33 protein-coding genes are annotated in these 42,659 nt (G+C 62.9%); 25 read left to right on the top strand and 8 right to left on the bottom strand.

Features of this window, described 5'->3' with window-relative positions; all coding sequences use genetic code 11:
• Positions 1 to 881 (top strand): SGNH/GDSL hydrolase family protein (locus tag ACFMO7_RS11035; RefSeq protein WP_376795543.1); only part of this gene is annotated, 881 nt, incomplete at its 5' end.
• Positions 882 to 1,239: 358 nt separating this feature from the next.
• On the opposite strand, the gene ACFMO7_RS11030 is transcribed toward ACFMO7_RS11035, so the two are convergent.
• Positions 1,240 to 2,865 carry a flippase gene (locus ACFMO7_RS11030; RefSeq protein ID WP_376795542.1) on the bottom strand — a complete coding sequence of 542 codons (1,626 nt, stop codon included), beginning with the start codon at positions 2,863 to 2,865 and terminating at the stop codon, positions 1,240 to 1,242.
• Between the two features lie 473 nt (positions 2,866 to 3,338).
• Here ACFMO7_RS11030 and ACFMO7_RS11025 point away from each other — a divergent pair, with 473 nt between their 5' ends.
• The 5 genes from ACFMO7_RS11025 (at position 3,339) to ACFMO7_RS11005 (ending at position 9,172) form a co-directional block, all read left to right on the top strand.
• The gene (locus tag ACFMO7_RS11025; protein WP_376795541.1) at positions 3,339 to 4,031 is read left to right on the top strand and encodes an RNA polymerase sigma factor; all 693 of its coding nucleotides are present in this window, start codon (positions 3,339 to 3,341) and stop codon (positions 4,029 to 4,031) included.
• A gap of 8 nt (positions 4,032 to 4,039) precedes the next feature.
• Positions 4,040 to 4,402 (top strand): anti-sigma factor family protein, encoded by a 363-nt coding sequence (locus ACFMO7_RS11020; RefSeq protein WP_376795540.1) that lies wholly within the window; start codon positions 4,040 to 4,042, stop codon positions 4,400 to 4,402.
• Positions 4,403 to 4,430: 28 nt separating this feature from the next.
• On the top strand, positions 4,431 to 5,384 hold the full coding sequence (locus ACFMO7_RS11015; protein WP_376795539.1) for a hypothetical protein: 954 nt from the start codon (positions 4,431 to 4,433) through the stop codon (positions 5,382 to 5,384).
• A 142-nt stretch (positions 5,385 to 5,526) separates the two neighbouring features.
• On the top strand, positions 5,527 to 6,483 hold the full coding sequence (locus ACFMO7_RS11010; protein WP_376795538.1) for an LLM class F420-dependent oxidoreductase: 957 nt from the start codon (positions 5,527 to 5,529) through the stop codon (positions 6,481 to 6,483).
• A gap of 2,185 nt (positions 6,484 to 8,668) precedes the next feature.
• Complete coding sequence (locus ACFMO7_RS11005) at positions 8,669 to 9,172, top strand: hypothetical protein (RefSeq protein ID WP_376795537.1); 504 nt, start codon at positions 8,669 to 8,671, stop codon at positions 9,170 to 9,172.
• A gap of 62 nt (positions 9,173 to 9,234) precedes the next feature.
• Here the strand turns inward: ACFMO7_RS11005 and ACFMO7_RS11000 are convergent, their stop codons facing one another.
• A complete protein-coding gene (locus ACFMO7_RS11000; RefSeq protein ID WP_376795536.1) occupies positions 9,235 to 10,356 on the bottom strand; it encodes a winged helix DNA-binding domain-containing protein in 1,122 nt (373 codons plus the stop codon).
• Between the two features lie 394 nt (positions 10,357 to 10,750).
• Between ACFMO7_RS11000 and ACFMO7_RS10995 the strand changes: the two genes are divergently transcribed.
• The 4 genes from ACFMO7_RS10995 to crcB (ACFMO7_RS10980) are packed head-to-tail and all read left to right on the top strand — an operon-like array spanning position 10,751 to position 13,455.
• Positions 10,751 to 12,118 (top strand): DUF190 domain-containing protein, encoded by a 1,368-nt coding sequence (locus ACFMO7_RS10995; RefSeq protein ID WP_376795535.1) that lies wholly within the window; start codon positions 10,751 to 10,753, stop codon positions 12,116 to 12,118.
• On the top strand, positions 12,108 to 12,494 hold the full coding sequence (locus ACFMO7_RS10990) for a DUF190 domain-containing protein (RefSeq protein WP_376795534.1): 387 nt from the start codon (positions 12,108 to 12,110) through the stop codon (positions 12,492 to 12,494). The genes ACFMO7_RS10995 and ACFMO7_RS10990 overlap by 11 nt, the downstream gene beginning before the upstream one ends.
• Positions 12,491 to 12,877: a fluoride efflux transporter CrcB gene (gene crcB / locus ACFMO7_RS10985; RefSeq protein ID WP_376795533.1), complete on the top strand. Its 387-nt coding sequence runs from the start codon at positions 12,491 to 12,493 to the stop codon at positions 12,875 to 12,877. The genes ACFMO7_RS10990 and crcB (ACFMO7_RS10985) overlap by 4 nt, the downstream gene beginning before the upstream one ends.
• Positions 12,877 to 13,455: a fluoride efflux transporter CrcB gene (crcB, locus tag ACFMO7_RS10980; RefSeq protein ID WP_376795532.1), complete on the top strand. Its 579-nt coding sequence runs from the start codon at positions 12,877 to 12,879 to the stop codon at positions 13,453 to 13,455. Before crcB (ACFMO7_RS10985) ends, crcB (ACFMO7_RS10980) begins: the two co-directional genes overlap by 1 nt.
• Here crcB (ACFMO7_RS10980) and ACFMO7_RS10975 read toward each other — a convergent pair.
• The 3 genes from ACFMO7_RS10975 to ACFMO7_RS10965 form a co-directional block, all read right to left on the bottom strand.
• On the bottom strand, positions 13,435 to 15,363 hold the full coding sequence (locus tag ACFMO7_RS10975) for a copper resistance protein CopC (protein ID WP_376795531.1): 1,929 nt from the start codon (positions 15,361 to 15,363) through the stop codon (positions 13,435 to 13,437). The two genes, crcB (ACFMO7_RS10980) and ACFMO7_RS10975, sit on opposite strands and share 21 nt — an antisense overlap.
• A 133-nt stretch (positions 15,364 to 15,496) precedes the next feature.
• Positions 15,497 to 16,219 (bottom strand): hypothetical protein, encoded by a 723-nt coding sequence (locus tag ACFMO7_RS10970; protein ID WP_376795530.1) that lies wholly within the window; start codon positions 16,217 to 16,219, stop codon positions 15,497 to 15,499.
• A 547-nt stretch (positions 16,220 to 16,766) separates the two neighbouring features.
• The gene (locus tag ACFMO7_RS10965; RefSeq protein WP_376795529.1) at positions 16,767 to 17,450 is read right to left on the bottom strand and encodes a TetR/AcrR family transcriptional regulator; all 684 of its coding nucleotides are present in this window, start codon (positions 17,448 to 17,450) and stop codon (positions 16,767 to 16,769) included.
• Positions 17,451 to 17,717: 267 nt separating this feature from the next.
• Between ACFMO7_RS10965 and ACFMO7_RS10960 the strand changes: the two genes are divergently transcribed.
• From ACFMO7_RS10960 to ACFMO7_RS10940, 5 genes are all read left to right on the top strand, one after another.
• Entirely contained in the window at positions 17,718 to 19,886 is a 2,169-nt protein-coding gene (locus ACFMO7_RS10960) for an acetate--CoA ligase family protein (RefSeq protein ID WP_376795528.1), read from the top strand.
• An 80-nt stretch (positions 19,887 to 19,966) separates the two neighbouring features.
• On the top strand, positions 19,967 to 20,431 hold the full coding sequence (locus ACFMO7_RS10955; protein ID WP_376795527.1) for a Zn-ribbon domain-containing OB-fold protein: 465 nt from the start codon (positions 19,967 to 19,969) through the stop codon (positions 20,429 to 20,431).
• 46 nt (positions 20,432 to 20,477) lie between these two features.
• Positions 20,478 to 21,284, top strand: a complete 807-nt coding sequence (locus tag ACFMO7_RS10950) for an enoyl-CoA hydratase-related protein (RefSeq protein WP_376795526.1) — start codon at positions 20,478 to 20,480, stop codon at positions 21,282 to 21,284.
• A 161-nt stretch (positions 21,285 to 21,445) separates the two neighbouring features.
• Positions 21,446 to 22,612: a thiolase family protein gene (locus ACFMO7_RS10945; protein WP_376795525.1), complete on the top strand. Its 1,167-nt coding sequence runs from the start codon at positions 21,446 to 21,448 to the stop codon at positions 22,610 to 22,612.
• Between the two features lie 257 nt (positions 22,613 to 22,869).
• A complete protein-coding gene (locus ACFMO7_RS10940) occupies positions 22,870 to 23,844 on the top strand; it encodes an alpha/beta hydrolase fold domain-containing protein (protein ID WP_376795524.1) in 975 nt (324 codons plus the stop codon).
• Positions 23,845 to 23,950: 106 nt separating this feature from the next.
• Here ACFMO7_RS10940 and ACFMO7_RS10935 read toward each other — a convergent pair whose 3' ends face one another.
• The 3 genes from ACFMO7_RS10935 to ACFMO7_RS10925 all read right to left on the bottom strand — a co-directional run bounded on the left by ACFMO7_RS10935 (position 23,951) and on the right by ACFMO7_RS10925 (position 26,461).
• Positions 23,951 to 25,099, bottom strand: a complete 1,149-nt coding sequence (locus ACFMO7_RS10935; RefSeq protein WP_376795523.1) for a methyltransferase domain-containing protein — start codon at positions 25,097 to 25,099, stop codon at positions 23,951 to 23,953.
• 97 nt (positions 25,100 to 25,196) lie between these two features.
• Entirely contained in the window at positions 25,197 to 26,189 is a 993-nt protein-coding gene (locus tag ACFMO7_RS10930) for an MvdC/MvdD family ATP grasp protein (RefSeq protein ID WP_376795522.1), read from the bottom strand.
• A 2-nt stretch (positions 26,190 to 26,191) separates the two neighbouring features.
• On the bottom strand, positions 26,192 to 26,461 hold the full coding sequence (locus ACFMO7_RS10925) for a hypothetical protein (protein ID WP_376795521.1): 270 nt from the start codon (positions 26,459 to 26,461) through the stop codon (positions 26,192 to 26,194).
• A gap of 1,258 nt (positions 26,462 to 27,719) precedes the next feature.
• Here ACFMO7_RS10925 and ACFMO7_RS10920 point away from each other — a divergent pair.
• The 10 genes from ACFMO7_RS10920 to ACFMO7_RS10875 all read left to right on the top strand — a co-directional run.
• Positions 27,720 to 28,634, top strand: a complete 915-nt coding sequence (locus tag ACFMO7_RS10920; protein WP_376795520.1) for a class I SAM-dependent methyltransferase — start codon at positions 27,720 to 27,722, stop codon at positions 28,632 to 28,634.
• Between the two features lie 499 nt (positions 28,635 to 29,133).
• On the top strand, positions 29,134 to 30,795 hold the full coding sequence (locus ACFMO7_RS10915; protein ID WP_376795519.1) for a purine-cytosine permease family protein: 1,662 nt from the start codon (positions 29,134 to 29,136) through the stop codon (positions 30,793 to 30,795).
• 341 nt (positions 30,796 to 31,136) lie between these two features.
• Positions 31,137 to 31,823 carry an urease accessory protein UreF gene (locus ACFMO7_RS10910; RefSeq protein WP_376795518.1) on the top strand — a complete coding sequence of 229 codons (687 nt, stop codon included), beginning with the start codon at positions 31,137 to 31,139 and terminating at the stop codon, positions 31,821 to 31,823.
• 125 nt (positions 31,824 to 31,948) lie between these two features.
• Positions 31,949 to 32,908: an urease accessory protein UreD gene (locus tag ACFMO7_RS10905; RefSeq protein ID WP_376795517.1), complete on the top strand. Its 960-nt coding sequence runs from the start codon at positions 31,949 to 31,951 to the stop codon at positions 32,906 to 32,908.
• Between the two features lie 57 nt (positions 32,909 to 32,965).
• Complete coding sequence (locus ACFMO7_RS10900; protein ID WP_376795516.1) at positions 32,966 to 33,268, top strand: urease subunit gamma; 303 nt, start codon at positions 32,966 to 32,968, stop codon at positions 33,266 to 33,268.
• Positions 33,269 to 33,310: 42 nt separating this feature from the next.
• Positions 33,311 to 33,769 carry an urease subunit beta gene (locus ACFMO7_RS10895; RefSeq protein ID WP_376795515.1) on the top strand — a complete coding sequence of 153 codons (459 nt, stop codon included), beginning with the start codon at positions 33,311 to 33,313 and terminating at the stop codon, positions 33,767 to 33,769.
• On the top strand, positions 33,766 to 35,499 hold the full coding sequence (gene ureC / locus ACFMO7_RS10890; protein ID WP_376795514.1) for an urease subunit alpha: 1,734 nt from the start codon (positions 33,766 to 33,768) through the stop codon (positions 35,497 to 35,499). The genes ACFMO7_RS10895 and ureC overlap by 4 nt, the downstream gene beginning before the upstream one ends.
• A 119-nt stretch (positions 35,500 to 35,618) precedes the next feature.
• Positions 35,619 to 36,272, top strand: coding sequence for an urease accessory protein UreG (ureG, locus tag ACFMO7_RS10885; RefSeq protein ID WP_376795513.1), 654 nt, complete (start codon positions 35,619 to 35,621; stop codon positions 36,270 to 36,272).
• 535 nt (positions 36,273 to 36,807) lie between these two features.
• Complete coding sequence (locus tag ACFMO7_RS10880) at positions 36,808 to 40,359, top strand: helicase-related protein (protein WP_376795512.1); 3,552 nt, start codon at positions 36,808 to 36,810, stop codon at positions 40,357 to 40,359.
• On the top strand, positions 40,356 to 42,659 hold a 2,304-nt coding region (locus tag ACFMO7_RS10875; protein WP_376795511.1), incomplete at its 3' end, for a DUF1156 domain-containing protein. The genes ACFMO7_RS10880 and ACFMO7_RS10875, both read left to right, overlap by 4 nt.

Here is a 42,659-nt window from a genome sequence, read left to right as displayed (position 1 = left end):
GCCCCTCGCGCCTGCTCCTGGTCTGGGCCAGCGACTATGTCTTCGACTATCTAAGCGATAGCGGCTCCGGTCCCCGCTCGTATACAATCGCTGTCTCCGCCAACAGCACCAACGGAGCCGATGGCTCCTGGAAAACGCTGGTGACGGTCACCGCTAACCGTGCCCGCAATCGCGAGCACCTGCTTCCCTTTGCGGGAATGTCCTGGGTAAAGATGACAGTAACTGGGGTCCAGCCGGGCAACAGCGAGCACGAGTTTCTCATCGACGAGATCGACCTTTTTGATGCCTCCAGCACAGCCGCCCTCAACGATACCTTCTTTTGCCTGGGCACCTCGATCACCGCCCTGACCTTTAACCGTTTCAACGAGAATCAGCCGGCCCTGCCCGAGCTGGTGCACACCGCCTATCCTGGGGCCTTTCCCGCTCTGGTCAATGGAGGCATCGGTGGCCAGACGAGCGCTGGCATGCTCCAGCAACTGGATACCTTTCTCGCGCTAAATCCCGACATGCACTACTGGCTGATCGAGGTTGGTACGAACGATGCCTTTGGCCAGGTTGACCCTGCAACCTACCATCAGACCCTGCAGGAGCTAGTGAGCCGCATCAAGCAGGCCGGCCATGTACCAGTTCTGGCCCTCGCCCCCGCCACTAACAGGCCAGGCGATGGCGCCACTCTGAATGCCGAGATTGAGCGGCTGAACAGCGTGGTTCTGGAGATTACGGCGAGCGCCGGACTGATGAAAGGCCCCGACCTCTACAGTCTTTTCGCCAGCCACCCGGGCTACCTGGATCGAGATGGCATCCACCCGAACGCCGCCGGCATTGTAGCCATCAATCGAGCCTGGTTCGAGGCCCTGCGCCCTTATGGTCTCTGGCACTAAGGGCCGCCCTCCCCACCTGGCTGGCCAGGCTCACCTCTCCCTCCCACCCATCTGGGCCCCTCTCTTCATGCTCCGACCCGACCACCAGCCTTCGCCCGCCATGTCTCTGCCAGCCGCCTCGCCTGTCCCTCAGGACCGCACCAGGCAGGCCAGCCCCGAGCCTGGCCTGGACTGGCCCAAGCCTCACAACCACGATGGCTCAAGAGAGGCGAGAGGAGCGGTCCTGCGCTCTGCCCAGGGCGGGGACCCAGTCGCCAGGGAAAGTGGAAGCCCCACCCTCTATCAACCCAACCAAACAGCAGGCAGCGACTGTCACGCGGGCGCGTAGAGGAGTGCGAAGCGCAGTCTCCTGCTTGACTCAGCCCAGGGGTCTCAGGGAGGCCTGGCCAGTCTCCGGCCCTGGTTCCCAGCTCTGGACCGGGGAGCCGCCTTCGGCTGTTTGGGCCTCCTGAGCCAGCAGGCTGGCCTCACCAGCCACGATCTCTTGCCCTTCCGCCCGCTCCAGAGCGAGCGGGGCAACCAGGGCCTCTGTCGACAGCTCCTCTCCCCCTCTCCGTCGACGGAGGGCGGCCTCTACCAGAGCCTTCAAATCGGAGCGTGGAATCGTCCGCCAGAGGGTCGCCGCCGCCAGATAGACAACGAGAGCCACCGGCAAGAGGGCCAGGATCGGCCAGGAGCGCAAGAACCAGACCACCAGCGCCATCGCCAGGCTGGCCGCCAGGGCTTTCAGGGCCACTACCAGGCTGGCTCGTGGCCAGAAGGCCCGGGGAATAAAGGCCAGGAACGGCCCAATAAAGAGCAGCTCAGTCAGCGAGGTCACCAGAGCCGCGCCATCCTGATGATAGAGAGGGATGAGCACCAGATTGAGGCAGAGATTAAAGACCAGGGCCACGCCCGCCATCAACGTCATCTTCCGCTCCTGATGGATGCTCACCAGGACCGTGCTCAGGACCATATTCACGTAGAGAAAGACCAGGCCAGGGGCAAGTAATCGAAGGACATTGAAGGTATGCACAAACTCAGGGCGATGGTAGAGAAAGCCAATAATATTGGGAGCGGCCACCACCATCAGGGTCGCCGCCGGTATGCTACAAAAGAGCAAGAAATTCAGGGATTTCTCGATCGCCAGGCGCAGCGAATCCTGTGATTGCACAGCCAGCTTCGAGAACACGGGGTACATAATGGCCGCGATCACCAGACTGGGCAAGAAATTTAGGGTATCGAAGAGGCGATAGCCGGCGCCGTACCAGCCGACCATCGCGTCGTTGCCCAATAGCGAGAGCAAGATCACATCGAGGCGGTAATAGAGGACGCCGAGCACCCCATAGATCAGAAAAGGCAGACTGGAGCGGAGCAGCAAGCGGATCGTGGCCCCATCCAGGAGAGGGCGGAACCCCACCCAGCGAAAGAAGCAGAGAGCCTGCCAGAGCATATTCAGAAGGGAGCCGCCACAGAGAACCCAGGCCATCGCCACCACGCCAGCCCCGTTCTTGAGGAGCAAGTAACCGAGGAGAGCCGAAGAAGCCTTCTCGAGGATCGTACCCACCACCGGGGCCACATTGCGCTCAAAGGCATAATGGGCGGCGGCAAAGGCCGTCCCCAGGCCCGTGCAGAGTAAGGTCAGCCCGCTGATCATCACCAGCGTACGCACCTCGCCATCGTAGCGCAGCAGCCAGGAGAGCGTCAGGAGCAGGGCGTAGAGGAGGACCCAGGCCAGAGCCTTGATCAGCAGGGTATTAGCCAGGTAGCGCACCGCCCTGCCCGGCTCCTGAGCCACATCGCGCGTTAGCTGCTGGTTAAAGCCCTGCTCCATCGGGAAACCGACCAGGAGGGCGAGCGTCGTAGCGAAGTATAGCTCCCCAAACTTGACATCGCCCAGGAAGCGCCCATAGGCAATGGTCAGCAGCAGAGTTGAGGTCCAGGTGATCACCTGGCCGCCCAGAGAAATCAGCGTATTATAGATCACTCGGCGCAAGCGCTGCATACCCAAACACCTTTCAAGGCCTTTTGTCTGAGAGGCTCTGACCAGGCCAGCGACGCGCTCTGTGCGCGGCTCTCTTCAGGTATAGCAGTCTGAGGTGATGATGGGATAACGATCCAGGTAGAGAAGGGGTGGACTTCAGGCCCTCTTCCGTCCCGCGATCAAACAGAGGCGCGGGATAGGGCTGACCAGCAGCTCCCGAGCCGAGCGCCATTACTGGACAGGGGCGCACAGGCTCTCTATAATGAAGCATGCCCGGCTGAAGAGCCAACGGTCCGAGCAGGGAAAGAGGAGAGCCAGGGCAAGAGCGACCGCCTGGCTCCAGCAGACCCGTCAGGATACGAGAACAGCACGGGAGCTGAAACTTGCAGCAGCCCCACTGCACGCCAGAAGTAGCAGGGACTGCTCCGCCGCTTTGCACAGCCACGCCTGGTATCCCTTGCTAATTCTTCCTTTGCTTGTTTGAGTGTCGAGCGATGCCAATTGATCTCTTGGAGCGGGAGACAGGTCTCCCGGATGAGGTGCTGGTGCGCCGCTGCAAGGAGGAGCTTCCTCGGCAGATTACCAGCAGCTTCGAGCTACTGGTGGCCCGCCACATGCAGCGCGTCTATACGCTGGTCTACAAGATCGTCAATGACAACGAGGAGGCCGAGGACCTGACCCAGGAGGTCTTTCTCAAGGTCTACCGTGCCTTGCCGCGCTTCGATATGCAATGCGCCTTCACAACCTGGCTCTACCGTATTGCCACGAATACGGCCCTGGATGCCCTGGAGCGCACCCAGCGCCAGCGTCAGCAAACCATCCAGATCGAACGCGCTCGCCCTCGCAGCCGGGGAGCAGACGCCTCAAGTGAGCCAGGCCTCAGCGAGCTGCCCGCGCCGGGACCAACCCCCGAGGAGCTGGTGCTGCGGCGCGAGCTGCGCGACTGCATCAACCGCGTTCTGCGCCGCCTGGACCGCGAGCAGATGCGTGTGCTGCTGCTGCGTGACCTGGAAGACATGAGCTACGAGGAGCTGGCTCAGATCCTTCAGGCAAAGTTGAGCGCCGTTAAAATGCGCGTCCATCGGGCCCGTCTGGCTTTTAAGGAACTCTTCGGCGAGTTCTGCGGGAAGATCTATCAGGTACTATCGTTGACCCAGAAGAATCGCCATCAAAAGCGAGAGGAGTAACGCCTGTTATGAACTGTGAAGAGCTGTCTCGGCTGCTGCCGGACCTCGTGGAGGGTACGCTGCCGCCAGCGCTGCAGGCCGAGGCAGAGGCCGCTTTGCCCGATTGCCCAGAATGCCAACGGGAGCTGGAGCTGGCTCGCCAGGTGAGAGCCTTGTTGAGCGCGCTCCAGGCCGAATATAGCGGCCTGCGCCTCCCTCCGGATTTCGAGCGGCGCCTGCTGGCTCGCATTCACACCGAACAGAGTAGCCTGGAGCTGCTCGATCTCTCTTCTCAGGCCCTGCTGCAGTGGCTGATCGATTTCATCAATCTGATTGGGGCCTTGCTCGACCCGGCCACGGGCGCCCTGCGCTTGCAGACCCCACCCGCGTGAGGGTGAATAGCAGAGGTGATGGTTTTCTATGAGCTTGCAGCCGTTACTGCAGTCACTGCTGAGCGTGGGCACCAGCCTCCTGGCCTTCATTCCCCGCCTGGTGAACGGTCTCATTGTTCTTCTGGTTGGCTATTTGCTGAGCTGGCTGGTGCGCTGGCTCCTGCGCTTCCTTTTTCGTCAGACCCGCCTGGAGCTGCTTTTTGAGCGCATTGGGCTGAGACGCTCGCTGGCAGCCCTCGGTATCCGCCTCCCCCTGAGTGAGCTGCTGGCGCAGTTGGCTTTTTTCTTTTTGCTGTTGAGCTTCTCGATCCAGGCCGTGGAGCTGATGGGCCTGACTCCGGTCGCGGCCCTGCTCCAGGCCGTCCTGCTTTTCTTGCCACGCGCCATTAGCGCCGCTCTCTTGCTTCTGCTCGGCTCGCTGCTGGCGCACGTGCTGGGCAATACGGTGAGCACGGTGGCACGCAACGTGAATATCGCCTATGCGGGCGCGCTGGGCCGGCTGATTGAGTATACGGCCGTCGCCTTTCTCTGCGTGCTGGCCCTGGCCACGCTCGGCGTTGAGACGACTCTGCTAACCACCAGCCTGACAATCATTGTGGCCGCCGCCGGCCTGGCCATCGCCCTGACCTTTGCTTTCGGAACGCGCGAGGTGGCCCGCCATGTCATCGCTGGCTACTATGTGCGTCAGCAGTTTCGCCGCGGCCAGCGGCTACGACTGGGCGACTACAGCGGTACGTTGCAGACGACGAGCGGGGCCTATACGACGCTCGAGGTACAGAGCGAAGATGGAAGCCGTCGCCTGATCGCTCTCCCCAATGCCTTGCTCCTGCAAGGTGTGACGATCAGCGAGGAGCCTCCGCCGGCTCCGACCAGCCGAGAAGCCGCCAGCCCTCCTGGCTCCGGCCCGGCCTCCACTGAGAATCAGGCTTCCCCGGAGTCCCAAGAGAGACCTGGGAACCAGGGGACGTCACCCCCCAGCTAGCCCTCCTGGTTCCGGGAAGCGACTGGCAGACAGATAGATAGACAGGCGAGCAGGACAGATCCCTGCCTGGACGTCTGGCCTGCTTTCTGCCATCAGTAACGCTCTATCTTTTCGAGGAGAGGAAAGGAGAGAGAGGAAGACAATGCAGTTCGGGGTAATCGTGCCGCAAGGCTGGCGCCTGGATCTGGTGGATTTTCCCGATCCAGTGGAAGCTTATGAGGCCATGACACAGGTGGCTCGCGAGGCGGAGCGGCTCGGCTTCCGCTCGATCTGGCTCTACGACCACTTTCATACGGTGCCTACGCCGACGCAAGAGCTGACCTTCGAGGCCTGGATGTCTACCGCTGCTCTGGCGCGCGATACGCAGCGCGTCCGCATCGGACAGATTGTGACGTGCAATAGCTATCGTCATCCTGCTCTACTGGCCAAGATGGCGAGCACAGTCGATGTGCTCAGCCACGGACGCCTGATCCTGGGAATCGGGGCCGGCTGGTATGAGCACGAGTATCGAGCCTATGGCTACGAGTTTCCTTCTACTGGCGAGCGCCTGGCTCGTCTGGGCGAGGCCCTCCAGGTGCTCCTGGCCCTGTGGACCCAGGAGGAGGCCTATTTTGAGGGCCGCTATTATCAGGTCCGCGGGGCCATTAATCAGCCCAAAGGGGTGCAGCGCCCCCATATCCCGATCTTAATCGGCGGTAGCGGGGAGAAGGTAACTCTGCGCCTGGTGGCTCTCTACGGCGATGCCTGCAACTTGGGCGGCGATGTGGAGACGATCCGCCATAAGCTCGCGGTACTGCGCCAGCACTGCGAGACCGTGGGCCGCGATTATGAGAGTATCTGGCGCACGGTGATTATCGATGAGTGCGCAATCGCAGAGAGCGAGGCCGAGGCTGTGGCCAAACTGCGACCAGAGCAGCGCGCCGATCTGGAGCGGCTGCGCCGCACTCAGCTCGTCGGCACACCTGAGACTATCCGTGCCCGCGTTGCTGAATATGAAGCCTTGGGCATCCATGAGCTGATTATTCGCTTCGTGGATGCCGCAACTCACCTTGAGTCTCTCCACCTCTTCGCCAAAACATGCCTGCCCGACCCTAAATAGTCCCCATCCCAAGAGAAGCACGCCCTCTATAGTCAACCGGCTGCTTCTCCAGGTCACCCACACCAGCGTCGGGTTCTTCTGACTCTCCAAAGGAAGCCAGAAGAACCCGACGATCTTTCTGCCTCATATTCTGTTGACATCGAAAGCTGTCAATGCTATACTCTCTAGAGCGAATAGACATATACCAAATATCGGTTATCTGAAGTGTCCTGGCCAGGCCGCTGATACCTGTGTGAACGTCTAGAGCCTTCTTTCCCTGCACCACTGGCTTCCTCCCAGGAGGGGGGCGGGGGCGATGTCCTCTGCGGGCGCAGCGGCACCGGCCAGTTTCTTCCTCTGGTCGGCAGCATGAGGCCGCCGTTTGCTTCCATACTATCTGACAGGTTGTTATTTTTAGCCTGCTAACTGCCTGGCGTTCTCGCTCCGATCGGCCTTTATTCAGCTTACTGCGGCCAGTCCGGCGATAGACGAAACCAGCCAGGAGCAGCTGATCAGCTAGAGGGCGGAACCTGGCTTATTATCTCAATTCCTATTCACAACAAGCATGATTAGCAGCTTTTCGATAAGGGGGACTCTCTGCTCCGAGCGGTCTCCAGTGAGAGGTGATAAGGATGTTCTGTATCTACTGTGGTGCCCAGAATGCCGATGACGCTTCCTCTTGCCAGGCATGCCATAAGAGGCTGCCGCCCCTGACCTCGAAACCGAAGGCCAGCGGTTCGCTCTCCTCAGAGAGCAGCGCGCCAGGGACAGGCCGGCTCTATCCCTATCCAGAGCCTTCCGCTCAAGAGTCCAGGCTTTACCCGCCTCCCCCTCCTCGATCCTCCGCTGATCAGCACCCAGACACGCTTGACCTCCCCCTTCTCCCTACGAGAGGCCGCTTTCCTGAGCCAGTTATCCTTGCTGGGGCCTCCCTCGCCTTCATTGGGTTCCTCCTGCCCTGGATTGAGCTGCACATACCGCTGGTTAACCTGCCGCCTCTCTCAGGGATCAACGGTGGCCTCTTTAGCTGGCCTTTGCTGCTACTCTTGATCGCCGCAGTGGGGTTGGCGCTGGCTGAGAAGTCCCTGCTGGAGCAGCGGCCTGAAATGCTCCCCTGGCTCTGCATCGCCCCCGTCGTTGTGGGAACCCTGTTCCTCATGCGAGCTTGTGACATGATTGCCATCGCTATCGGAATTTCAAGCGCGATCGAGAGCTTGCTGAGAGGGTTCTCCTCCAGTTCAAACTCAGCGAGTACGGCCAGCTCTCTGGCCTCGCTGATCACACCAGGGGCTGGTGCTTTCCTGATGCTGCTGGGCGGCCTGTTGATGATATACGGCGCCTGCCGCCGTCTGTCCAAAGTTCTGGAGGACGAGAGTTTCTGAGCCTGCACAGGCGGGAAGGGGCCAGAGCGTTCGTCTACAGGAAAGCTTCTCTACCAAAGGGCAAGAGCGCAGGTCTCCTGGTCTCTCAATCTTCGAGTTCGAGGAGGGCGCTTGTTGCTTAGTCCATTGACAAAATAGCAGGCAAGTGCTATTCTCAAAACGCACTACTGAGGCCCACTGCGAGAAAACGGTAGTCTGCCAGCAGGTTGTTCAGCATCGGGACGAGTAGTGTTTTGCTATGTTTCTAGCAGCACGCACGGCTGACTCGCCAATGTGGGCAAGGTTTCTTTGTTGTCTCTCCACGCTCACTTTGCTCCCCTTCCCGGTGCAGCCGTGATCAGGTTGCCTGCGCCGTCGATCGTGTTGCTTCTTTTTTTGTTTGTAGCTGGCAAGCGAGCGACTCTCTGACTATCGCCCTCCGAGAGAGAAAGGTAGCGGGAAACGTTTGCCGAAGGAGCGAGGTAATGCTGTGCACTTACTGTGGCTTTTCTAACGCTGAGGACGGAGAACACTGTCAGCGATGTGGCCAGCCCCTACCTGCGGCAGCGCCAGCTCCGGCCTCAAGCGCCCCTAGCGCTGCCGGTCCGACCGATCAGAGCGAGCAGCCTCAACGGGCAGCAGGTGACGCGGAGAGAGCCAACAAGGAACAGCCAGCGGCTTCGCCAAAGCCCCCTGTTGTCTCTCAGTCCACCCAGGCGCCTGCCGCATCTATGGACAGTCCCAGGCCGGCGCCCAGGCCGCCGACTACCTCTGCTACTCCGCCCCGGAGCTATTCCGGTCTGGAGTCCACCTCGCGCGAGTGGCCGCTCAGGACGCTGGTTGCCATGGGAGTCATCCCCCTGCGCCGCGATCAGGCCACTCTGGCCATGCTGGGAGGCTGCGCAGCCTGCCTGCTGGGCTTTTTCTTGCCCTGGGTTGAGCTACAGGGCTTTGACCCGCTGCTCCCCGCACAGTTCATGCTCAATGGTACGAGCATTGGGCTGATGACCTGGCTATTGCTGCTGCTGGTTCTGTTGCAGGTAGTACAGTTGCTGGGAGAGCCCTGGCTGCTGAAAAACAATCCCCGGCTGATTGTCTGGCTACCGGCCGCGCCCCTGATCACTGGATCTTTCACGCTGGCCCTGGCCATCTATACGCTTGGCATCTACTTCCGCCTGGTGGGATTGCTGGATCTCGAGGCCCTGAGCGGGGCCACGCCCGGCTCATCAGTATTAGCGATTCGCATTGGGCCAGGCCCATACTTGATTTTAATCGGCAGTTTGGTGATACTGCTCGCTGGATTTTACCGGCTGGCCCAGCTATTGCTGCAAGCCCGCTTCCCCCGCTGACGGCCTCTTGAGCCGAACAGGGCCTGAGCCGGGCCGGCCAGGTGGGCCGTACCCGGCTCAGTTCAGGGTGCTTCTATCTGGATTTCGGCTCGCCGCGCCTCGCCTCCTGCTGCAAGGAAGGTCAGCAGGCGCTCCGCCTCTTGCAAGAGTTCCTGACGCTGGGTCCCAGGGAGCGAAGTCCAGGGAGCGATCAGCAGCTTCAGGCGATCGCCCTGACGCCGGACAGTCCAGGTACCGGCGACAAAGCCATCGATGAGAATGGTGGCCGCAACCCGCCCTGCCGAGAGAAAAACGGCCCGGCGATAGGTGGCAGGTATGATCCGCTCGCGCCGGGCGTAGGCGATCAACAGGTTGTCAAAACTGGGCAGAAAACGCACTGGAGCGGGGAAATCCTCCGGCGGGAGCGGCTGCTCTGGCAGGTCCCATAGCTCTTGACCCTGTTCATCGCGATAGGAACGAAGATCGCTGCCCAGGGAACGCACGATAGGAGCCAGGCCAGTGAGTCCCGACCAGGTCTGCAGATCTTTGAGGCTGGCCGGCCCAAAGGCCGCCAGATAGCGCCGTACGAGCAGGCGTCGCCCTTCTTCAGCCGACCACGGCTCATCCTTCTGGCGCAACCAGTCGAAGGCGAGCGCGTAGCGCGGGTTACTGTCAAAACCCCAGGCTTGTGCTTGATCGGGAACCTGAACCAGAGGAAGGCCCATCCGAACAAGATAGGCGATGAAAGCTGGCTCCAGCTCAGGGAAACGCTCTGCCAAACGCTGGCGGAGCAGGGCAAAGGTGGAAGGTTCCTCTTGGAGAAGAGCGCGCGCGGCCTCCAAAACAGCAGCCTGGATCGCAGGATCCTGCCCACGGGGAAAGAAGGATTGCAGCGAGCGGCTCAGGACAGGTCGCAGTGCTGGCTGCCAGCAGAGGTAGTCGGCTGCGCTCACGAGATGGAGAGTGGCGCGCATCATAGTGGCACGCACTACCTGTCTCCTATGGAAGAGGGCAAGCAGGGCCTCTTTCTCGAAGCCGAGGAGGCGCGTCCATAGTCCGACAAAAGGGGGAACTACAAGTTGAGCTTGAAGGCCTGCCAGATGCTCGATGGCTTCCAGCGGAGAGGCAGCGACACGCTCGAGGAGCCATTGGCGCGCCAGCGAGGCCCGATTGAGCTGGCGCAGGCTTAGGGTCGTCTTCCTCATGTCTGAGGTCTCTCTTTCTCTCGTGGCACTCTGAGACATTCTCTTCAGCTATGTTCTCGGCCACCAGCGATGAGCAGGAAATGGTTCCAACAAACAAAAAGACAGGCTGTTAGCCAGGCAGGGGGAGAGAACGGCTGGGGAAAAAATCCCTGGGCTTCTCTTACGGCCCCCGGGACTGGCCTCGCCCGGCTCTCTGTGTTATCCTATTCTTCAACAAAGGCAAGCAGTGGTCCTTGCTGTGTCATCCAAGCTATAGGAAAACCAGTGTATCGGATGGCATAGCTCGGGACCTGGCGAGCGAGCGAGCAGGCGTGCAGCAGGCGAACGGTCTGCTGCACATGTCTTTGCTTTGCCAGCCGGCAGCAAGAAGCGAGCGAGTCTAGCGAGGAAAGCCGTGCGCACGGGAACAGCACAGGTACTCACCATCTATCTGGGTGAGGCGGATCAGTGGCACGGGCAACCCCTCTACGTGGCCATATTGCAGCTACTGCGTGAGGAGGGCTGCGCTGGGGCAACAGCTCTGCGAGCCATCGCAGGGTACGGTGCGAGCGCGCGCCTGCATGAGGGGCATGGTCTCCGCTGGTCGTCTGATGCCACGGTCGTGATTCAGGTGATCGATCAATCCGCCCGCATCGAGCGGTTGTTGCCTCGTCTGAGGACAATGGTGCGCGGCGGCCTGATCACCCTGCACGAGGTGGAAGTGGTCCAGTATAGCCTGGCCCAGCCTCAGCGTTTACCGGCCCATCGCACCGTGGGGCAGGTCATGGCGACCAAGGTGACCGCTGTCCGGCCCGAGACGCCAGTGTCTCAGGTGGTGAGCATGTTGCTACAGGCCCCTTTCCGCGCTCTGCCGGTGGTTGATGAGCAGCGACACCTGCTTGGACTGATCACGACCGGCGATTTGATCCGCTCGGGTGCGCTGCCGCTGCGCCGCGGCCTGATACGCACAGCTCTGGCTCTGGATGAGGCAACAGCAGCGCAGATGCGCGCCCCCCTGGGGCAGGCCGGGCAGAGCGCTCGCACGGCGGCGGAGGCCATGAATCGTCAGGTGCGTACGGTGCGCCCAGAGCAGTCGCTGCGCGAGGCGGCTCGCCTCATGGCGGAGACGGGCTTGCGCCGGCTGCCGGTCGTGGACGCTGAGGGCCACCTGATTGGCATGCTCTCACGTACAGATCTCCTGCGCGCCATTGTCAGCAGTCCCCTGGCCAGCGGTGATGAGGAGAAGGAAACGAGCGGTGGTCAGGTCCAGCTCGCTTCCAGCGGGGCAATGGCCCCACCGAGTCTGGTCGATTATGTGCGCCGCGAGGTGGCAACGGTGCATGAGGAGACGCCTCTGGCCGAGGTTCTCGACTCGCTGCTGCGGTCGCCACTGAAAAGGGTGGTGGTCGTCGATGATGAACGCCATGTGCGGGGGATCATCAGCGATGTCGATGTGCTGGCGCACCTGCAAGCAGAGCAGCGTCCCCGCTTCCTGTCCCTGCTGAGCCGGCTGGCTCGCGGTCGCGAAAAAGAACCGGTACCTCCCGAGGGCGCTTTCCACCTCCCTGGTCTAACGGCTCCCCCACGGCGCGCCAGCGATGTGATGAATCGCTCCGTGGTAACCGTGCTTTCCTCGGCGACAGTTCAGGAGGCCATTGCTTCGATGATGAGAACAGGTCGGAAGGTGCTACCGGTTGTGGATGACGATGGGCGCCTTGTGGGTATTGTGGGACGCTCCGATTTGCTACGCGTTTTGCTGGAAGATGATAAAAATGCTTTATAATAGTTCTCTTCTCTCGAGAGATGACCAGGACCTGCCCGCGCGAACAGGCCAACGTCTACGGATCTTTGTGGGCGAGGCCGAGGTCTGGAAGGGCAAGCCTCTATATAGAGCCATTCTGGAGGAGGCCCAACGCTACAAGATGGCCGGCGCTACGGTGCTGCGTGGGATCGAGGGTTTCGGTCCCGCCCATCATCTGGTGAGCGAGCGCCTGCCCGACATTGCCGACAATCTGCCCCTCATCATAGAGCTGGTCGATAGCGAGGAACAGATAGAGCGCTTTTTGCCCGTGGTCGGGGAGATGGTTGGCCACGGGCTGATCACGCTGACACCGGTGACGATCGTCTCTCCGGCGACCCGGTCAGGGGGATCACTATGACCCTGGCGATGTTGGGGCAGTTGATGGCAACTGGACTGGCGGGAGCCTTGGGAGCCTTGAGCCGCTACTTGCTTGGACGCTTTATCTCGGCGCGGGCGGCAACGGCCCTGCCTCTGGGAACGCTGGTCATCAACTTAAGCGGGGCTTTCGCCATTGGGCTGCTGTTCGCTCTGGCGCAGGAGCATGTGATCAGTACGATGGTGCAGAGTGTCCTGGCGACCGGCTTTCTGGGAGGCTACACGACGTTTAGCACGATGAGCTGGGAAGGGGTTGAGCTGCTGCGCGACGGTAGTGGCTGGTTGGGCCTGCTCTACCTGGTCGGCAGCCTGCTGCTGGGTCTGCTGGCGGCGGCTGGGGGCCTGGCTGTGGGGAGGTGGCTCTAGTGGCGCAGGCGCTTTCGGCCCGGCGGCGCCTGGGGGCCGTTCTGATCGGCGGCTTCTGTGGAACGCTGGCCCGGGCCTTGCTGAGTCCCTGGCTCCAGGCCTCCTTCGGCAAGAGCTGGCCGTACGATATTCTGCTGATCAACGTCAGCGGGGCGCTGGTGCTGGCCCTGGTGACGGTTCTGGCGGAGGCCACCTTCCTCATCGGCCCTACTCGCCGGCTATTGATCACGGTCGGCTTCTTGGGAGCCTACACGACCTTTAGTAGTCTGGCCCTGGGAGATGTCCTGCTTCTGGAGGCTGGGCGCTGGGCGGCTGCTCTGCTTTATCTGGTGCTGAGCCTGGGCGGTGGCATTCTCGCTGTTGTCCTGGGGCGCTGGCTCGGTGAGCGTTGTCTGGACCTGCGTGGCAGATGGCGTCAGCTTCGGCTGTCGGCAGCTTCCTCCGCTGATCGCCGCGCTGCCGGCGCTCAGGATCGGGTTCATGCCGGACAGGCGGCGACCGAGACCGCCACTGAGCGTTCCTCTACTCTCTCTCCGTCGGTCCAGACGGGCCCTGGCTCACGGCCCAGGCGCTCCTGACTGGCCGCTGTTGGGGGAAGCGACGGTCAGGTTGAAAGTGGCGCTGAGGTCGTCGAAGCCCAGACGCCTGACGATCAGCGAGAGCTGCCAGTGGCCGCTCATGCTGATGGCGCTGGCCACGGCACGATAACGGCCCGCCTCGCCCGGCACGGGGCTGAGAGATATTTCCTGGATCCCCATGACCATGTCGGTCATGGTGCAGCGCAGCAGAACGCTGTCGCCGGGGCCGAGCCTGAGCGGACGCCCCTGGCTATCGCGCAGCTCGACGGCAAAGGTGTTGCTTCCAGGCCGGCCGGGATTGATAACGAAGCTGTAGCTGAGGTCTCCCATCCGTCCCTGATAGATGAGAGGGCCTTTGGTGCCGTCGGCAACGAGGTTAGCTGGCGGGGGACTGAGACTGGTCAGGATGCCCACAATGATGAGCAGCAGCAAGGCCAGGCTCCCTTCCCAGCGTGCAGCTCGCACAAAGAGGCGCTGGAGACGTCCGGCGGCGAAGGAGGCGGCTCCGCTTTGGCGATCGGGCCGACGGGCCAGCCCTCGCAGGCGGGGACCAACGAAGAAGCCGTTGATCGCCCCCAGCAGGAGGAGCAGGGCGAAGGTTAGGGTCTTGCCCAGCAAGGCCCGTCCGTAGTCGCTGCTGATGAGGGCCGCAGGCGAGGGCAAGAGGATGAGCGCCTCCAGTCCTCCGGCCAGCGCCAGCAGGAGGACCGCCGGTATGGCCAGCCGGGTGAAGCGCCCGATTTCAACGGCCAACAGGCGAGTACGGTCGCCTGTGCCTGGGACGAGCTTCCCCAGGGCCGGCGGCAGGAGAACGACCAGGGCCAGGAGGGTACCAATCCAGACCGAGCTGGCCACCAGATGGAGCGTATCGAGCGGCAGCAGGAGCAGAGCCTGTCGGCTGGCAGCAGCGTGCGAGTTGAGCACTTCTGTGAGCATGAGCAGGCCACCGAGCGGCAGTAGTCCCGTAAGCGCCCAGCTCCCCCACCAGCCGTGCCGGCGAGAGCGGAGCAAGCCAAGGCCCCAGCAGCCCCAGGCGAGCAGTAAGAGGACCAGACGGACCAGCCAGATGGTGCCGAAGCGACTGCGAGCGATTTCGCCCAGGATCTTTTCCTCATAGAGAAGCTGCCAGGGGGCCAGGCCGCTGAAGATCCAGCCTTGATAGCACCAGAAGCCCAGCCAGCCCAGACTGAGGATCAGCAGAATGGCGAGCAGATAGCGCAGGCTGAGACGCTTGACGAGTTGCTCGGCCGCCGCTAGTTCGGTTCCCACCTGCTTCCTAACCTGAACGACGCCTGGCCGCCAGATGGAGAGGAGGAAAAGAGGGAGACCGGCAAGGGCAAAGAGGCCAAGGATGTTGAGCCAGCGCAGGCCAACACTCCAGGGGTTGAGATTGGCACTGGTGGGAGCAAACTGGCTGAGCAGAGCATCGGTATTGCTCGGAAGCGGGCCAGCCCCAACGACAAAGCTGAAACTGCCGGTGACTTCGTGACCGTCCTCGGCAGAGACGTTGTGAAAGAGCACGGTGTAGGGGCCGTCGGGTAGATGTGGAGGGAGATCGACGACCAGAGCATAGGGATCGCCTGGCACGCCCCGGCTGTTGTGGAGATCGATACGCTGCCGCCCCTGATCCCAGACCTGCAGCTCGCTGAAGGCAGCTTCGATGCGCTCGGTAAACCAGACCTTGACCTGGCGCGGGGCCTGACCACCAGGCAGGCGCGCATTGGCGGCGGGAATGCTGTGGTCGTATTGGGCATGCCAGGGCCGCAGCGACGAGGCATGAGCACTGCCCGAAGCGATGATCAGGCCCAGAGCCAGCGTACAAAGCGCTCCCCACCAGCAGAGCAGACGGGGCAGCGGCGCCGGCCATGAGGGGTGGTTTCCACTCGAATAACGGCTTGGCTGATGCATTGTCGTGCCTGCACGATTGGGATGGTGGAGTGGTCAGATGGCCCCATCGGCCCTTCCTCCTGGCCAGGACAGAGCCACCTGACCACGTCAGAGAGAGGGAAAGGAACTGGATAGCAATCCGGTCCGGTCCGGCTTAGCCGCGTAGCCGCTCCTCTACTGCCGGGGTCGCCGCGCTAAGACGGCCCCCAGAGGAAGAGGTGGCCGCACGGCGCCAGGCGAAGAGGCCGAGCAGGAGGCCCACCAGCCCAAGGACAGCTCCAGTCACCCCCAGGCCACTCGCCAGCGTGGCCCGCCCTTCTACAGCCTTGAGCTGGTCAGGCGTCACCGGTACGCTGGAGGCGCTACTGCCGGCCTCTGCCGGATAGCCGGGAATGACCTTGACGTCGCTGAAGGTGTTGGGGCCGCTGGTAAAGGTTTCGTCGATCTTGAGACCCTCAAGGGTACCAAAGATATGGAAGGTGTAGGTACCTGGACGAGTGGGCATGAAATAGGCGACGTATTTGCCGGGCTGCCCCCAGCGCGCTTGAATGGGCAGGCTGACTGGACTTGCTGAGGCGAAGCGCACCTCCAATTTGAGGGTCTTCTCAGCGCCAACCACGGGATTGGCCAGCGTCGGGCCACCGCTCATGCTCATGTTCCCCATGCTGTTCTGCTGGCCCGCGCTATAGCTGCACTCGTTGCCTTTGCAGATGGTCAGGTCGAGGCTGTTTTGCTGTTGGGCATAGGCCGGTTCATTGAGGAAGCCTACAATAAAGGTGTAGGGACCGACGTGACGACGCTCGTGAGCCGAAACGACTCCTGTGGTCAAGAGCAAGCAGACAAGAGCCAGCCCCAGGGCCAGCCCTCCTGTACGCATAAGTCTCCTGATAGAGGCCATGGGTGATACTCCTTCCTTCCTTCCTTCCCTGCCAGGCTCTTCAAAAGACATTCTGCCCTCATACGCTAGCAGCAAGACCAGGTCCAGCCAGCCGCGCATGGTCAATCAGGGCAGAACCGAACGGTTTGTTCAGCGCTCGGTGGGCCAGTCGGGCCTTGTGGCCTTCTCAGGCCCTGCTCAGTCGCCGACTGTCTCCGTCCGCCGACAGAGAAGAGCATAAGATAGAAGTAAGCGCTTGTGTATTGGGAGGGTGCTCTATTCTCGGCGCAGCCAGGCCCTACGGTTTTTTCCTAACCTGGGAGCAGTCTGCCAGCAGGATCGTCGCGCAGCCTCAGCATTCTACCCGAGGGCTTTCGGCCGGAGAACGCCTCTCTCTCCCTTGAGCAGATCGGCTGCTGTGATCCAGGCGCGGGCACATGGGAAGACCAGTCCTGATAGCCAGGAGGCAAGAGGCGAAACGAGAGCAAAGAGGGAGTAGATCCCCCGGCTCTACAGGTAGGCAGGTAAGCGGGTAGGAGGAGCGTTCCTAGCCCTGGGCCTCGCCTGGCGCCGGCTGAGGAGGATGAAAGGCTATAGCCCCCGCCAGCACGAGGTCAACCAGATGCTCAAGGTAGCGGTCAAGCTGGTGAAGCATCTCTTGATAGAGATGATGGGGCGTGGCGAGCAGGTGGTTGAGCACTGCCCCGGCAACAATGTCGGTCAGCAGCGTTGCCGAGGTACCAGGCGGCAGTTGACCCCGCTCGACGGCTCGCCGAACAATGGCTCGCGCGGCCAGAATGTCTTTGGCAAAGCGCTCTTGCATGGGACCCAGCAGTTCGGGATACCTCCGCGCTTCCAGAGCCACACGCAGCAGGAGCCAGCCTTCGGGACCAAGATAGACAGCCGCCATCTGGCGCGCAAAGTCGAGAAGGTCTTGACGGACAGAGCCGCTATCACTCAGCTGCAACGAGAGCGTTCGGGCCGCCAGGGCATCCAGGAGAAGCTTTTCTTTGGTGGGCCAGCGCAGATAGAGGGCCGATTTGCCAACGCTGGCCCGACGGGCTACAGCGTCATAGGTGAGGCCCGGCCAGCCAGCTTCGTTATAGAGTTCCAACACCGCAGTGTAGACCCGATTCTCTAGCTCTGGATCACGCGGTCGCCCAACGGCGTTTGCTCTCTCAGCTCCCATATTCTCTATTGTAGCATAGTCGCTCTCTCCACCCCAGGCCATTCCCTCTCCCAACCCGCCCGGCCCCCCAGGCAACCCTTGACAGCCAGCCCTCTCCGCGGGTAAGATACGGACAGAAATCGTCCGTTTTTTTTTACTTACGCCAGGTCCAATGGATTGCGGAGGGTAGAGCCTGCGTCGAGGCGGGGATGAGGCGGCTGCCGGTAATCAGGCAGACAGTTAGAAGACATGGATAAGGGAGAAGACCCCCTTTCTCTATCCTGTCCAGCCATCCATTCGCTGTAGCTCATCCAAAGGAGGGCACTTGTCATGACGCAGCCATCGGCCAGGCCTGCCGAGGTCCCCTATCCTCCTCAGCGGCTGCACGGCCTCTTCAACCCCAAGAGCATAGCGGTCGTTGGAGCCTCGGAGAAGTCTTCCTGGTCCAGGTATCTGCATTACCTGCTGCACAGCGAGCACTTCACAGGACCTGTCTATTACGTGAACCCACGTGGCGGAAGCGTCCACGGCCAACCAGCCTACCGGCGTCTCGCCGAGGTCGGCTCAGCGATCGACCTGGCCCTGATCATTGTCCCAGCCCAGGCTGTGCTTGGGGTATTACAGGAGATGGCTGAGGCAGGGGTAGGCAATGGGGTCATCATCACCGCCGGCTTCGCCGAGCAAGGACCAGCGGGAGAGTCTCTCCAACAGGAGCTAGCGGCCTTTGCGCGTGCCCATGATCTGGCCTTACTTGGGCCTAACTGCCTGGGCTATGTGAACGTTGTGGGAGGGATCCCGGCGATGCCCAGCCCTTACCCTCCAGTAATTCCCGGCAAAGTCGCCCTTATCTCGCAGAGTGGCGCCCTGACTAGCACGCTTTTCAGCTATGCCTATCTCCAGCATATTGGGCTGAGCGCCCTTGTCAGCACCGGCAACGAGGCCGTGATCTCCATGAGCGAGATCATGGACTACTACGTGGAAGATGAAGCCACGGAAGTCATCGCCCTCTTCATAGAGAGCGTGCGTTCCCCTGAGCGCTTTCGTCAGGTTGCGCAGAAAGCCCTGGCGAGGGCCAAACCCGTTGTGGCGCTCAAGATTGGGCGCAGCGAGCGCAGCGCGCGCATCGCCCAGGCCCACACCGGGGCCTTGGTTGGCGATGACCGGATCTACGATGCCCTGTTCCGCCAGCTTGGCATCATGCGCGTCAACTCCATCGAGGAGCTGCTGATCACCGCTGGCACCCTGGCCCAGACAGGTCTTCTTCCTGGCAAGCGGCTCGCCTTCGTCGCTCTCTCGGGCGGCTCCTGCGACCTCGTCGCCGATTATGCGGAACAATACGGCTTCGAGCTACCCGAGTTCACAGAGAGCACCAGGCAGGCGCTGAGCGACCTCCTGCCAGATCTCGGTCCAGCGAACAATCCACTGGACACCACCGGAGCCGTGGTCAACCGGCCCCAGCTCTTCGAGGAGATTTTGCAGCGCGTCGGGGCCGATCCGGGCCTTGACCTGCTCGTCTGCGCGCACAGTCTCCCCTCAGAAGAGCAGAGCGAGCAGGTGCGTTCTTTCAACATGAGGCTATTGCAGCACGTCGTCGCAGGGCTAGGCAGCAGTTCCCATCCGGCCTTTCTTCTCGACTTCGTCAGCAGCGATCTCCGCGGGCCAGCACGGGAAGCTGTGGAGCGCTATAGCTGGCCGTTCATTCCCGGCGGCATTGAGCGCGGGCTACAGGCTCTGGCCAGGGCGGCATGGTGGTCAGAAGAGCGGCGTCGCTTCGCCCGGCAGCCGGTCGCCGGTTCGCGGGAGCACGAGCCATCGCCTGTGCCGCCAGTATTGCCGGAATCCGGGGTCCAGAGCTGGTCAGAATGGCAGGTGCGCCATCTGCTGGAAGCATATGGCCTGCCTCTGGTCCCGGCGCACCTGGTTCAGAGCACCGACGAAGCGGTAGCGGCAGCCAGACAGATCGGCTGGCCTGTGGCATTGAAAATTGTCTCCCCCGATATCCAGCACAAAAGCGACGTAGGAGGAGTACGGCTTAACTTGCGCAGCGAGCAGGAGGTTGCCGCCGCCTTTGCAGAGATAGTCCGGGCCGTTGAGAGCCTCCGCCCGGCAGCTCGCAGGGAAGGCCTCCTTGTCAGTCCGATGCGCAGCGATGGGCTAGAACTCCTCGTGGGAATCGTGCATGATTCTCTTTGGGGCCAGGTGTTAGCTGTCGGCCTCGGGGGCCTCTGGGTCGAGGCTTTCCGGGAGACCAGCCTGCGCGTTCTGCCGGTCTCCCGCGAGGATATCCACCAGATGCTCAACGAGTTGCGTGGGCGACCCTTGCTCTCCGGAGCTCGCGGCAGCCCACCTGCCGATATAGAACAGCTCGTGGAAGTAATCTATCGCCTCTGCCAGCTTGCACAGGCCCTGGGCCAGCGGCTAGAGGCTTTAGAGATCAATCCCCTGCGCATCCACGGATCGCAGATCGAGGTTCTGGATGCGCTGCTGAGCTGGCGCTAAGCGCCTGGCCGGAGGGCGTACGGGCCTGAGACTGCCAGGCGCCTCTGGCCAGCAACAGAAGCCGAGGAGATGAACGAGCAATGACAGAGCAGCACCAGACTAAAGCGGAGTACGGTCCCTCTATCCCTCCCAAGCCCGTTCCTATCCCGGACGAGGCCTCGCGCCCTTTCTTCGCCGGAGCCAGAGAGCAGCAGCTCATGCTCCAGCACTGCAGTGCCTGCGGGCGCTGGTTCTGGCCCGTCAAGACGCGCTGCCCTGCATGCTGGAGCGCTCAAGTGAGTTGGTCGCCCGCTAGCGGCAGAGGCACACTCTACAGCTTCGTGTTGATGCACCAGCTCTATCATCCCGCCTTTGCCTCCGAGCTGCCCTACATCATCGCGGAGATCGATCTTGAGGAAGGCGTACGCATGATTAGCACCATCGTCGATTGTCCGCCCGAGCAGCTACGCATCGGTATGCCCCTGGAGGTCACCTTCGAGCAGCTCAACGCCGAGATCACGCTTCCCAAGTTTCGACCCGCCGTCGCGGCAGAGCGCGAGCACTGAGAGCCACGACCCGTCCCAGTCCCTTGAATGAGAACAGGAGGTTCAGGTGAGCAGTTATCGATACGTCCTCTACGAGAAAAAGGACCACATCGCGTATGTGACCATCAACCGTCCGGAGGTCATGAACGCCCTCCACGCCGAGGCCAACGCCGAACTGACCGCGGTCTTTCGCGACTTTGTGGCCGATGAAGGGGCCTGGGTGGCGATCCTTAGCGGGGCGGGAGAGCGCGCTTTCTGCGCCGGCAACGATCTGAAGGCTACCGCGGAAGCCACCGCCCGTGGTGAGCCGCCGGTGGCGTCTCGGGGCGGCCCTGATGGCCAGGCAGTCTATTTCGGCGGGTTGATCGGCCTGCAGTGCCCGAAGCCGATCATTGCGGCAGTCAACGGGGTGGCCGCCGGCGGCGGCTTTGAGCTGGCGCTGGCCTGCGACCTGATCATCGCCGCCGAGCAGGCCCGTTTCGCTCTGCCGGAGCCACGGGTCGGCCTGATCGCCGCTGCCGGCGGGATGCACCGTCTGCCGCAACAGCTCCCGCTCAAGATCGCGATGGGCCTGCTGCTCACCGGCAAGTGGCTCTCGGCTCAAGAAGCCGCCCGCTATGGTCTGGTGAACGAGGTGGTGCCCCTGGAACGCCTGCGCGAGACGGCTGAGCGCTGGGCCAGCGAGATCCTGGAATGCTCCCCTTTGAGCGTGCGCCTGACCAAGGAGTCCGTGCTAGCAGGTCTGGGACGACCTATCGAGGAGGCGATGGCCGCCGATCAGGAGCGCTTGCGAATCCTGTTGGCATCTGAGGACTTCCGCGAAGGTCCTCGCGCCTTCGTGGAGAAACGCAAGCCTCAGTGGAAAGGGCGCTGATGAGATTGTTCCTTCGGCTGATGGCTTGACCTGACCTGACCTGAGCCGATGCCCGGCGGCAGTCCGGCTCCTCCCCTGCTGGGGGAGGGGCCAGGATCGGGCGCGTCGGTGGGGCACGGTCGCGGGCAAGCAATGCGAAGACAAAGGAGCGTACTCTCTTCATGAGCATCAAAGGCAAATGCGCCATTGTTGGCCTGGGCATGACGGCGATGGGGAAGATCTACGGGCGCAGCGCCAGCGACTTCGCCGTCGAGGCCGTTGAGCTGGCTCTGCAGGATGCTGGCCTGACAAAGGCGGAGGTCGATGGCCTGCTGATCAATGCCAATCTCTCGCGCGAGATGCACCTTGGGTTGCAGAGCGCGCTGGGCCTGGAGAATCTGCGCCTGCTGAATGTGATGAACGCGTACGGGGCAACAGCGGGCACAATGATTCAGTATGCCACGATGGCCATCATCCACGGCCTGGCCAATGTGGTCGTGCTGGTCTTTGCCGACGCCCCGCTCAAACCGGCCCGCGGGGCCGGCGCCGCCTATGGGGCCGACCTGCTATCGCTGCGAGGCATGGAGGGCCTGCTGGCAGCCTACGGGGTCTTCGGTCCCATCCCTGGCTATGCCCTGGCTGCCCGTCGCCATATGCATCTGTTCGGAACGACCAGCGAGCAGCTCGGGGCGATCGCTATTGCGCAACGACGCTGGGCCCAGCTGAACCCGGCAGCCCAGATGCGCACACCGCTTACTATGGAGGAGTATCTGGCGTCGCGCTACGTCGTCGAGCCATTGCGCCTCTACGACTGCTGCCTGGTTTCCAACGGCGGAATTGCGGTGGTGATCACTTCCGCTGAGCGCGCCCGCCATCTGCGTCAGCCACCGGTCTATATTCTGGGCCTGGGCCAGGCCGCGCCCGGCGGCAACGAGCGCAGCGATCGCGAGCCTGGCATCTACACGGGAGCAAAGCAGTCGGGCGAGATGGCCTTGCGTATGGCCGGCATCGAGCTGCAGGATATCGACGTCTGCGAAATCTACGATTGCTACACGTATACGGTGCTGGTAACGCTGGAGGACTACGGATTCTGCGCCAAGGGCGAGGGTGGGGCCTTTGTGGCCGATGGCAAGCTGGGTCCCGGCGGCTCGCTGCCGACCAATACGGGCGGCGGCCAGCTCTCGGGCTACTACATGTGGGGCTTCACACCCCTCTCGGAGGCCATCATTCAGGCCCGCGGTCAGGCGGGGGAGCGCCAGGTCCCCAAACACGACCTGATTCTGGTAAGCGGCAACGGCGGCATTCTGCAGTATCACTCGACCACCATTCTCGGCACGCAGCCCGGCTGAGCCAGCCCGGCCATCGTGTACAATAGCAATAGCGATTGCCGGCCCTCTGCTGGGCCGCGGCCATTCTTCCCTCTCTCAGCCCGGGCCAGGCTAGACGGGTCCTCCGTCCTTGCCTGCAGGTAGGAAGGAAGAACACCTACCCGCAGGAGGGAGCCAGGTGACAAGACAGGCGCAGACGGAGAACGCTCCGGCCGATTGTAAAGCTAGCTGGCTGGCCGGCTGGCAGAGTGAAGGCAGCAAGCGTATGGAGACGCAAGATGGATATAGCTCGTGTCTACGACCCCGAACTGCTTCCCCCTCTGGAGATGGTTCTGGCTCAACCGCCTTTGAACTGGGACGACCTGCCGGGAACGCGCCAGCAGGGCCTGGAGCTTCAGCGCCAACTGCTGACCACCTTTCCCGCTTCGCCTACGGTTCACAAGGAAGATCGCCAGATGCCGGGGCCAGCAGGTGCCCCAGATGTCCCCGTGCGCCTGTATCGCCCAAGCCAGGTTCACGGTCCCTTGCCGGGACTGCTCTGGATTCATGGAGGCGGCTACGTCCTTGGCAATATCGAGCAGGATGATCTGCTCGCCCAACACCTGGTCGACAGCGTCGAGTGCCTGGTGGTCTCGGTTGACTACCGGCTGGCCCCCGAGCACCCTTTTCCGGCCGCAGTCGAGGACTGCTATGCGGCCCTCAAGTGGATGGCCACCCATGCCGATGAGCTGGGCCTGGATCGGACACGCCTGGCGATCGGCGGAGCCAGCGCTGGCGGCGGCCTGACCGCGGCCCTGGCCCTGCTGACCCGCGACCGCGGCGAGGTGCCGCTGATTTTTCAGCTACTGATCTATCCGATGCTCGATGATCGCGATGCGACGCGCTCAACGGAGATCTTTGCCGAGGCTCCGATCTGGAATCGAGAAGACAATCGCCGCGGCTGGCGCGCCTACCTCGGCGAGGCTGCCGGCGGTCCGAACGTTTCTCCATACGCGGCGGCGGCCAGAGCCGAGGACCTGCGCGGCCTGCCTCCGGCCTTCGTGGCTGTCGGAGCCGCAGAGATCTTTCTCGATGAGGATGTCGACTACGCCCTACGTCTGGCCCATGCTGGCGTCCCCGTAGAGCTGCAGGTCTATCCACGCGCTTACCACGCCTGGGATGGCATCGCCCCCGCCTCGCGTCTGGCTCAGCAGTTTGCAGCGAGCCGCGACCGCGCCCTGCGCGAGGCTCTCCATCCCCAGCGAGGAGGATAAGGCCGCCCGCGGAGAAGGAACGCGAGCGCCAGGTCCAGGCGTTTCTACTCAGGCTCGCTACGCCAGCTCGCTCTACCTGGCAGGCGAAGGAAAGCGCGGGTTCGCCTCAGCCGACCAGATGCAGGAGGCAGGTTCCATCGGCCTCGACGGTGACTGCATAGGCTTCCAGAGAGGGCGAGCCGGCAGCGAGCCAGCGCTCGCGTAGTCGCTGCACCTCCGACCAGAGAGCCTGCTCTCCATAGACTTCGACGCGCCAGCGCTGCGGGCGCGGGCCTTCGGCTTCAGGAGACAAGAGGAGCAGGCTTTCCTGCCAGTGCAAAGCGGTGGCCATGCGCCGGCTCTCGCCAGACCCGGGCAGCGGATAGAGCCGGCGCTCTAGGCCCGGAAGATGCTGCTCCAGCCAGAGAGCGAAGGCCGGTTCGTAGAGCAGCTCGTAGCTCTCCAGATCGGTCTCCGTCTCTTCGCGAGGAGGCCGCTGCCGCCAGTGCTTCAGCTCCCTGGCCCGAGAGGGCGGGAGCGGCGACAACGGCTCTCTCTCTCGCAGCTCCATGAAGAAGGCTGGTGTGCGCAGCAGACGGCCCTCCAGACGCGTTGGAGCCACTTTGACCAGGCGGAAGAGCGGCGTCGTCAGCGGACGGACGAGGTCGCCCACCACTATCCCCTGGGGGAGCAATTGCTCGCGCCAGGCCGGCGGAATGCGCGGATAGCTGCCCGTGGCGATAATGCGCTCATAAGGGGCAGCCGGCGCGTAGCCCTGCAGGCCGTCGGCGGTCACCACCCGCACACGCTCGCTGTAGCCTGCCAGGCGCAGACGCTCGGCGGCCAGGGCAGTCAGTTCCTCATCGATGTCGAGCGTCACAACCTGGCCACCAGGGGCCACTAGTTCGGCCAGCAGGGCGGCGTTGTAGCCGGTGCCGGTGCCGATCTCCAGCACGCGCATGCCTGGCTGCACGGCCAGGGCCTCCAGCATGGCCGCCATGATCGACGGCATGCTGGAGGAGGAGATCGGCTGCCCCCGCTCGCTGACCTTGGTGACCAGGGCCAGGTCGCGATAGACAACGGAGCGCGCCTCCTGCCTCACCCAGGTCCCTGGCTGCTCTTGGCGACAGTAATAGGGCACGAAGTGGGCCCGCGAGACCTGCAGCAACGCGCGGCGCACGGCTGGGGCCAGTGGATAGCCGCGCGCCTCTTCGATGCTGTTGACCAGCTCCTGGCGCTCTGTCTTGTCCGTTTCGCTGTCAAGAAAGTGTTCCAACCACATACTCCTTCCATCCATATCCATAGGCTTCCATTGGCCCGCTCGCCTTCTTTGGGCAGGTCGTCTCCCCTCACCTCACCGCAGGCCGTACCACCTAGGCAGAGGCGGCCAGCCCTGCCCTGCCGGCGCTGAGGACCTGAGCGATCGTGGCCGCAAAGGGCAGGCCCGTCTCGACCTCCAGCCACTCCCATTGCCCGCCTGGGTTGCACTCCAGAAAGACATAGTCGTCGTCCGGGGTGACGATCAGGTCGAGGGCGCCAAAGACCAGGCCCAGGCGCCGAACGACTTCAACGCAGCGCCTGGCGATGGCTTCCGGCAGCACGTGGGGACGATAGCGAACCCGGTAGCAGGCCGCCCGCCAGTCGAGGCGCGCCTCCTCTAGCTCCTGTGAGTCGATACGCACAGGCAGGACGTTGGAGCCAACGACGGTGACGCGTAGCTCGTAGGCTTTCTGGATGAGCGGCTGGAAAAGGTGGGCCGTGAGACGGACCTGCTCTAGTTCGCTCAGCCGCTCGCGCCCGACACGACTGGTGAAGATCAGATGGTAGCGCTCCCCTCCGCCGGGCAGACAATTCCCGTGCAGCGTCTTGTAGATCATCTGCTCGTGACAGACCTCAAAGAAGAAGCTGCGTACGGCGGCAGGGTCGTTGGTGACGAGAGTGACAGGCGTGCGCAGCCCCACCTCCTGAGCAACTTTGAGCTGGAGAGGCTTGAAGCTGGCGCGCCGCTGGGCATCCAGCGAGTTGACCCACAGGCAGTCGAGACTGCGCAGGACTCCCCCAAAGCCACGATAAGCCTCGTTCTCTAAGAAGAGTTGAATCAGCTCGGGAAAGTCCTCTCGCACCTGATAGTGATGGGGACGGCGCACGTAGATGCTGCGTATGGCTTCCAGATCATAGCGCTTGCCCTGATAGCAAAGGTGACCTGTCCAGCTCGCTTCCCGCAGCAGGGCCGCCAGGGTCACGGCCTGGGGAAAAGAAGCCGTGTCGAGCAGCAGGGCCGGGCAGCCGTTACGCTGCAGGGCGTGCAGCACACGCCGGGCACTGCTGTCTCCCGGGTAGCTCAGAATAAGGACATAGGATTCCATTGTCAGTCGTCGTACTCCATGTCAAAGTCCTCGTTGTGCAGAGGATTGGGCGACGAGGAATCATGACCGGTGGTATGGTAGAAAGTGATCGATCCCGCAGATTTTCCGTCCTGGCTCTCGTCTTCTTCTTCGCCTCCGTCCCCCTCGCCGCCAGCAAGGAGAAAATGGCGCTCCTGGGCAAAGAGAAAGGCAAAGGGGCCATTGGCCGGCAGGGCCAACGCCTGAGCGGGAAGGGGTAGCTGTCGAGAGGCCTCGAGCGGTCGCTTGAGCATGGGGCACTCTGCCTTTCGTTACTGCACTGGCCGTCTACTGCATCTTTGTTAAAGGGTCCGATCAATGCTCCCGTCCCAGCAAGTGGGAGGATCACCAGTAGGGAGCCGAGCCGGCCCGGATCTGCCAGCATCGAGGCACCAGGAAGACACTCCTTGGGGCGTTTGCTCAGCTCCGAACAGATGTTTACTCTGCACTATATTGTAGCACAGCGGCCAGAGTAGCCTTAATGGCTTCAGATCAGTTGTGGAGCCAGATTGAGAGGTAGACTCTTTTTAAGAGATCGCTGAAAGATGTGCCAGGAATTCACGCATCGTCAGACAAGGGTTGCCAGGCGACTTGACGTAGCCAGACCGGATCGGAAGAGGTACCAGCAAGACGCCAGGCTCGAAAAGCATGCACCTGGCCAGCGTTCGGATTGGGAACACGGATGGCCTGCAGAGTGTTACTCTGCACATCCCCGGAGCGGGGGCCCAGGAGGTTGAGCGGCTCTGGCAGGAGCTTCGTCTACATCCCTCGGACTCGGCCCCCCCCCTTCCTGCCGGCTTCCGCGCCAGCCTCGGCTGGACAGGCCCAGCCAGACCATCTCCACTCCCATTCTCATCCCCAAGGCGCTCAGACTCTGCCGCTCCCCTGGCCCCTCTAGACTATTTTCTGCAGCCTGGACGGCAAAGCGGGAAATTCCCGACCTCAAAGTGATATCAAACGGGGTCCTCGTTCGTTCTATATATAGACCCGAAAGGAAGCGGGGGTGGCCGCGAGCAAGCAGATCCACCTCGACGAGCAGCTTGTAGCGCTACCCGATTCCTGTGCAGCCTTCTCCCCATGAGGTTGCACCCGCCCTTTCAGGGATCTCCCGGTAGCAGAAGCTCCTGGGTAATAAGGGGGAGACGAGCTGGCACCCCGTCTCTCCCTTATTCTTTTTCCCCTTCCCCGGACAAGGCCGCTCTCGCCAGACCCCTCCCAACCCACTCCGGCCCAACTGCAGGCCCCCTTCTCCCTCCAAGTTTTACTACCCCAAAAAGAGGCTTTTCTGAGACAAAAGATCAGATGTGCAAGAAGTGTCATATGCCAGCTCTGCGCGATCTCTTCCATTCAGTAGCGCCTTGCGCTATACTCTCTGCTGAGCGAAGAGCCGCCGCTCTTCTTGAGCGTCTCGCTGGCGGAGAGACCAGTCAGGCAGTTGACCACCGGGAGAGACCAGCGAGTCAGCACAGCGATTCATCGAATGGGAGATCACTCGATCGAACAAAGGAGGCCATGATGCCATTTTGGGGTCTACTACGTCGCAAGCGGCCCGGCGCGCCGGCGCCCGCCTCCCAGGCGCAGCGAGAGCCGTCGTCGGAGCAGGAGCGCCCTGGCCGGCTCCAGCGCCGCTACCTGGATGACGTCCCCTACCTGCTGCCCAAGGATGAGGCAGAGATCGATCGTCTCAACTTTCAGCACTATGCCCTGATGAGCGTCCAGAAGGTCCACATCGTTGCTCCCCTGGAAAGCTATCCGCGAGCGATTCTCGATGTTGGCTGTGGCACCGGCCTCTGGGCGCGTGAAGTCGGCCATCGCCTTCCCTCCTGTCGCGTCGTGGGAGTGGATGTGGAGCCGCCGGAGCGCCTGCCCACAACGCCCGTCAACGTGCAATTTCTCTATAGTGATGTACTCAAGGGGCTGCCCTTCGAGGACAACTCGTTTGATCTGGTGCACCAGCGCCTGCTGATCTCGGCGATCCCCTCTCGCTCGTGGTCGGCAGTAGTGCGCGAGTTAGTGCGCGTGACCAGGCCAGGCGGCTGGCTCCAGCTCACGGAGACAGGTGGATACTACCACCGGCCAGGCCCCCTCTCGCTACGAGTCAGCGGCCTGCTCGATCGCGCCTTTGAACGCTGGGGCTTCGATCCTTACATCGCCGAGCATTTACCGATGTATCTTCAGCAGGCCGGGGCGGTCGAGATCGAGAAGTATGTCTACAGCGTTGTCCTGGGCGAAGGTGGCGGCCAGGGCGGACGCCTTTTGCAGAAGGATCTGCTGGCCCTTCTTCAGGCCCTGAGCGAGCGCATGGCCTCTCTTATCTCCGGCGAGGAGTGGCGCCGGATGATCGAGGCCCTGCCGGCTGAGTGGGCCACCCATCAGACTGCCTTCCAGTTCCACGTGACGGTGGGACGCAAGCCAGGTCCCTCATAGGAGGAAGCAGACCCACCCGCCATCAGACCGGGGGAAAGAGCCGACTCCACCTACTCTAGCGCCCCCGGCTCCTCTCTCTTTCTCCCCTCCCCCAACGGCTTTCATACATCCTGCACAAAACCCCTGATCCCTTATGCGTTAATTTGGCTATAGTTTCCCCCGCAATTTGACCCTATACTGCTTTACAGAGAACGCGAGGGTGCGCTCTCTGTGCATTTTGTATGAGACCAGGTGAAGCGCTTCTCATCCAGTGGCTCGCTGTCACCAGGGATGAAGCGAGCTGATCTGTTGCGCTGAGGCTTCTCTCATCGGCGAGGTCGCTGCTGTTGGCCGCCGCTTCTCCGGCACCTGCAAGGCCGCGGGCCGTGCGCTGCACTGCGCGCGCTGCGGATGTCTGGGCTGTCAGCCAGTCCTATTGCTCCGGCTGGCTGTTGGCTACGTGTTCGCCGCTGCGCTGACCCGTTGCGTCATCTGCCTGCAGATGAGGAGGCTTTTGCGCATGCTTGAAAAGGAAATGACGCCGGTTACGGCTGGCGCTCCTTCGCTCTCTGGCCAGCCGAAACGCCGCTTCAACCTGTTAGTGAATAATCCCGTGCTCGAGGATTATTCGCTGCGCTATGCGCCGCGGTCGTTCCGCCGATGGGGAACGCTGGCGGTGGCCAGCGCAGCCCTGGGCGGGATCGCTTATCTGGCCGACTTCGCCATCGGGGCCGATATCATTATCGCCCACGGCTTTAGCAACGCATTGGCCGCTATTTTGCTGGCCGCGCTGGTGATTTTTCTGACGGGCATTCCGATCGCTTACTACTCGGCTCGCTATAACATCGATATGGATCTGCTGACGCGCGGGGCTGGCTTCGGCTACCTCGGCTCGACGCTGACCTCGCTGATCTATGCGAGCTTCACTTTTATCTTCTTCGCCCTGGAAGGCTCGATTATGGCCCAGGCCCTCCACCTGTACACGGGCCTGCCTTTGCCCTGGGCCTATCTGGTCTGCGCGCTCTTGATTATTCCGCTGGTGGTCTTCGGGATGACGCTGCTGGCGAAGCTGCAGACCTGGACGCAGCCGCTGTGGCTGGTTCTCTACGTGCTGCCGTTCCTGGCGATTCTCTGGAAGGACCCTGGCGCCTTCGTCGCCTGGACGCACTTCGGCGGTCTGTCGCCAACGGGCGCCAGCCTGGTCCCTCTGGAGGTGGGGGCCGGCGCGGGCGTGGCGCTTTCGCTGATCGCTCAGATCGGGGAGCAGGCCGATTATCTGCGCTTTATGCCCGATAAGACGCGCGAGAATAGCCGCCGCTGGTGGTTGGCCGTGCTGGCCGCCGGTCCGGGCTGGGTGATCCTGGGGGCGCTGAAGCAGTTGGCGGGCGCTTTCCTGGCTTTCTATATCTTCGCCACGGTGGGTGCTCAGCTCGCCGATCAGCCGATCCAGCAGTTGCTGAAGGGCTTCAGTGTCTTGATCCCTCAGCCGTTCGTGGCACTCTCACTGGCAACCTTCTTCGTGCTGCTGTCGCAGGTGAAGATCAATGTGACTAACGCTTATTCCGGCTCGCTGTCGTGGTCGAATTTCTTTTCGCGCATCTTGCATCGCCATCCGGGGCGCGTGGTCTGGCTCTTTCTCAACGTGGGCATCGCCCTCTTGCTGATGGAGCTGAATATGTTCGCCTTCTTGAATACCATCCTGGGCTTCTACTCGAATGTGGCGATCGCCTGGATCGGCGCGGTGGTGGCGGACCTGGTGATCAATAAGCCGCTGCTGAAGCTGAGTCCCCCTTATATCGAGTTTAAGCGCGCCCACCTGTATACGATTAATCCGGTGGGCTTTGGGTCGACGCTGGTGGCTTCGGTGCTATCGGTGCTGGCCTTCTTCGGCCTCTTCGGACCGGTGGCTCAGGCTTTCTCACCGTTCCTGGCCCTGCTGATCGCCTTTGTCTTGTCTCCCCTGCTGGCGGTCCTGACACGCGGAAAGTACTACATTGCTCGCGAGAATCGCTCTGTTCAGGTGGCAGAGGGCCAGGCGCTACCGGTGCTACAGTGCACGGTCTGCGCCGATGACTATGAGGCGCCCGATACGACTTTCTGCCCCTACCATGAGGGGACAATCTGTTCGCTTTGCTGCACCCTGGAAAAGGGTTGTCATGATCTGTGTAAGGCAACGGCCTAGCCTGGTTGCCGCGCGGGCGGGGAAGCCTGGGACAGGCTCGCGGTCAGGCGGTTTTTGGGGGACTGGCGTAGCATAGAAGAGAGGCGGGGTGCATTTGCTGTGAGGCCGCGTGATGAACCGCGCTGAACTGACCTGCCCACTCCTCCCCTATGGCATGCTCCGACCGCGCCCCGCCTCTCCTTTTGCTGGCCGCCAGGCTCAGGCTGGCCTGAATGGCTTTCCTGTGGCGCTGCCACAAGAAAGGGGGTATCCGTCCAATGGCCGCTTTGTGGAATGAGAGACCACCAGCGGCATCAGGGCCAGTATCTCGAGAAAACTCGCTCCCCCTGGAAATAATGCAGGTGCTGCAACTACTGCAGCTCTGCGATAGCGCGCTGCCTGTGGGGAGCAGCGCCCACTCTTTTGGCCTGGAGACCCTGGTGGCCGAGGAGCTGCTGACGGTGGATTCTCTGGAGGGGTTCCTGCAGGCGTATTTGGAGGAGACGGGCCTGCTGGAGGGCAGCTTTTTCGTGCGCGGGCGGCGCCTGGCTGCGGTGCCAGGTCTGGAGGAGTTCCTGCCAGCCTGGCGAACGCTGAACGTTGAGCTGAGCGCGCTGAAGCCGGCGCGGGAGAGTCGCCAGGCGAGTGTGATGCTGGGGCGACGCCTGCTGCATCTGGTGCAGGATTGGCTGGGCGACGCGCGCCTGGCGGCCCTGCTGCGCCTGGTTATGCGCGAGGATGGCTTGAGCCACTATGCGCCGGCAGCGGGCCTGCTCTGTGGCCTGTTGGCGATCGAGGAAGGCCCGGCTCTGGCGGCCTTCCTCCACCAGCAAACGGCCTCCTTGCTGGCTGCCTGCCAGCGCCTGTTGCCTCTGGGCCAGCGACGCGCCATGCTCTTGCTCTGGCAGGTGAAGCCGGAGCTGCTGAGGGTAACGGAACAGGTTCTGCGCGGCCTGGAGCGCGGCGAGGAGCCGTGGCAGTTTACGCCGCTGGTGGAAATGGGCAGCTTGCGCCATCCGGTCCTGGAGACCCGCCTCTTTATCAGTTAGCCAGTGGGCAAACAAACAGATAGCGTCCGCTGGGGACCGGGAGCGCGCGAACCGAGCAGGCAGGTGGACAGACAGGTAGGCGTAGAAAAGAGGAGCTTGCAGGCAAGGAAGGAGCAAGGATCTGGATGCAGGCGCTAAGCTCTGGGCAAGGTCGTGAGGCAGCCGAGGCTGCGCCGGACCGCCGTCCCATGAGAGAGGAGGAGCCGGCAGCCACTGGCAGCGGGGGATATCGCCAGCCGGTGGTGGGGTTGCTGCGCCTGGGCTTTTGCTACGATGCGGCGGCCCGGCGGACGCGGCTCCGCGAGCAGGTGCAGCGGCCACCGCTGCAGGTGGTGCGGGCCTTCGCGACGGCGGACGGCGGGGCACTGGTGCATGTGCACAATCTGTCGGGCGGGGTGCTGGGCGGCGATCTCTATGAGGTTGAGGTCGAGGTCGGGGCGGCGACGCGCGTGATGCTGACTTCGACAGGGGCGACGCGCCTCTATCGCGCCCATAGCCGGGATCAGCCCGCCGAGCAGCGCTGGCGGGTGCACGTCGGCAGCGGAGCCTTGCTGGAGCATCTGCCCGACGCTTTGATCCCTTTTGCGGGGGCTCGCTATCGTCAGCAGGTCTCGATCGCTCTGGATGAGGGGGCCGGCCTGCTGTGGTGGGACTTGCTGGCGCCGGGCCGTCTGGCGCGCGGAGAGTGCTTCGCTTACGATCTGTTGGAGCTGACCTTCAAGATCGTCGCACCTCGGGGTCCGCTGGCCTGCGAGCGCTTTCGCCTGGAACCGAGCCGGCGCCCACCTCGCGCGCTGGCTCGCCTGGGACCGTTTCGCTACTGTGCAAGCCTCTACGTCTGCCACACGGGCCTCCCTCCCCAGCGCTGGCCGGCGCTGGAGGAGGAGCTGATGGCTCTGGCCCAGGAGCTGAGCCAGCCCGGCTGCTGCCTGTGGGGCGTGAGCAGGCTGGCGGCAGATGGACTGCTGGTGCGCGGCCTCGCTCTGGAGAGTCTGCCGCTCAGCCAGGGCCTGCCGATATTCTGGCGCCTGGCGCGGCTCCGTCTCTATGGGAGAACGGTGCCGCTGCCGCGCAAGATCTACTGATGAGTGGCTGCCTCTGTCTGTCTCTGCCAGAAGAGGAGAAAGGAGGTTGGTCTCGCGATGTATTTGACGCTACGTGAGCAGGAGAAGCTGCTGATCGTGGTGGCCGCTGAGCTGGCACGCAAGCGACGCGCGCGCGGGTTGAAGTTGAACTATCCAGAGGCGGTGGCTCTGCTGGCCGCCGAGATGATGGAGGCGGCCCGCGATGGGCGCAGCGTGGCCGAGATCATGACGCTGGGGACGACGATTTTGACGCGCGAGGATGTGATGGAGGGCGTGCCCGAGATGATCCAGGAGGTGCAGATCGAGGCCACGTTTCCCGATGGAACCAAGCTGGTGACGGTCCACGATCCGATCCGCTAGCCGAAGGGTCCCGCACAGCCCCAGGAGAAAGGAGGTGCCATCATGGAAACGGCTGAGGAGCCAGAGGCAACAGCCAGCCTGCAGGGCCTGCCGCCCGGGGCCTACCTGCTAACCGCAGGCGATCTGCCGCTCAACACCGGTCGACCGACGGTGCGCTTGCTGGTGCGCAACCGCGGCGATCGCCCGATCCAGGTTGGGAGCCATTATCACTTTTTCGAGGTCAATCCGGCGCTGGAGTTTGAGCGCTCTCTGGCCTATGGCATGCGCCTCAATATCGCCGCCGGGACGGCGGTGCGCTTTGAACCGGGCGAGGAGAAGGAGGTCACGCTGGTGGCCTTCGGCGGCCGACGGGCGATCTATGGCCATCGGGGCCTGGTCAATGGGGCGCTGGCTCCACTCCAACAGGGAGCGGAGAAGGCTGCTCCCTCTGCTTCCGCTTCTACAGGGAAAGAGGTGAGGGAAAGGCCAGAGATGGCGCAGGGAGAGGAGGGTCAGGCATGAGTCTGTCTCTGCCACGCCGGACGTATGCGGATCTCTATGGGCCAACGGTCGGCGATCGCCTGCGCCTGGCCGATACGGCTCTGATTATCGAGATTGAGCGAGATTATACGGTCTACGGCGATGAGGTGACTTTCGGCGGCGGGAAGGTGATCCGCGATGGGATGGGACAGTGTAGCCAGGCTCTGCGCGACGGGGACAGGGATCAGGAGAGGGCCCTGGATCTGGTGATTACGAATGCCATTGTGCTCGATCATTGGGGGATCGTCAAGGGCGATATCGGCATCAGGGATGGGCGAATTGTGAAGGTGGGCAAGGCGGGCAATCCCGATACGATGGAGGGCGTCGATCCCGAGCTGGTGATCGGAGCCAGCACTGAGGTGATTGCCGGCGAGCATTTGATCGCGACGCCCGGCGGCATCGATAGCCATATTCATTTTATTTCGCCTCAGCAGGTCTATGAGGCCCTGGCCAATGGGATCACGACGATGATCGGCGGCGGAACGGGACCGGCTACCGGAACCAATGCGACGACCTGTACGCCGGGAGCCTGGTATCTGGCACGCATGCTGCAGGCGGCGGAGCATTGGCCGCTGAATTTCGGCTTCCTGGGCAAGGGCAATGCGGCCTCCGAGGGGCCGCTGCTGGAGCAGATCCGCGCTGGCGCCTGCGGGCTGAAGCTGCATGAGGATTGGGGCAGTACGCCGGCGGCCATCGATGCCTGCCTGCGGGTGGCGGAGCGCTGCGATGTGCAGGTGGCTATCCATACGGATACGATGAATGAAAGCGGCTTTGTGGAGGAGACGATCGCGGCGATCGCTGGGCGGACGATCCATACCTACCATACGGAAGGGGCCGGCGGCGGCCATGCCCCCGATATTATGCGCGTGGCCGGCCTGCCCAATATCCTGCCGTCTTCCACTAACCCGACACGCCCCTACACGGTCAATACGCTGGCCGAGCATCTGGATATGCTGATGGTCTGCCACCATCTCAATCCCCAGGTTCCGGAGGATGTGGCCTTCGCCGAGAGCCGGATTCGCCCCGAGACGATCGCGGCAGAGGATATTCTGCACGATCTGGGGGCGATCAGTATGATGTCCAGCGATTCGCAGGCGATGGGCCGCGTCGGAGAGGTGGTCCTGCGTACCTGGCAGACGGCCCATAAGATGAAGGTGCAGCGCGGCCCATTGCCCGAGGATTCGATGCGCCATGATAATTTCCGCGTGAAGCGCTATCTGGCGAAGTATACGATCAATCCGGCAATTACGCACGGGATCGCACGGGAGGTCGGGTCGATCGAGCCGGGGAAGCTGGCCGATCTGGTGCTATGGAAGCCGGCCTTCTTCGGGGTGCGGCCCGAGATGGTGATCAAGGGGGGCTTCATCGCCTGGAGCGTGATGGGCGATCCGAACGCTTCGATTCCGACCCCTCAGCCGGCTCTCTATCGCCCGATGTTTGCTTCTTTCGGGCTGGCGGTGGCTACAACGAGCCTGACTTTCGTGTCACAGGCAGCCCTGGAGGATGGGCTGCCCCAGCGCCTGGGCCTGCGCAAACAGGCGGTGGCCGTCGAGGGCTGCCGCAGGCTCACGAAGCGGGATATGGTGCACAATACGGCGACGCCGCAGATCGAGGTGGACCCGGAGACCTACGAGGTGCGCGCCGACGGGAGGTTGCTGACCTGCGAGCCGGCCCAGGTCTTGCCTCTGGCTCAGCGCTACTTTTTGTTCTAGCGCCGATCGCTGGCTTTGTGCGCGGTCGGCCCCCAAGGCAAAAGGAAAAAGGCAACAGAGCAGCATAGGCGGACCAGGCAGCCTGCTTGCCTGGCCTGACCGGAAAGGGGGAAACGGCTATGACGGAGCTGCGGGAAGACAGGAAACGGGCTTTTCGCGTGGGGATCGCCGGGCCGGTGGGGAGCGGCAAGACTGCCCTGGTGGATTGTCTGAGTCGGCGCCTGCGCGAGCGCTATAATCTGGCGGTGGTGACTAACGATATTTATACGCGCGAGGATGCGGAGTTCTTGCTGCGGCAGGGAACGCTGCCGGCTGAGCGCGTGCGAGGTGTGGAGACGGGCTGTTGTCCTCATACGGCGATCCGCGACGATGTCTCGATGAATGAGGAGGCGATCGCCGATCTGGAGGCCAGTCTGCCTGGCCTGGAGCTGGTCTTGATCGAGAGCGGCGGGGACAATCTGGCGGCCTCCTTTAGCCCCGATCTGGTGGATGTCTGGATCTATGTGATCGATGTGGCCGAGGGGGAGAAGATGCCGCGCAAGGGCGGCCCGGGGATTATGCGTTCGGATCTGCTGCTGATCAATAAGATCGATCTGGCTCCTTATGTGGGGGCGTCGCTGGAGGTGATGGAGCGCGATGCGCGGCGCCAGCGCGGGGAGCGACCCTTTGTGTTTACGAATCTGCGCGGCGGCGAGGGCCTGGATGCGGTGGTGGCCTGGCTGGAGACCCAGTTGGCTCATAGAGGCGATTCGCAGACTTTGCTTCCTTCCTGATCTTTCCTCTGTTAGCTCGGTTGGTCTGCTGGTACGGGGACCAGGGCGGGCCGCCGTCGGGTGTCCGGCGGCCCTGCTCTGGTCCTTCTCTTGTTGGTTTTCGAAAGGGCCAATGGCCTTTCTGGGCGATGGTGGCGTGATCTGCCAGTTGAGGAATTATCACCATTGATGACAGAATTTCCTTCTTGCCGTGGCGGCCTCCATGCCTTATCATCTGAATTGCGCGCTAGCAGCGAATCTGTCCGCGCTTCTGTCGCCTGACCCCGCTTCTGATGAGCAGCTGATGCGGCCAGGTCTGCCCATGCACGCCAGGCCGTGTTGAGGAAGCAAGGATCGCCTCCTGACGGAGCCTGCCCGCGCCGGGCGCGCTGCCCGGCTTGAGGTCTTCTGGCAGACGGCGCCAGGGCCCCCAACGGTCCTCCGCCTGGAAAGCGGGGAATGCGCCAGGCTCCGGGCCGGTCGCTGTGCCAGCGGGCTGCTGTTTTTCTTGCTTTCTTTTGTTATCTGCCAAGGTTGGAAAGAGGCCTTTCCGCTTATGATTTCGCGCGACTCCCTCGTTCCGAATGTGCGTGTGCGGGGTTTGTTGCCCGATCAGACGGTGGAGCTGCTGAAGGTGCAGTGGCATGGCTCAGAGGTGGCTGAGGTGGTCTATCAGGATGAGGCCGGCGCGGTCCAAAGCGAGCTGCTCTTCGGCGATCGCCTGGACAGTCTGCAGGTGCTCCCCGCCGGGTCCGTCACCTGGCGCTTCGAGGCCGATAGCGCTCGCTTCCGTCTGGTGGCCGAGGCCTATCGCATCAGGCTGGCTTACCTGTTTGATCCGCTGCTGGCCGTCCATACTTCGCTCATTGAGCCGCTCCCCCACCAGATCACGGCGGTCTATGAGACGTTGCTGACGCGCCAGCCGCTGCGCTATGTGCTGGCCGATGACCCCGGTGCCGGGAAGACGATTATGACGGGCCTGCTGATTAAGGAGCTGCAGATGCGCGGGGCCCTCCGGCGCTGCCTGGTGGTGGCGCCCGGCAACCTGGTGGAGCAGTGGCAGGATGAGCTGAAGACCAAGTTCCAGCTGCATTTCGAGATTCTGACTAACGAGGGCATCGCTACTTCTCTCTCGGGCAATCCGTTCCAGGAGAAGCCTCTCCTGATCGCTCGCCTCGATAAGCTGGCCCGCGACGAGAACTTGCAGGGGCTGCTGGAAGACGTCTACTGGGATCTGGCGGTCTTCGATGAGGCCCACAAGCTGTCGGCCAGCTTTTTCGGCGATGAGGTGAAGTATACGAAACGCTACCGCCTGGGCGAGCTGGTGATTCGGCACGCTTACCATGTGCTCTTCTTGACGGCCACCCCTCATAATGGAAAAGAGGAGGAGTTTCAGCTCTTCTTGCGCCTGCTCGATCCCGATCGCTTCGAGGGCCGCTTCCGCACGGGTACGCCACGCGTCGAGGTCTCGGATCTCATGCGCCACCTGTTGAAGGAGCAGCTTTATACCTTTGAGGGAAAACCTCTCTTCCCCGAGCGCTTCGCGATGACGGTGCCTTATAAGCTCTCTCCCCTGGAGCAGCAGCTCTACGAGGAGGTGACAGCCTACGTGCGCGAGGAGTTCAATCGGGCCGATGCGCTGGAGGGGGACCGCAAAGGGACGGTGGGTTTCGCGCTGACAATCCTGCAGCGCCGCCTGGCCTCGTCTCCGCAGGCGATCTACGAGTCGCTGCGCCGTCGCCGTGAGCGCCTGGAGAGGCGCTTGCAGACGCTGCACCGGGAACGGCAGAGGAGTGCGGCGGCCCAGGAGCTGCCGTTGGACGCGGGGGTACCGCTGCTGTCGGCAGAGGCTCTGCAGGAGCTGGAGGACGAGGCCCCAGGGGCGGAGGTGGAAGGACTGGAGGAGCAGGTGGTCGATCAGGCGACGGCAGCCCGTACGATGGCTGAGTTGGAGCGCGAGATTGCCCGCCTGCGCGGGCTGGAGGAGCTGGCTCAAAGGGTGCTGCATAGCGGCACCGATCGGAAGTGGGAGGAGCTGGCCAGCCTGTTCCAGAAGGAAAAGGCGATCTTTAGCGCCGATGGCCGTCCCCAGAAGCTGGTGATCTTTACGGAGCATCGCGATACGCTGCTCTATCTGCAGAAGCGGATTACGACGCTGCTGGGCAGCTCCGAGGCGGTTGTGACGATCTATGGGGGGATGAATCGTACGGAGCGGCTGCGGGCCCAGGAGGCTTTTTCGCAGGATCCTAAGGTGCTGATTCTGCTGGCAACTGATGCGGCCGGCGAGGGTATTAATTTGCAACGCGCCCACTTGATGGTGAATTACGATTTGCCCTGGAATCCGAATCGTCTGGAGCAGCGCTTCGGGCGCATCCACCGTATCGGCCAGCGCGAGACTTGCTATCTGTGGAACCTGGTGGCCGAGGATACCCGCGAGGGTGAGGTCTATTATCGCTTGTTGAGGAAGCTGGAGGCGGCTCGCAAGGCTCTGGGGGGTCAGGTCTTCGATGTCTTGGGGAAGCTGCAGTTCGAGCAGCGCCCGCTGCGGGAGCTGATTATAGAGGCGATCCGCTATGGGGATCAGCCGGAGGTGCGCGCGCGCCTGGAGCAGGTGGTGGAGCAGGCTCTCGATCGCCGGCATCTGGAGCGGTTGCTGCAAGAGCGCGCCCTGGTCCACGAGGTGATGGATCAGGCGCGGGTGTTCCAGGTGCGCGAGGAGATGGAGCGGGCCCAGGCTCGCCGCCTGCAGCCCCACTTTATTGCCTCTTTCTTCTGGGAGGTCTTCGGTCGGCTGAAGGGTCGCTGGTATGAGCGCGAGCCGCACCGCTATGAGCTGCGCCATGTGCCTTTGGAATTGCGCTCGCGCCATCCACGGGGCAATAGTCGCGCGACGATTCTGCCGCGCTATGAGCGGATTACGTTCGAGAAGGAGCTGGTGATGGTGCCGGGGAAGCCGCCGGCTGAGTTGATTTGCCCGGGCCACCCCTTGCTGGAGGTAATGCTGGATTTGGTGCTGGAGGAGCAGGCTCTGCTGAGACAGGGCACGCTGCTGATCGATCGCGCAGATGGGGGCCAGGAGCCACGCCTGTTGTTTTTGATGGAGTACGCGGTGCAGGATGGGCGCAAGGATGAGAGCGGACAGCCTCGCGTGGTGGGACGCCAGCTTGTGTTTGTGGAGCGGACGGCTCAGGGGCTGCTGCGCGATGCCGGTTATGCTCCGTTCCTGGATTATGAGGCCCCTACCGAGGAGGAGAGCAAGCTGCTGCGCGATGTGCTCTCGGCTCCCTGGCTGCAGGAGGATGTGATCGGAGAGGCACGCTCGTACGCCATTGAGAAGCTTCTGCCGCGCCTGTGGGATGAGCTGCGCAAGCGTCGTGAAGAGCAGGTTGAACGGGTGCGCCAGGCGGTACATGAGCGCCTGTCACACGAGATTATTTATTGGGATCAGCGAGCGGTCCAGCTACAAGAGGCGGAACGCCAGGGGAAGGTGAATGCTAGCTTGAATGCTAATCAGGCAAAGCAGCGATCTGATGATCTGCATCAGCGACTGGAACAAAGGATGCGAGAGCTGGAAGAAGAGCGACAGTTGAAGCCCCTGCCGCCTCAGGTGGTGGGGATAGCGCTGGTGGTGCCAGCCGGGCTGCTGGAAGAGTACCGACGGGCGAAGGGACTGGCCGGTCCGCCAGCGGAGGAGACGGCAGCGGCTGAGGCAGAGGATCTGGGGCTGGAACGTGATCCGACGGTGGAGCGGCGGGCAATGGAGGCAGTCATGGCCTGTGAGCGGTCCCAGGGCCATGAGCCGCGCGATGTGAGCGCGGAGAAGCGGGGCTACGATATTGAGTCGCGGGTTCCGAATGAGGAGAGGTTGCTCTTTATTGAGGTGAAAGGACGCAGACGGGGGGCAAAGAAGGTGTTTACGACACGCAACGAGGTGCTGACCGCGTTGAACAAGCCGGAGTCTTTTATCCTGGCTCTGGTGCTGGTGGATGAGCAGGATTGTGAGGTCTGGTACGTGAAGCGCCCTTTTCAGCAGGAGCTGGACTTTGCTACTAGCGGGCTGATTTCGGATATCGATAAGTTGCTGCAACGGGGGGAGCGTCTGCGATGACGAAGCCGAAGAAGCTCATTGAGGTGGCCCTGCCTCTGGAGGCGATCAATGCGGCCTCGGCCAAGGAAAAGTCTCTGCGCCACGGCCACCCCTCGACGCTGCATCTGTGGTGGTCGCGCAAACCACTGGCAACCGCCCGAGCGGTCCTCTTCGCTTCCCTGGTCGACGATCCCTCGGCCCATCCGGAGCGCTTCCCCGATGAGGCCAGCCAGCAGCGCGAGCGCGAGCGGCTTTTCACGCTGCTGAGCGAGCTGGTCCAGTGGGATAATCTGAACAATCAGCAACTGTGGGAGGCCGCACGAGCAGAGATCCTGGCCTCCACGGGCGGCACGCCCCCGCCGCTGCTCGACCCCTTCGCCGGCGGCGGCTCCATCCCGCTGGAGGCCCAGCGCCTGAGCCTGACCGCTTTCGCTGGCGACCTCAACCCAGTGGCGGTCCTCATCAATATGGCCCTCATCGAGATTCCTCCCCGCTTCGCCGGCCAGGCTCCGGTTCATCCACAGGCGCGCGCAGAGCTGCTCCCGAGCCAGTGGCAGGGCGCTCACGGGCTGGCCGCCGACCTGCGTGCTTACGGCAACTGGCTGCGAGAGGAGGCCCAGCGCCGCATCGGCCACCTCTATCCGCCGGCGCGCCTGCCCGAGGAGGAGGGCGGGCAGGCCACGGTGATCGCCTGGCTGTGGGCGCGGACGGTGACCTGCCCCAATCCGGCCTGCCGCGCCAGGATGCCGCTGGTGAGCAAGTGGTGGCTTTCGAAGAGACCAGGACGCGAGGCCTGGATCGAGCCGCAGGTCGAGCTGAGCCCGGCTGGCCCCCTCGTGCGCTTTGTGGTGCGCACCGGCAAGGGCCAGCCACCCGCCGGGACGGTGAGTCGACAGGGCGCGCACTGCATCGCCTGCACTCACCCCGTGGATTTGGCCTATATTCGCGCTGAAGGGCGCGCCGGACGGATGGGAGCACAGCTGCTGGCGATCGTGGCAGAAGGGAGCCGGGGCCGCGTTTATCTGTCAGCCGATGAGGAGCAGGCTCAGATGGCCACCAGCGTTGAGCCGGAGGAGATGCCCGCGGCCAGATTACCGGAGGCCGCTTTGGGCTTCCGGGTCCAACTCTATGGTCTGACGCGCTACGGCGATCTGTTCACGCCGCGCCAGCTCGTGGCCCTGACGACCTTCAGCGCCCTGGTGCAGGAGGCTCACGCGCGCGTGGAGGCCGATGCGCGCGCCGCTGGCCTGCCCGCCGATGATCTGCCCCTGCAGGCCGGCGGACGCGGCCCCCGCGCCTATGCCGACGCCGTGGCCACCTACCTGGCCCTCGCTGTCGATCGGTTAGCCAATCGAGGATCTAACATATGCTTCTGGGATATCACTAGAGAAACCGTTCAACAACTATTCGCTCGTCAAGCGATACCAATGACCTGGGACTTCGCCGAGGCCAACCCCTTCAGCGCCTCCAGCGGCAACTTCCAGGGTGCCGTCGAGTGGGTGGCCGAGGTCGTCGAGGCCCTGCCGGCCGGACCCGCCGGCCAGGCCCGCCAGCGCGACGCCCTCAGCCCCTTCACTGGCCTTTCCCAACCGCTCATCTCCACCGACCCCCCCTACTACGACAACGTCGGCTACGCCGACCTCTCCGACTTCTTCTACCTCTGGCTTCGGCGCATGCTGGCTCCCATCTACCCCGACCTGTTCTCCACCCTCCTCACCCCCAAACAGCACGAGCTGATCGCCGCTCCCCACCGCTTCGCGGGGAACAAAGACCAGGCACGCCGCTTCTTCGAGGAGGGCCTGCACCAGGTCTTCCTTCGCCTGCGCGCCACCGCCCATCCCGACTACCCCCTCACCATCTCCTACGCCTCCAAACAGGCCGAGCTCGACTCCGACGAGACCGCCGACGAGCCAGACGAGTCTGCTTCACAGGCCGAGCCGCAGCCCGCCTCCAGTAGCCCCCGACGCCGCTCCGGCACCAACGGCGCAGGCCGACCCAACGGCCACGCTCCCCTGGTGGCCTCCACCGGCTGGGAAACCATGCTCCAGAGCCTCATCGAGGCCGGCTTCACCATCACCGGCACCTGGCCCATGCGCACGGAACTAATTACCAATCTCAAGAAAGGTGTAAATGCCCTGGCCTCCTCGATCGTGCTGGTCTGCCGCCCGCGCCCCGAGAACGCCCCCATCGCCACCCGCAAAGAGTTCCTCCGCGAGCTGCGCTCCCAGCTCCCCCAGGCCGTCCGCCACCTGCAGCGCGGCGGCATCTCCCCCGTCGACCTCGCCCAGGCCAGCATCGGCCCCGGCATGGCCATCTACTCC

Source organism: Thermogemmatispora sp. (genome assembly GCF_042408735.1).
Lineage (GTDB): Bacteria > Chloroflexota > Ktedonobacteria > Ktedonobacterales > Ktedonobacteraceae > Thermogemmatispora.
The sequence above is the reverse complement of the archived record's forward strand: the minus strand, read 5'-3'. Positions and strand labels throughout refer to the sequence as shown.

Coding starts and splice junctions, on each gene's coding strand:
- ACFMO7_RS11030 (WP_376795542.1), bottom strand. CDS start 2,865: ATGCAGCGCTTGCGCCGAGTGATCTATAATACGCTGATTTCTCTGGGC.
- ACFMO7_RS11025 (WP_376795541.1), top strand. CDS start 3,339: ATGCCAATTGATCTCTTGGAGCGGGAGACAGGTCTCCCGGATGAGGTG.
- ACFMO7_RS11020 (WP_376795540.1), top strand. CDS start 4,040: ATGAACTGTGAAGAGCTGTCTCGGCTGCTGCCGGACCTCGTGGAGGGT.
- ACFMO7_RS11015 (WP_376795539.1), top strand. CDS start 4,431: ATGAGCTTGCAGCCGTTACTGCAGTCACTGCTGAGCGTGGGCACCAGC.
- ACFMO7_RS11010 (WP_376795538.1), top strand. CDS start 5,527: ATGCAGTTCGGGGTAATCGTGCCGCAAGGCTGGCGCCTGGATCTGGTG.
- ACFMO7_RS11005 (WP_376795537.1), top strand. CDS start 8,669: ATGGGAGTCATCCCCCTGCGCCGCGATCAGGCCACTCTGGCCATGCTG.
- ACFMO7_RS11000 (WP_376795536.1), bottom strand. CDS start 10,356: ATGAGGAAGACGACCCTAAGCCTGCGCCAGCTCAATCGGGCCTCGCTG.
- ACFMO7_RS10990 (WP_376795534.1), top strand. CDS start 12,108: ATGCTTTATAATAGTTCTCTTCTCTCGAGAGATGACCAGGACCTGCCC.
- crcB (WP_376795533.1), top strand. CDS start 12,491: ATGACCCTGGCGATGTTGGGGCAGTTGATGGCAACTGGACTGGCGGGA.
- ACFMO7_RS10975 (WP_376795531.1), bottom strand. CDS start 15,363: ATGCATCAGCCAAGCCGTTATTCGAGTGGAAACCACCCCTCATGGCCG.
- ACFMO7_RS10970 (WP_376795530.1), bottom strand. CDS start 16,219: ATGCGTACAGGAGGGCTGGCCCTGGGGCTGGCTCTTGTCTGCTTGCTC.
- ACFMO7_RS10965 (WP_376795529.1), bottom strand. CDS start 17,450: ATGGCCTGGGGTGGAGAGAGCGACTATGCTACAATAGAGAATATGGGA.
- ACFMO7_RS10960 (WP_376795528.1), top strand. CDS start 17,718: ATGACGCAGCCATCGGCCAGGCCTGCCGAGGTCCCCTATCCTCCTCAG.
- ACFMO7_RS10955 (WP_376795527.1), top strand. CDS start 19,967: ATGACAGAGCAGCACCAGACTAAAGCGGAGTACGGTCCCTCTATCCCT.
- ACFMO7_RS10945 (WP_376795525.1), top strand. CDS start 21,446: ATGAGCATCAAAGGCAAATGCGCCATTGTTGGCCTGGGCATGACGGCG.
- ACFMO7_RS10940 (WP_376795524.1), top strand. CDS start 22,870: ATGGATATAGCTCGTGTCTACGACCCCGAACTGCTTCCCCCTCTGGAG.
- ACFMO7_RS10930 (WP_376795522.1), bottom strand. CDS start 26,189: ATGGAATCCTATGTCCTTATTCTGAGCTACCCGGGAGACAGCAGTGCC.
- ACFMO7_RS10925 (WP_376795521.1), bottom strand. CDS start 26,461: ATGCTCAAGCGACCGCTCGAGGCCTCTCGACAGCTACCCCTTCCCGCT.
- ACFMO7_RS10920 (WP_376795520.1), top strand. CDS start 27,720: ATGATGCCATTTTGGGGTCTACTACGTCGCAAGCGGCCCGGCGCGCCG.
- ACFMO7_RS10915 (WP_376795519.1), top strand. CDS start 29,134: ATGCTTGAAAAGGAAATGACGCCGGTTACGGCTGGCGCTCCTTCGCTC.
- ACFMO7_RS10905 (WP_376795517.1), top strand. CDS start 31,949: ATGCAGGCGCTAAGCTCTGGGCAAGGTCGTGAGGCAGCCGAGGCTGCG.
- ACFMO7_RS10900 (WP_376795516.1), top strand. CDS start 32,966: ATGTATTTGACGCTACGTGAGCAGGAGAAGCTGCTGATCGTGGTGGCC.
- ACFMO7_RS10895 (WP_376795515.1), top strand. CDS start 33,311: ATGGAAACGGCTGAGGAGCCAGAGGCAACAGCCAGCCTGCAGGGCCTG.
- ureC (WP_376795514.1), top strand. CDS start 33,766: ATGAGTCTGTCTCTGCCACGCCGGACGTATGCGGATCTCTATGGGCCA.
- ureG (WP_376795513.1), top strand. CDS start 35,619: ATGACGGAGCTGCGGGAAGACAGGAAACGGGCTTTTCGCGTGGGGATC.
- ACFMO7_RS10880 (WP_376795512.1), top strand. CDS start 36,808: ATGATTTCGCGCGACTCCCTCGTTCCGAATGTGCGTGTGCGGGGTTTG.